The organism is Selenomonas sp. KH1T6, assembly GCF_900108415.1.
GTDB lineage: Bacteria > Bacillota > Negativicutes > Selenomonadales > Selenomonadaceae > Selenomonas_B > Selenomonas_B ruminantium_A.
Genome location: NZ_FNWN01000014.1, coordinates 1 through 57,671 on the forward strand (window position 1 = coordinate 1; position 57,671 = coordinate 57,671).

Annotated in this window: 49 protein-coding genes and 2 pseudogenes (1 of these 51 running past the window's edge); 3 read left to right on the plus strand and 48 right to left on the minus strand. The window is 51.8% G+C overall.

Going from position 1 to position 57,671, the window contains the following annotated elements; translation table 11 throughout:
* Nucleotides 1–241, plus strand: a pseudogene (locus BLW59_RS17735) (transposase); the annotation flags it as partial.
* 173 nt (nucleotides 242–414) lie between these two features.
* Here BLW59_RS17735 and BLW59_RS09600 read toward each other — a convergent pair.
* From BLW59_RS09600 to BLW59_RS09675, 16 genes and pseudogenes are all read right to left on the minus strand, one after another.
* Nucleotides 415–2,118 carry a hypothetical protein gene (locus tag BLW59_RS09600; protein WP_139283627.1) on the minus strand — a complete coding sequence of 568 codons (1,704 nt, stop codon included), beginning with the start codon at nucleotides 2,116–2,118 and terminating at the stop codon, nucleotides 415–417.
* A gap of 48 nt (nucleotides 2,119–2,166) precedes the next feature.
* Entirely contained in the window at nucleotides 2,167–2,880 is a 714-nt protein-coding gene (locus tag BLW59_RS09605) for a glycosyltransferase family 2 protein (protein WP_217634615.1), read from the minus strand.
* Between the two features lie 30 nt (nucleotides 2,881–2,910).
* A complete protein-coding gene (locus BLW59_RS09610; RefSeq protein WP_074697616.1) occupies nucleotides 2,911–4,551 on the minus strand; it encodes a hypothetical protein in 1,641 nt (546 codons plus the stop codon).
* Nucleotides 4,552–4,858: 307 nt separating this feature from the next.
* The gene (locus BLW59_RS09615) at nucleotides 4,859–6,046 is read right to left on the minus strand and encodes a glycosyltransferase family 8 protein (RefSeq protein WP_074697617.1); all 1,188 of its coding nucleotides are present in this window, start codon (nucleotides 6,044–6,046) and stop codon (nucleotides 4,859–4,861) included.
* 11 nt (nucleotides 6,047–6,057) lie between these two features.
* Nucleotides 6,058–7,341: a glycosyltransferase family 8 protein gene (locus tag BLW59_RS09620; protein ID WP_081348476.1), complete on the minus strand. Its 1,284-nt coding sequence runs from the start codon at nucleotides 7,339–7,341 to the stop codon at nucleotides 6,058–6,060.
* 274 nt (nucleotides 7,342–7,615) lie between these two features.
* Complete coding sequence (locus BLW59_RS17115; RefSeq protein WP_413778186.1) at nucleotides 7,616–9,010, minus strand: flagellin; 1,395 nt, start codon at nucleotides 9,008–9,010, stop codon at nucleotides 7,616–7,618.
* Nucleotides 9,010–9,463 (minus strand): annotated as a pseudogene (locus BLW59_RS09630) (flagellin); the annotation flags it as partial. The pseudogene BLW59_RS09630 and the gene BLW59_RS17115, both read right to left, overlap by 1 nt.
* 478 nt (nucleotides 9,464–9,941) lie before the next feature.
* Nucleotides 9,942–11,393: a TrkH family potassium uptake protein gene (locus BLW59_RS09635; RefSeq protein ID WP_318258477.1), complete on the minus strand. Its 1,452-nt coding sequence runs from the start codon at nucleotides 11,391–11,393 to the stop codon at nucleotides 9,942–9,944.
* 1 nt (nucleotide 11,394) lies between these two features.
* Nucleotides 11,395–12,849 (minus strand): TrkH family potassium uptake protein, encoded by a 1,455-nt coding sequence (locus BLW59_RS09640; RefSeq protein WP_074697619.1) that lies wholly within the window; start codon nucleotides 12,847–12,849, stop codon nucleotides 11,395–11,397.
* Between the two features lie 17 nt (nucleotides 12,850–12,866).
* On the minus strand, nucleotides 12,867–14,210 hold the full coding sequence (trkA, locus tag BLW59_RS09645; RefSeq protein WP_029541527.1) for a Trk system potassium transporter TrkA: 1,344 nt from the start codon (nucleotides 14,208–14,210) through the stop codon (nucleotides 12,867–12,869).
* Between the two features lie 193 nt (nucleotides 14,211–14,403).
* On the minus strand, nucleotides 14,404–14,949 hold the full coding sequence (hpf, locus tag BLW59_RS09650; protein ID WP_029546199.1) for a ribosome hibernation-promoting factor, HPF/YfiA family: 546 nt from the start codon (nucleotides 14,947–14,949) through the stop codon (nucleotides 14,404–14,406).
* Between the two features lie 139 nt (nucleotides 14,950–15,088).
* A complete protein-coding gene (locus BLW59_RS09655) occupies nucleotides 15,089–15,289 on the minus strand; it encodes a cold shock domain-containing protein (protein WP_029546201.1) in 201 nt (66 codons plus the stop codon).
* Between the two features lie 333 nt (nucleotides 15,290–15,622).
* Nucleotides 15,623–16,342, minus strand: a complete 720-nt coding sequence (locus tag BLW59_RS09660; RefSeq protein ID WP_074697620.1) for an amino acid ABC transporter ATP-binding protein — start codon at nucleotides 16,340–16,342, stop codon at nucleotides 15,623–15,625.
* A complete protein-coding gene (locus tag BLW59_RS09665) occupies nucleotides 16,329–16,994 on the minus strand; it encodes an amino acid ABC transporter permease (RefSeq protein ID WP_029546205.1) in 666 nt (221 codons plus the stop codon). The genes BLW59_RS09660 and BLW59_RS09665 overlap by 14 nt, the downstream gene beginning before the upstream one ends.
* A gap of 278 nt (nucleotides 16,995–17,272) precedes the next feature.
* Complete coding sequence (locus BLW59_RS09670) at nucleotides 17,273–18,070, minus strand: basic amino acid ABC transporter substrate-binding protein (protein WP_074697621.1); 798 nt, start codon at nucleotides 18,068–18,070, stop codon at nucleotides 17,273–17,275.
* Nucleotides 18,071–18,306: 236 nt separating this feature from the next.
* Nucleotides 18,307–18,594: a zinc-ribbon domain containing protein gene (locus BLW59_RS09675; protein ID WP_029546209.1), complete on the minus strand. Its 288-nt coding sequence runs from the start codon at nucleotides 18,592–18,594 to the stop codon at nucleotides 18,307–18,309.
* Between the two features lie 220 nt (nucleotides 18,595–18,814).
* Here BLW59_RS09675 and BLW59_RS09680 point away from each other — a divergent pair, with 220 nt between their 5' ends.
* Both BLW59_RS09680 and BLW59_RS09685 read left to right on the plus strand, forming a co-directional pair.
* Complete coding sequence (locus BLW59_RS09680) at nucleotides 18,815–19,831, plus strand: glycosyltransferase family 9 protein (protein ID WP_074697622.1); 1,017 nt, start codon at nucleotides 18,815–18,817, stop codon at nucleotides 19,829–19,831.
* Nucleotides 19,831–21,762: an LTA synthase family protein gene (locus tag BLW59_RS09685; RefSeq protein ID WP_074697623.1), complete on the plus strand. Its 1,932-nt coding sequence runs from the start codon at nucleotides 19,831–19,833 to the stop codon at nucleotides 21,760–21,762. The genes BLW59_RS09680 and BLW59_RS09685 overlap by 1 nt, the downstream gene beginning before the upstream one ends.
* 45 nt (nucleotides 21,763–21,807) lie before the next feature.
* On the opposite strand, the gene glf is transcribed toward BLW59_RS09685, so the two are convergent.
* From glf to pfkB, 32 genes are all read right to left on the minus strand, one after another.
* Nucleotides 21,808–22,935, minus strand: coding sequence for a UDP-galactopyranose mutase (gene glf / locus BLW59_RS09690; RefSeq protein WP_318258478.1), 1,128 nt, complete (start codon nucleotides 22,933–22,935; stop codon nucleotides 21,808–21,810).
* A complete protein-coding gene (locus BLW59_RS09695; RefSeq protein ID WP_139283628.1) occupies nucleotides 22,935–24,068 on the minus strand; it encodes an O-antigen ligase family protein in 1,134 nt (377 codons plus the stop codon). The genes glf and BLW59_RS09695 overlap by 1 nt, the downstream gene beginning before the upstream one ends.
* A gap of 131 nt (nucleotides 24,069–24,199) precedes the next feature.
* Nucleotides 24,200–25,840, minus strand: coding sequence for a PIG-L family deacetylase (locus BLW59_RS09700; protein ID WP_074697625.1), 1,641 nt, complete (start codon nucleotides 25,838–25,840; stop codon nucleotides 24,200–24,202).
* A complete protein-coding gene (locus BLW59_RS09705) occupies nucleotides 25,837–26,991 on the minus strand; it encodes a glycosyltransferase family 4 protein (RefSeq protein WP_074697626.1) in 1,155 nt (384 codons plus the stop codon). The genes BLW59_RS09700 and BLW59_RS09705 overlap by 4 nt, the downstream gene beginning before the upstream one ends.
* Before the next feature lie 24 nt (nucleotides 26,992–27,015).
* Nucleotides 27,016–27,612, minus strand: a complete 597-nt coding sequence (locus BLW59_RS09710) for a YrbL family protein (RefSeq protein WP_139283629.1) — start codon at nucleotides 27,610–27,612, stop codon at nucleotides 27,016–27,018.
* Nucleotides 27,613–27,627: 15 nt separating this feature from the next.
* Nucleotides 27,628–28,212 (minus strand): YrbL family protein, encoded by a 585-nt coding sequence (locus BLW59_RS09715; RefSeq protein WP_074697628.1) that lies wholly within the window; start codon nucleotides 28,210–28,212, stop codon nucleotides 27,628–27,630.
* Between the two features lie 10 nt (nucleotides 28,213–28,222).
* On the minus strand, nucleotides 28,223–29,203 hold the full coding sequence (locus tag BLW59_RS09720) for a glycosyltransferase family 8 protein (protein WP_074697629.1): 981 nt from the start codon (nucleotides 29,201–29,203) through the stop codon (nucleotides 28,223–28,225).
* Between the two features lie 18 nt (nucleotides 29,204–29,221).
* On the minus strand, nucleotides 29,222–30,244 hold the full coding sequence (locus BLW59_RS09725) for a glycosyltransferase family 9 protein (protein ID WP_074697630.1): 1,023 nt from the start codon (nucleotides 30,242–30,244) through the stop codon (nucleotides 29,222–29,224).
* A gap of 79 nt (nucleotides 30,245–30,323) precedes the next feature.
* Complete coding sequence (locus BLW59_RS09730) at nucleotides 30,324–31,478, minus strand: glycosyltransferase family 4 protein (protein WP_074697631.1); 1,155 nt, start codon at nucleotides 31,476–31,478, stop codon at nucleotides 30,324–30,326.
* A 25-nt stretch (nucleotides 31,479–31,503) separates the two neighbouring features.
* Nucleotides 31,504–32,409, minus strand: coding sequence for a VirK/YbjX family protein (locus BLW59_RS09735; RefSeq protein ID WP_139283630.1), 906 nt, complete (start codon nucleotides 32,407–32,409; stop codon nucleotides 31,504–31,506).
* Nucleotides 32,409–33,197: a glycosyltransferase family 2 protein gene (locus tag BLW59_RS09740; RefSeq protein WP_074697633.1), complete on the minus strand. Its 789-nt coding sequence runs from the start codon at nucleotides 33,195–33,197 to the stop codon at nucleotides 32,409–32,411. Before BLW59_RS09740 ends, BLW59_RS09735 begins: the two co-directional genes overlap by 1 nt.
* The gene (locus tag BLW59_RS09745) at nucleotides 33,194–34,342 is read right to left on the minus strand and encodes a glycosyltransferase family 4 protein (RefSeq protein ID WP_074697634.1); all 1,149 of its coding nucleotides are present in this window, start codon (nucleotides 34,340–34,342) and stop codon (nucleotides 33,194–33,196) included. The genes BLW59_RS09740 and BLW59_RS09745 overlap by 4 nt, the downstream gene beginning before the upstream one ends.
* 33 nt (nucleotides 34,343–34,375) lie before the next feature.
* Nucleotides 34,376–35,434 (minus strand): glycosyltransferase family 9 protein, encoded by a 1,059-nt coding sequence (locus tag BLW59_RS09750; RefSeq protein ID WP_074697635.1) that lies wholly within the window; start codon nucleotides 35,432–35,434, stop codon nucleotides 34,376–34,378.
* A 46-nt stretch (nucleotides 35,435–35,480) separates the two neighbouring features.
* Nucleotides 35,481–35,999, minus strand: a complete 519-nt coding sequence (locus BLW59_RS09755; protein WP_074697636.1) for an HAD family hydrolase — start codon at nucleotides 35,997–35,999, stop codon at nucleotides 35,481–35,483.
* A complete protein-coding gene (rfaD, locus tag BLW59_RS09760; RefSeq protein WP_074697637.1) occupies nucleotides 35,989–36,960 on the minus strand; it encodes an ADP-glyceromanno-heptose 6-epimerase in 972 nt (323 codons plus the stop codon). The genes BLW59_RS09755 and rfaD overlap by 11 nt, the downstream gene beginning before the upstream one ends.
* Complete coding sequence (locus BLW59_RS09765; protein WP_081348477.1) at nucleotides 36,961–37,752, minus strand: phosphotransferase; 792 nt, start codon at nucleotides 37,750–37,752, stop codon at nucleotides 36,961–36,963.
* A gap of 23 nt (nucleotides 37,753–37,775) precedes the next feature.
* A complete protein-coding gene (gene rfaE1 / locus BLW59_RS09770) occupies nucleotides 37,776–38,762 on the minus strand; it encodes a D-glycero-beta-D-manno-heptose-7-phosphate kinase (protein WP_074697638.1) in 987 nt (328 codons plus the stop codon).
* A gap of 38 nt (nucleotides 38,763–38,800) precedes the next feature.
* Nucleotides 38,801–39,937 carry a glycosyltransferase family 9 protein gene (locus BLW59_RS09775; protein WP_074697639.1) on the minus strand — a complete coding sequence of 379 codons (1,137 nt, stop codon included), beginning with the start codon at nucleotides 39,935–39,937 and terminating at the stop codon, nucleotides 38,801–38,803.
* 24 nt (nucleotides 39,938–39,961) lie between these two features.
* Nucleotides 39,962–40,435, minus strand: coding sequence for a D-glycero-beta-D-manno-heptose 1-phosphate adenylyltransferase (rfaE2, locus tag BLW59_RS09780; protein ID WP_074697640.1), 474 nt, complete (start codon nucleotides 40,433–40,435; stop codon nucleotides 39,962–39,964).
* Nucleotides 40,436–40,457: 22 nt separating this feature from the next.
* Nucleotides 40,458–41,447: a bifunctional heptose 7-phosphate kinase/heptose 1-phosphate adenyltransferase gene (locus BLW59_RS09785; protein ID WP_074697641.1), complete on the minus strand. Its 990-nt coding sequence runs from the start codon at nucleotides 41,445–41,447 to the stop codon at nucleotides 40,458–40,460.
* A 15-nt stretch (nucleotides 41,448–41,462) separates the two neighbouring features.
* A complete protein-coding gene (locus BLW59_RS09790; RefSeq protein WP_074697642.1) occupies nucleotides 41,463–43,016 on the minus strand; it encodes a hypothetical protein in 1,554 nt (517 codons plus the stop codon).
* A 134-nt stretch (nucleotides 43,017–43,150) separates the two neighbouring features.
* A complete protein-coding gene (locus BLW59_RS09795) occupies nucleotides 43,151–44,071 on the minus strand; it encodes a hypothetical protein (RefSeq protein WP_029546249.1) in 921 nt (306 codons plus the stop codon).
* A 59-nt stretch (nucleotides 44,072–44,130) separates the two neighbouring features.
* The gene (locus tag BLW59_RS09800) at nucleotides 44,131–45,075 is read right to left on the minus strand and encodes a cation diffusion facilitator family transporter (protein ID WP_029546251.1); all 945 of its coding nucleotides are present in this window, start codon (nucleotides 45,073–45,075) and stop codon (nucleotides 44,131–44,133) included.
* A gap of 12 nt (nucleotides 45,076–45,087) precedes the next feature.
* Nucleotides 45,088–45,522: a hypothetical protein gene (locus tag BLW59_RS09805; RefSeq protein WP_318258480.1), complete on the minus strand. Its 435-nt coding sequence runs from the start codon at nucleotides 45,520–45,522 to the stop codon at nucleotides 45,088–45,090.
* Nucleotides 45,523–45,661: 139 nt separating this feature from the next.
* Nucleotides 45,662–47,401 (minus strand): putative bifunctional diguanylate cyclase/phosphodiesterase, encoded by a 1,740-nt coding sequence (locus tag BLW59_RS09810; RefSeq protein ID WP_074697644.1) that lies wholly within the window; start codon nucleotides 47,399–47,401, stop codon nucleotides 45,662–45,664.
* 175 nt (nucleotides 47,402–47,576) lie between these two features.
* Entirely contained in the window at nucleotides 47,577–48,323 is a 747-nt protein-coding gene (locus tag BLW59_RS09815) for a hypothetical protein (protein WP_074697645.1), read from the minus strand.
* A 195-nt stretch (nucleotides 48,324–48,518) separates the two neighbouring features.
* Nucleotides 48,519–51,698, minus strand: coding sequence for an efflux RND transporter permease subunit (locus BLW59_RS09820; RefSeq protein ID WP_074697646.1), 3,180 nt, complete (start codon nucleotides 51,696–51,698; stop codon nucleotides 48,519–48,521).
* A 15-nt stretch (nucleotides 51,699–51,713) separates the two neighbouring features.
* The gene (locus BLW59_RS09825; RefSeq protein ID WP_074697647.1) at nucleotides 51,714–52,907 is read right to left on the minus strand and encodes an efflux RND transporter periplasmic adaptor subunit; all 1,194 of its coding nucleotides are present in this window, start codon (nucleotides 52,905–52,907) and stop codon (nucleotides 51,714–51,716) included.
* A complete protein-coding gene (locus BLW59_RS09830; RefSeq protein WP_074697648.1) occupies nucleotides 52,907–54,256 on the minus strand; it encodes a TolC family protein in 1,350 nt (449 codons plus the stop codon). Before BLW59_RS09830 ends, BLW59_RS09825 begins: the two co-directional genes overlap by 1 nt.
* 168 nt (nucleotides 54,257–54,424) lie before the next feature.
* Nucleotides 54,425–55,225: a methylmalonyl-CoA decarboxylase gene (scpB, locus tag BLW59_RS09835; RefSeq protein ID WP_074697649.1), complete on the minus strand. Its 801-nt coding sequence runs from the start codon at nucleotides 55,223–55,225 to the stop codon at nucleotides 54,425–54,427.
* Between the two features lie 141 nt (nucleotides 55,226–55,366).
* Complete coding sequence (locus BLW59_RS09840; protein WP_074697650.1) at nucleotides 55,367–57,259, minus strand: PTS fructose transporter subunit IIABC; 1,893 nt, start codon at nucleotides 57,257–57,259, stop codon at nucleotides 55,367–55,369.
* A gap of 283 nt (nucleotides 57,260–57,542) precedes the next feature.
* Nucleotides 57,543–57,671 carry the end of a 1-phosphofructokinase gene (gene pfkB, locus BLW59_RS09845; protein ID WP_074697651.1) on the minus strand. Its footprint extends 783 nt past the window's final position, so only the last 129 of its 912 coding nucleotides appear in the window; its start codon lies beyond the right edge, outside the window — the gene reads right to left on this strand; it ends in the stop codon at nucleotides 57,543–57,545.

Below are 57,671 nucleotides of genomic sequence, written 5' to 3' on the forward strand. Positions count from 1 at the left end.
GTTGTCACTAGAGCAGCGCCGGAATGTCGATAAACGGAGCATAGGTGAGCTATTCTATCTCGCTTATGATGAATTGCAGGATCTGCGTTATCTCGATGCCTTGGTGTTGCTCTTGAAAGAACTTATTGCTACGGTAAAGGGAAAGACGTTTTTTATGGAAAAGGAACTGGACATGATGCTCGATTTGTTCTTGGAAAATCTGCCGAATTTATGGAACAAGTGTTTGAAACGCTGTGCATGAGGCAGACTTTCTAGGAGTCATGGCTCTACACCGCACATAGGTGCTGGCCTGTTTCTCTTGTGCGAAGTTTGAGCTATGTAATTTCTTCACATAAGTCAATATTATTATATATAGTAGCGGAAAATACAGAATTCTGCATACGACAATTCGCTCCTGTATGCACGCTTCCTCATCTATATACACTGGCATAATTTTCCACCAATATCACAGAATATATCAAAAACATCATTCACTGCATGGCCCATATTCTTTTCGACATCCAAGGGAATAATTCCCTCAGCAAATTTCAATATCCTAAAACCCATCACATCTATTATTTTGCATCCATTATTCAAGCTTGTCAAATTCTCATATAGGCTTTCATCTTCCACACAGAATTCTATGCTGTAGTAAACCTTTCCGTCAACAATCATGAAATACATTGCAAAAGGCGAATCGTTTTCTTTTTCCGCAAATGGCCACTTTTTGCCATTGAGGTCTTCAGGCAATGCGAACCTATCATCTCCCTCAAACCTTTCATCAGCATAATGCATCCATACTTCCCTGCCATTCTTTACAGAAAAAAACTTCAGTCTGTCATCACTTTCAATTCTAATGAAAATTTCCAGCAACATAAGATTGAATGCATTGCTGGCATTTATTTCATGCATAACTTCCGCAAACTCATTCAACTGTTTTTTACCAGCGAGCATGCGAAGCAGCAGTAGCAGTTTCCGCCAGTCAAGCAGTTCTTCTTCTTCCAGCTCAATATCGTCCGTAGTCTCGAAAACAACCAGTTTCTTTATGAAACTGTTGGACAGATTCAAGCCAGCCAGATGACACAGGGCTTTCTTGTACGCTCCCCAAAGGTCGCAAAGCAGTAGTTCTGCCAAATATTCTGCATCCTTTACCCTGTCGCAACGGTCAGCATAGGACAATGCATCATAAACATCCGCTTCCCCACGCTTCCTTTTTTCCTCAAGCTCAAGCAGTTCATCAGAAAGCAGATACCTGCTCTCATCAATGTCCCTATTTTCCACGGCAGACCAAGGAAGGCACAGGCTTGTTGACGTGCCATACTTCCCTACCTCGCGCCTTATGTATTCTCTTACAGGATCATTGAACTCCCTATTTACTCTTTTCACACTGAAATAATTGCCCTGGGCAGCACATCGCCTGACATCATCCACTTCAATCAAAAGATTTCTTTCCCATGATATATAGGTCGTATTATCATGGTATTGGTTCCTATTCCCAAACAAATGATAGCATACAGTAGGGTAATATATTTCTTCACACGCATATCCACCGAGAATCTTATTGCCGGTATATTCGGTCATAGTCCTGGCAATACTGGCGAAAATTTCTTTTTTGTAGAAACTGCCCTCTATCTGCGCTCCGAAGATCTCATCCCCACCTATTTTCTTCAACAAATCCGCCAGCACCGCATCTTTCTTCGCATAATAACTCTGTATCCACTCTGGCCGTTCTAGTATAGGCCGCAGATTGTTGCCAAAATCATATTTGCTTATAAAAGCATACAGTCCCTTTTTGACATAAAGCTCATTGCTCGCCATAAAAACAAAATATTCAAAGTCTATGCCTAGTTCTTTCAAATATTCAAAATTAGATATATGTATGTTGACCAGAGAATTTACTCCCGGCCCGTTCCAGCTTGTATCAAAAACCTTTGGATTCACATACAGATCAGGAAAACTCTTAAGTGCCTCCCAAAACCTTTTAGGGCTTATATTCCTGCTCATATAGTCGAACCGATTTGAGAAATGCAGCACAACGCCGAAATCATCATGAAATGCCCGCAGGTTGCACAGCGTATCTAAAACCACTTCCGGCTTCTCATGTACCGGCAGCGAAAACATTAGCTTCATATGCTTCATATACATTCGCCTTCTCCAAAAAAAATCTGTTCCAGCTAATATATCATATCATTCCCTGATGAAAGCATCTACCTCTTCGGGAGTTCCCAGGACATGCACCTTATATGATGGTATATCCTGTATATACACTTTGCCGCCCTTCTCAATCAAAATGTTATACATTGGCGCAATGTAACGCTCCCCTTTTTCCAGATATTCTCTTTCTACATACATCTCCCTGTAGATATCCTCATACAACTTGCAGGACCGGAAATAATATGCACCTATAGAGCAATGATCCGAAATACGCTTCTTTTCCCTCACTTCCACGGCAGCCTTGTCTCCCTCCCCCAGCCTGACAAAGCTCCAATGATCTCCGGGGGCATCAAAACAGGGAATAAATCCATCACCGGCTATGGCATCCGGCGCAAGTTCGCCACGCTCCACATATGTATCAATATTATACACCAAGATTGGCTCCTCGCTCACCCAGCAGGCCGAAGCCTTCATAGCCGTCTCTGCCTGACCTCTGGTAAGTTCATCAAGCTCTATGATCTCTATTTTCTCTATTCCCAGCTTCTTGCATATGACAGATATGAAGTCCTTCGCCTCATCATCTTTCCTTACCAAAAAAACAAACAACTCCTCCCTGAACTCCAGCAAACTTTCCACAGACCATTCAAACAGCGTCTTCCCACGGGCCTCTATCATGTATTTTGGCATTTCATATCCGGCCTTGCGAAAGCGACTTCCCAGCCCTGCCATAGTTATCACTATATTCAAGCTAATACCTCCTCATGTAATTTTTCGCCATCAGCAAACAATATCTTCCACCTCGCCCAGCAACCGAAGCCCCGTTGACATCATCAGCAGCTGATGCTTTAGGCTCTCCTCGTGCAAGGGTATCATAGACAAAAACAGCATCGCTTCCAGAAGCTTTATCTCATCCATATTCCCTGAAATCTCATCATTGAAAACATCCAGAAACACTTTCAAAACATCTGCATCCTTCTGCCTGTCCTGAAAGCGGTAATCGATGCGATTACCTCTAGTCTCAATTGTGAACAAATCCCTGATAATGTAGTCATACTTCCCCTCTACGCTGTGCATGAGTTTTGCATATTCATAGCGCCTGTCACCATAAATATCAAACTTGCCAAAACTCCCCCTAGGGTCTACGCATTTCACAAAAGAATAATTCTGATCCACAAGCACATTGGTAAAGCATAAATCCCCATGTATGATGGAAAATTCAGAGCAAGCCATCAACCTTCTATTTATCACATTCGGCAATATTTCCATGATCTCACGCCATGAACGATAGCAAACGCCATTGACAATCAAGGGCTTGGAAAAATCCAGCTCTCCCAGCCCCTTTACCATCACCTTTTCCATGCGGCTTATGGTCTTGCTCATATAGACTTCCAGCAAAGATACGCCAACATTCTCATCGCTGACCGTATATCTACCCATATCCTGCAAGATGAATTTTATCCGCCTGAAAATGCTGTACCAATGCTTCTCTTCCAAATCACCATAAAGGAACAGCTCATGCAGGGTATGATAGGCATAATACTCCATCCTAACATAAGGATTTTCATAATCCAACGAGTAGGAAAATATGCGAGGCCGTAGATATTCAATATCCGCAGGCAGCTTCAGATACCATTTGATCTCATTTATTAGTTTTGCCTTATCTTCACTAGTCTTGGTAAGTATGCCGCGATTCTTGTCTATAGCAATATGATTGAATGTGCGGGACTTGATGGCCAGCTGTGCATCATAGTATCTTTCTATATGTCCTATATCAAACCAATCTTCTGTCTTGACCATGCGCATAGGACACCGCTTGCTATAATTCTTCAAAGCCTCATAGAAAGAATCCACCCCGCATTCTCCCTCTGCCTGAAGAGAATCCGCTAGCATCTGCATAAGCAGCAACGGCTTTGTGATGCCAAAAACGCCTATGAACATCTTGCGAGATCTTATAGCCTCCGACGGGCTGTGGTCATATATTTCCGTGAACACCCCGTCAGCATCTTCAAAATATGACCATTTGGAAGAAGGGCTTTCATCTGCGTAATAGCAGCAATCCTTAGATAGTTCTCCCTCTGGCTCCAGGAGCATCACATCCGGGAAATTTATAATGATTGTATCACCTTCATGCAGGTCAGCTTGCCTAAGTCCCCAATACACCGTATATCCCAAGTCTCGCAGCTCATCCAGCTTGCTCACCCGTATCTTTTCTGATCTAGGAAGGAAGCCTATCACCTTCTGATGCGCTTCGTAAGTTACAATTTCAAAAACGTCTGCCCTATCATTGTCAAAATAATATTCCATAAAGAACTCTATCATAGCCCTCTGGTCTACGGGATATATGATAGCAGGGAGTTTCCCCATATTCTGCATATCCACGGCCACTATTTTGGCACTGGGAAAAATGACTTTCCTCATGCGGAACCACCCCTACATAATTTTTTGTCGGAGAAGCATGGACTCTCCCTCCATTTGATTTTTATGGCAAATTAGGACAGCAGCTCTTTAAAAAGCCCCCAAGCAACTGCCAAGCTCATCTATCAATAAATCTTCACTTTCACAGAACAATTCTCATCTTCAGCAGCAAGGAGAATTTCAATCAAACCAAAAAGGCGTTTTGTGCCATCTGATTCTTCATTCATATTAAATAATATCTCTAGCTATGCTGGCTATCCTAAACATCAGGGCACCAAAGCCCCCCGCCTGGGTGGCTTTTTCCCTGCCCTCACGACTCCCGTAGTATCTTTGCATCCTGCCCGCCGTCGCGGTAGAGGAAGATGTTGCCGTTAATGAAATGGACGCCTTCGGCACAGCCACAGGCTTCCAGATGCTTCTTTATCTTCTCGAATTCTTCCGGCTTTATGAAGAAAAGCAGAATCTCGTCTGGCTCCAGGCGCAGGCCCTGCTTGTCGAATTCCTTGAGGGTGAGGAATTTTTCCTTTTCCTTCAGCATCACCATCTTGGTTAGATTGTCCTTCTCAGATTCCTCACCAATGACAATGCGCTTCATGCCGGCTATGAAGTTGGCATAGCCCAGCATCAGGGAACGGCTGGACTGATGTATCTGACGGGCCATATTAGCCAAAAAATCTGCGTTGCACCAAGGAGTTTTTGCCAGATGCTCCAAGAATAGGCGATGGAAGTTATTCACCGCATCTATGGCATAACGCTGGCCCGCATAATGATAGATACATTCCTCCACATTCTCACGCCTGTCAGCAAACTCCTGCATCACCAGCTTGTTATACTTTTCCGGCAGAATGCGACAGTCTTTGCCAAAGAAATAGTTGAGCACATCCTGATCAAGATAGTCCACCAGCTTCTTTCTTCTAAGGAATTTCAGCCCGCGTTCCAGGATATTTTCTTCTTTCCTGAAGCCATCCAAATCCACCAGCAACACGCCAGCGTTGAAATAGCGCGCCTCTGGATAGATTCCCCTATTTACCATCTGACTGTAATGTTCTTTCTGTATAATGGTATCAGGCGCAGCAGCCAGTCCATTGCTGCCTGTTTCCTCCTCCCACAGTTCCTTGATGTCCATATTCACTATAGTATCGCCATCGAGATAAATGACTCTGTCCACCCCCCCCAATACTTCGCCCATCAAAAGCCTGTACCAGGTAGCCAGACTGACTCCCGGTTTCAAGTGCTGCTGTAGCCAATTGAAATCATCGCTCAAATCTTCAAACCGCTTTTTATATCTCTTCTCAAAATCATAAAAAACTATCTGCTGGCCGTAACTCCGCACCAGCTGCATCAGGTAACGGCGATTGTCGGTTGAAAGAGTATAATCATGCAGGAAATGCACTGTCACCCATTCCTTGGTGTGCTCAAAGATTGAGCACATGGAGGCTCCCACATACTTGGTATATGTGCCTTTTTTATCCGAAACTGCATAGCAAATATGTATCATCTTCAGCCACCTCAAATCACCAGGAAGATGCGGTATTCATCAATGACTCTGGTCGGATGGGGCACAATGATGGACTTTCCGTCTATGTAATCCTCCCATTCCTTCCATCCCGCCTCATCTAATTTTTCTTTCAATTCTGGAAAACTATTCATAAAGAAAACGTAGATATGCGTACTCAAATCATAGGGAAGGCACAGACCTCTTTTCCAGCCATCATCCATGACAATATATGGTTCCTCTGGCAGCACTGAGAACATCTCCCGTATCTTTTCCTCATCGACCTTGGCCCCAACAAATACTCTCTTGCGGTTAGCCCAGGCTGTGGAAGCCTTGCGGTTTTTCTCAACACATTTATTCAGCTCTCCCGCCAGAACATTTACAGTGACCGCATAGCTCTTGCAGATGAATTCCGCATCGCACCAAGGGGTTTTTACAAAGGCTTCGTAAAAGATCCTGTCCCTGGGTTCTTCGTAATTGTATCTCAAAGTACGCCCCATATAATGATATATGCCCTCCACCGGTTCCGGGCTACCCCACTGCCTGTCCCAATGCTGAAGGATGTTATAATTCCACGGAAGATGCAAAAAATCCCTTGCAAAGAAATAATTCAAAATATCCTGATCAAAGAAACGACACTCTTCATCATGCTGCACAATGAAACGCAGCCCCGACAAAAGGATTTCACCCATATTGCGCATTTTTTCCAAATCCATAAGCAGTACGCCGGAATTGAAGCAGGTATCAAAATCCGTCCAGCTGTTTTTGAACAGATAGAGTTTTTCGTCAATTGATCTGTCTATCTGCTTCTGGTAATGTTCCATCAGCGTACGCTCAGTCACTGCCCCCAAGGGGTTGCCGTCCAGAAAAACCTCCCAGAACTTTCTGATATCCATGTTGACAATGGTATCAGCATCAAGATAAATAAGACGTTTCACATCTTGGGGCAACAAAATAGGGGCCAAAAGACGATATAGAGCTGCTGGGGTGTAGTAATCCGTATCTACAGCTCGCTTAAAGATTTCTCTGGCCTCAGCCAATAGATCCTTGCATTCCTCTGCTACGTTGTAAAAGAAAATCTGCTGGCCATAAGTACGAGTCAGTTCGACAAAGTAATTGCGGTTCTTTTCCGTAAGGGTATCGTCATGCAAAAGATGTATGGTAACCCAGGAATCCGTGCGCTCAAAAAGGGAGCACATAGAAGCGCCAATATATTTGCTATATGTACCGTTCTTATCCGTCATAGCATAGGAGACATGCACCATCCGCGCATCCTCCCCAATCCGCTTGCGATTCATTATCCCACCCCGCTTTTAGTAATCAAACACAGCTTCACGATTTAGCCTCCCCCGTTTACGGGGGAGACTTCTCTAATAGTATAATACGCCATAAAACAAGAAAAGCCTCCCTTTGTATGGAGACTTTTCTTGCTAAATATTTACTTATCCGATGACTCGCACCCCTTCCACCACCTTTGGCGGTCCCCCTCCAAGGAGTCCACCGGACTCCCGCGCTACGCGCCCCCCGTAAACGGGGGGGGGAGGCTGGGTTACGAAACATCACAAATCCTTCTTACTGCAACAGGCTCAGCACGCTGGAGCTGGACTGATTGGCTTGGGCCAGCATACTTTGGGCGGCTTGCAGGAGGACGTTATTCTTGGTGTACTCGGTCATTTCCTTGGCCATGTCTGCATCACGAATGGTAGATTCGGAGGCTTGGACATTCTGACTGGAGAGAACGAGATTTGCTGAAGTCATTTCCAGACGGGCTTGTACGGCGCCAATATCTGTCTGTTGATTCAATGCCTTTTGCAAAGCATTATCCAGCACGTTGATAGCAGCATTCGCATCCTTCTGGGTTGCGACACTGATGGTTTCACCCGTAGAAGCTTTCAATCCCAAAGCCTCAGTACGCATATCCGTAAGACCTATGCGAATGGATTGATTCGCCTTGGTGCCTACCTGGAGGGTGATGGCATTATCATTGGATTTATTGACCGCCCTCACGGTTTCATTAAAATCATCCAGCACGGCGTTGACGGACTTCTTTACCTTGCCCTGCGAATCCTTCACGCTGAAAGTGATACCGGAAATCTGGAACCTGGTGCCTGCAGACCCCGAAGTGATAGTAATGGCTTTCTCCCGGTTAGCTGTGTAAACCGTATCACCAGAAGCAGCCTTGCCCACCACATCGCTTGCATCTACCCCCAACTTATAGGGAATCAATTCACCAACTGCATCCCCCAAAGTTGAAGCCGCTGTGCTAAGCGCAACGGAAAGGACTGTAGAAGCAGAACTCCAGGAGGAATTCCTCACAGCAGTTGCGCTGTTTACAGCACTTGCAAGTATTGCAGAAGCGACACCCACAGTAGAGTTGTATTGGGTCGAGGCGTTGTTATATACGGTCGATGCATTATTATAATTCGAAAGAGCCGTACTAGCTACCGGAGTAGCAGCTATCGCATTCTGAATATCAGTTTCAGTAGGATACAACTGAACACCACCCGGTCCAGTCGCGTTAGAGAACCAATTGTAGTAATCCTTATACACGGAATAACTACTTGCTGCAACTACACTAGCACTATTCATAGCGGAAAGTGCATTCTGCGTATTACCATTGACAGAAATCGTAACATTATTCACCGTAGAAGTATACACCGTGCTGGCCTGATTATAACTGCTCCAATAAGTCGAATTTGCCTGTGCATTAGATGAATCATACGCAGCATAGGCCGAGGCTGCTGCAGGGCTATTTCTTGTATATGCCTCGCTAGCCTCAACCAGGGCACTATCCAGAGTGGTGTTCCCATCAATATCAATATCCACACTATAATTGCGCCCCTGAATGACATAGGAGATAGTCAGGGTATCAGTAGTCTGGATGTTTAGTCTCTCGCCATTGCGGTTCTGCAAGTCTACCAGCTTGGTAGCTCCATCAGTGTCCTCATGAAAGCTCTGATTGGTCATAGACGTCTTGGTCGCCGACCCCTTAGCCATCTTGCTGCCGTCCACCAGCGTCTTCCCATTGTAGGTGATAAGTGCATTATCATCAATCTGGTCTATGGACTGGTCAAGTTCCTTCTGGATGGCAGCGCGGTCGGAATCTGTGTTGCTATCGTTGGCGGCATTGATAGCCTTTTCCTTCATGGTCTTGAGGATATCCACGGTGGAGCTTACCGCGCCCTCTGCCACTTTCATCATACTCTGGCCATTCTGCGCATTCTGGTCCGCCTGGTCCAGAGAGCGCACCATGACCCTCATGCGTTCGGAAATGGCGTAGCCCGAGGCGTCATCTGCGGCAGAGTTTATCTTCATGCCGCTGGAGACCTTCTTCAGGCTTTTCGCCAGCGCGGCGGAGTTCGCGTTCAATGTGTTGAGCGTGTTCACCGCCGACATGTTGTTCTTTACAACCATTGCCATTGTTGACACATCCTCCCTGGTGGGCAGCCACAGGGCCGCCTAGTCAAACATTCTCAGTGGCCCCGGCCCTGCTGTCCCTGCGGACCCGAGGCTCATGCAGCCTTGCCCTTAAAGGGCGGTGGAAGCCCCGCCGCCCTTATCTGACATATATTTCTATTCTATATATCGTAAGTTTTGGAAATTTCTTAAGGGGGAGGAAAAAATTTCTCAAATATATTTTACCTGACGGCCAGAGAATAAAAAAAGCCCCCGGTCGGAGTTGCAGTCCTTCCGGGGGCTTCCTGTTTGTGATTATATGTTTCCTCGCGTTTGCCTAAGGCAAGTATAGCATAACCAGATTTGAAATTCAATAGAAAACACCCCTCGTCAAGCCGCAATCATGACCAGGGGTGTTCCTGCGATGCAATGCATGGTTTCACATGTATTCCATCTCTCCTATTAGCTCCAATATATCATATACTGCCGTTTCTGTCAAATCTCACCAATACCTCTCCCCTCTCCAAAAGCTGGGCCTGAGCATGACCAGCAAGGTCAGTATCTCCAGCCTCCCCAGCAACATAAAGACGCAAAGGGTCACCTTGGCGAAGTCCGACAGTCCCGCGTACGTCTGTGTTGCCCCGATAACCCCGAAGCCGGGGCCTACGTTGCCCAGGGTGGCCACGGCTATGCCGAAGGAGTCGAAGGTGCCTATGCCGTCCCAGGTCATGAAGAGTGTGCAGAGGGCCAGGCACACCATGTAAAGGAAGAAATACTGACCGATGCGCAGCACCTGGGTTTCGTCGACTCTCGCGCTTCCCAGCCGCACAGGGGTTACCCGCCGGGGGGAGAGTTTCTGATGGACGATATTCCAGGTACTCTTGAACAGCACCACCATCCTGGCCACCTTGAGGCCGCTGGCGGTGGAGCCGCCGCAGCCCCCCACGATCATCAGGAGGATCAGCAGGCCCTTGGTGAACTCAGGCCACAGGTCGAAGTCCGTGGACACAAAACCCGTAGTAGCCACAGAGCTGACCTGGAAGGTGGACAAGCGCAGGGCATAGCCCGGAGTATATCCCAGCTCCATCATCAGCACCAGAGCTATGAGGACGGAACAGCCCGCCAGCCAGCACACATAAGCACGGAACTCCGTGTCCCGCCAGAGGAGGTGCAGGCCCTTGTGCCAGGCCCGGTAGTAAAGGCCGAAACTGCCTCCCGCCACCGCCATGAAAAAAGCCATCCAGCCCTCCAGCCACACGCTGTCAAAGTGCATGGCGCTGTCATCATAGGAAGAAAAGCCGCCCCCCGCCACGGTAGCCATAGCATGGACCAGGGATTGGAAAAGGTCCAGGCCGCCTATCAGGTAAAGGCAGGCCGCCGCCCCCGTAAAAGATATGTAAATTATAAAAAGTGCTTTCGTCATATCCCGCAGCTTGGGCAGCACACGGTCATCAGTAGGCCCCGCACCCTCGGCGCGGTACATATTCACCGTGCTTGCCCCTGCCTGGGGGAGAAGCGCGATAAAGATGACGATGATACCCAGGCCCCCCAGCCAGTTGGTCATGGCTCGCCATAAAAGAATGCTCTGGGGCAGGTCAGCCAGGCTGGTGAAGGTAGTGGCTCCCGTGGTAGTGAAGCCGGAAATGCTCTCGAAGAAAGCATCCAAAGGATTCAGATACCCGCCGCTGACATAGGGAAGCATCCCCAGAAAGGTAGTCACCACCCAGGCCAGCCCCGTGATGGCAATGCCCTCCTTGAGGGTCAGCTTTTCCGCTGCAATCTTTGTGCGGGAACGCAGCACCAGGGCCACGGTGCCCGCAAGGACGGAAGCCATCAGGAAGCTCACCACATTGGGGTCACGGTTGTACCAGGCAATGGCCATGGGGAATAATAAGACGACTGCCTCCGCGAAGATCATGCGGCTGAGGACGTAGAAGATTATTTGTTGTTTCAAATTACCACTTCTCCCTCATGGATTCTACCGTAAACCCAGCCAGCAATATAAACGAAAACACCTCTATCCGCCCCATTATCATCAGGAGAGCCATCAGGAGCTGGCTCCAGCCTGGCAGCGCTGCCGCCCCGGGGCCGCCGTAGAGGAGGGCCGCTGAACTGTTGCTGGTAAGGCAGGATGCGGCATAGCCTGCTGACTGCAGGAGACTGATGCCGGAGATAGAGAGCAGCAAGGCAAACAGGGCGAAGGTCACCATGTAGAGAAAGAAAAAGGACAGGATACGCCCCACCACTTTTTCCTCCACGGCCAGGCCGTCCAGCTTCACCACCGGCACCATATTGGGGTGCAATGAATTCTTCAGGCCTGCATCCAGCAAACGGTTCAGCACCAGCAGGCGCACCATCTTGAGGCCCCCCGTGGGAGAGCCCATGCACCCCCCGGCAAAGCACACCATCAGCAGCACATATTTTTCAAAGCCCGGCCATTCCCAGAAAGGATTCACAGCCAGCCCCGAAGTGGAGATGAAGGAAAGCACCTGGAAAAAGCCAACCTTCAAAGCCTCGCCAGGCTTGAACATACCTGTGCCGCTGAGGTTCACCACAATCAAAGTCGTTGCCCCCAAAAGCACCAGCAGGAAAAACTGCAGTTCCGTATCATGCACCAGCATCCTGAGGCTGCGCCGCTTCCAGCTTTTCCATAAGAGCAGGAGGTTCAGGCTTCCCAAAAACATCACTGTCCCCGCTGCTATCCAGACAGAATTGGGCATATTGCTGAAGTCCAAAGTCCAGGCATCAGCTCCGGAGGAAATGGTCAGCATGGCCGTGACAAGAGAACGGCCAAAAGACAGCCCCGCCAGGTAATAGGCCAGCACTGCCAAAGCTGTCAAAAGCCCGTACACCGCCGCCCCCTGGCGGATAGACGTCCGCATCCTCTGCCAGATGGGGCTGAAAGATATCATCTGCCGGGCTGACAAAGTCACGCCAAAGCAGCCGCTGACCTGGGGCATGACCGTGACCAGTATCACCACGAAGCCAAAGCCCCCCAGCCAGCTCATGATGGCATGCCAGAGCAGGAGGGACCAGGGCCAGCCCTCACGGGTGGCAGTGACGGCAGGCAGCCCCGTAGTGGTGAGGGCCGAGATGCTTTCCAAAAAAGCCGCCGGGATGCTATGAGTCATTCCCGAAAGCAAGAAGGGCAGCATGCCCAAGAGCCCTAGGAAGAACCACACTATCACCATGAACATGGCCCCTTCTTTCAGGGACATCTGCCCCCTGCGCTCCCGCCTGCGGGCCCTGAGGGCAAATTCCCAGGCCGCCGCTGCCGCAAGGAAACCCGTGATGAAGAGCGCCCCCGCCGGCTCCCACTCCTTGAGCCTGCAGGCCAGCAAAAAGGGCAGGATAAGTGCAAAGAAAAAAATCTGGCTCATGCGGCTCATAAGATGCCAGAAAAGTTCCATGTTCCCCCTCCCCTCTGCTATTTAAAATACTTCATGACCTCTTGGGCAAACTTCGTCTGTATAAATAGTATCACCCTGTCCCCGGGCTGCAGTATGGTATGGCCATTCGGAATGCTGGCTTCTTCGCTCCGCACATAGGCACACACCAGGCATTCTTTAGGCAGGCTGGCCTTCATCAGGGGTTTGCCCGCCACCGGGGCGCCGGGCTGCACAATGACCTCCACTGCCTCTGCCTTGGCACCTTCGAGAAGCGACACAGACACCACGCCGCCTCGCCTGGCAAAGGCCAGCACCTCGCTGGCTGACAGCAACCGTGAGGAAAGGGCTATATCCACGCCCACTTTCTCCATCAGCTCGATATATTCATTGCGGGACACCTTCACCACCGTGCGGGTCTTGTTGCCGGACAGGTGCCTTGCCAGCAGCGCCATCATCAGGTTCAGCTTGTCATCCTCAGTCAGGCACACCATCACATCTGCATCCTGCACACCTTCCTCAGTGAGGAGGTCCAGATCCGTGCCATCTCCGCATATAGCCATGCCTTTATTCATATGGGAAGCCACCATGCGACAGCGCTCCCTGTCCTGATCAATGATCTTCACCTCTACTCCCTGCTTGTCGAAGGACTCTGCCAGGAGGCGCCCGGTGCGGCCTGCGCCGATGATCATGACCCGGTGGAGCTTGCGGGCATTGCGCTGCACGAAGTTCAGACTGAATTTCTCTATTTCTTCGGGAATGCCGATGAAGTAGGCATTGTCATGGGGCTGCAGGCTGTCATCGCCATGGGGGATGATCATGCGGTGATCGCGGAAAATCATGCCCGCCAGCACCCCGGGGGGCAGTTTTATATCCTTGAACTTCACATTGGCAAATTTGGACTTCCTTGGCACCTTCGTCTCGAAAAGGCGTATCTTGCCGCTGGCAAAATCTTCCACATCCAGGGCCGCCGGGGTCATGAGGATGCGGTTGATTTCGTTTGCCGTAATCTGCTCCGGATTCAGGATAAGGTCAATATCGAAGTTTTCCTTGAGATAGTCCTTGCCCTCGCTGACGAACTGCATATCCCGGATGCGGGCCACCGTATGGGTGATGCCGTGCTTCTTGGCCAGGATGCAGGCCACCATATTCACCTCGTCAGAAGCGGTGACGGCAATGAGGATATCCGCCCCCTTCACATCCGGGTCAGCCATGGTGACAGGGCTGGCACCGCTCGCCGCGATAGTCAGCACATCCAGCGTGTTCTTCACCGCCTCCAGCTGGGCCTCATCCACATCTATGACCACTACTTCAAACTGTTCCTTAGAAAGCAATTCGGCAATGCTATAGCCCAGCTTGCCCGCGCCAACCACCACAATACGCATGACTTCCCCTCCCATTTCTCTAGTGATGTAGTCTATTATAACACCATTGTTCAAATTTTGCCGTAGGCAAAATCTTCTACTTGGTGTTTCAACGAGGCAATTCCGAATTATAGCCTAATTTACAGGAAATTTACAGAGATAGCAAAAAGGCCCCCTCTTTCGAGGGAGCCTCGCTGCGATTATTAACTTATCCTTACTCGCCGGACTCAATCAGCCCGTAGTCACCGTCATCACGGCGGTAAACCACATTCACATCTTCGGTATCAGCATCCCTGTAGACAAAGAAGTTGTGGTTCAGGAGGTTCATCTGCATGATGGCTTCCTGCACGTCCATGGGGCGCACCATGAACTTCTTCTTCTTGACTACTGCATACTCCTCACCTTCATCACGGGGAGCCGTGATGGTGGCATCCTTGAAGGCCTCAGCCTTCAAGCCGCCGCTGCGGAAACGCCTGGAAAGCTTCGTCTTCTGCTTGTGGATCTGGCGTTCCAGTTTCTCTACTACCAAATCAATAGAGGTGTACATATCCATGGTGGCTTCCTCACCGCGCAGGAGAATACCGCCCTGCACCGGCACGGTCACCTCTACGATATGACGGCCCTTGGAGACAGTCAGAAGCACGGTGATCTCACCGACTTTTTCAAAGTACTTCGTGACTTTGCCCACCCTTTTCTCCACGTATTCACGCAGGGAAGGAGTGATCTCGATGTTCTTGCCTCTTACAGTGAATGTTGCCATACGCCACATCCCCTTTCTGTTTTATGTATATAGCTATTCTACGCAAAAAGGGAAATCCCTTCTGCATATAAAAAAAATAACCCCAGGTTCCTATCGAACCCGGAGCCATTTTTGGTTATGCTATTTTGAAGCTCTGCGATTAAGCAGTCTTGACCACGTTGGCAGCCTGGGGACCACGAGCACCTTCCACGATCTCGAATTCCACGTCCTGGCCCTCAACGAGAGTCTTGAAGCCTTCATCCTGAATAGCGGAGAAATGCACGAACACGTCGTCGCCATCCTCACGAGCAATGAAGCCGTAGCCTTTTTCTGCACTGAACCATTTCACTTTGCCTACCATAGAGATTCCTCCTAAAAGACCGGCAATGCCTCCAAGCGTGGCACTACCTCCAAACCGCATCCCAGCGGCAACTTACTTGTGAAGGTCAATCGCCCTCACGAGTCACTATTATAAAGAATATTTATAGACTTGTCAACCTTATCTTATGTTTTAGTATTACATACCACAAATTCATTCCCATTCCCTCGCACTTCCCCCACGGCGGCCCAGGGACGGGCCGCTCCCGCAGACCTTTGGATTCACGTGAAGTGATCCAGGCCGCGTAAACATGCCACTGGCATGTTTACCTTTTGGTACTTTTCTCTGCATCAGAGAAAAGTACGAGGCGAAGCCTCAAAGGACTTTAGACAAGAAACTCCGGGTACGTTCTTCTTTGGGGTGTTCGAAAACCTCTTTCGGAACTCCCTGCTCAATAATCCTTCCCTCATCCACAAAGAGCAGCCTGTCCCCCACCTCGCGGGCAAAACCCATCTCATGGGTTACAATCACCATGGTCATGCCCTCCTTTGCCAGGGAACGCATGACATCCAGCACCTCGCCCACCATCTCAGGGTCAAGGGCAGAGGTAGGCTCGTCAAAGAGCATGACTTTGGGGTGCATGGCAAGGGCTCTTGCTATGGCCACGCGCTGCTGCTGGCCGCCGGAAAGCTGGGGCGGATAGCTGTCTGCTTTCTCAGAAAGGCCCACCCGGGCCAGCAGTTCCCTAGCAGTCTTCTCAGCCTCATCTTTGGCCACCTTCTTGACCTTCATGGGAGCCAGCATGATATTATCCAGCACCGTCATGTGAGGGAAGAGGTTGAAGCGCTGGAACACCATGCCAACTTCCTCCCGCACCTTGTTGATGTGCGCCTCCCCGTCAAGAGGAATGCCGTCCACCGTCACCAGTCCTGCCGTGGGCTGCTCAAGGTAGTTCATGCAGCGCAGCAAAGTGGACTTGCCAGAGCCGGAGGGGCCGATGATGACCACTACCTCCTTGGCATCTATGGACAGGTCAATGCCCCTCAATACCTCATTTTCCCCGAAGGATTTCTTCAGTCCCTTAATGTCTATCATCTGCTGCAAACCTCTTTTCCAAATAAGCCACAAAGCGGGAAATGGTGAGTGTCATCACCAGATAAATGATAGCCACGCTGATCCAGATCTCCAGCGAGCCGTAAGTCTTGGCGATGATCAGCTGGCCCCGGCGGGTCAGTTCCTCAAAACCGATGACAGACACCAGGGAAGAATCCTTCAGCAGAGCAATGAACTCATTGCCCAGAGGGGGGATAACCCGCTTGAAGGCCTGGGGCACGATGATGTAGCGCATGGTCTGAGTCCAGGTCATGCCCAGGGAACGTCCCGCCTCCATCTGCCCGTTGTCAATGGACTGGATGCCAGCCCGGAAAATCTCCGCCACATAAGCTCCGGAGTTGATGCCGCAAGCACCGATAGCCGCCACATAAGGGTCAATGCGTTGGCCCGTGATCACCGGCAGGGCAAAGTACACCAGGAAGATCTGGATGAGCAGCGGCGTGCCCCGGAAGAAGTCCACATAAATCGCCGCCAGCCACTCCAAGGGCTTGATGCGGCAGATGCGGGCAATGCCCACAAAAAGACCAATGATGACACCCACAGCCACAGACATTGCCGTGATCTTGATGGTAACCCCTGCGCCCAGGAGCAGCAGGGGGAAAGAGTTTACAACCAAATCGAAATTAAAGGACATAAGCCCACCTCTTCACGAATAATTATACATCGAAATTGAATAACTATGTGAATTATACACTTTGCAAACTGTCCTGTCAACGTGTACATAATAAACAAACGCCACGCCTCCCTGCACAGGGAAAACATGACGTTTATTTATGCATCCGTTACAACCTCACCCACTTGAGTGAGGAGCATGGACATGGCACAAGCTGAACGTGTGGAATTTGGCCGCAGGCCGAAGTCCAAGTGAAGCGCTGCCATGCCCATGACCCGAACGCCTTGCATGCGCCAGACTTACTTCTTGGCGCCGCCGAACCACTTGTCATAAATCTTCTGGTACTCGCCGTTGTCCTTGAGCTTCTTGAGGGCAGCATTGATTTCCTTCTGGAGGTCAGCGTTGTCCTTGCTCATGGCAATGCCATAGTTCTCAGCAGTGAGCTTCTCAGTCAGCTCTTTCACGCCCGTGGCACCGCTCTTGGTGATGTAGTACTCATTCACCGGCTTGTCGTTGACCACAGCGTCCACGCCATTTGCCTTCAGCTCCATGAAGCAGTCAGCAGGGGTGTTGAGCTCCTTGATCTCCACGCCCTCAATCTTCTTCACTTCCTCAGCGCTGGTAGTGCCGATCTGCACAGCCACCTTCTTGCCCTTGAGGTCCTGGAATTTCTTGATGGCTTCCTCATTGTCACGGACAATCATGGTGAGGCCTGCTTCATAGTAGGGGTCAGAGAAGTTCACGTTCTTCTGGCGCTCCTCATTGATGGTCATGCCAGAGATGATGGCATCGATGTTCTTGGCCTGCAGAGCAGGAATCAGGCCGTCAAAGCCCATGTCCTTGATTTCCACCTCACGGCCCATCTCCTTGCCGATAGCACGGATAAGGTCCATATCAAAACCCTGGAATTCCTTCTGAGTCTCATCCTGGAACTCGAAAGGAGCAAAGTCAGCCGAGCAGCCAACCCGCAGGACCTTCTCCCCGGAAGCAGCCCCGCTGCCGGAAGTTGCCTGCTGGTCGCCGCCGCAACCAGTGAAAGCTGCCACGCTAAGAGCGCAGGCAGCAGCTACTGCCAATAATTTCTTGAACTTGAACATAAACTCAATCCTCCCAAACAAATCATAATAACAACCCCCGGCGCCCATGGATGGGCGCCCCCGCGGCCGGCCGCGTAAACATGCCACTGGCATGTTTACCTTTTGGTTCGTTTTCTTTGCGCCAAAGAAAATGAACAGCCGAAACTAAGCATAAGAGCCCGGAATACGCTTCCGGGCTCAACCTTCAAGCAACACTATCATATAACAATGTTACACTTTATGCAAATATGCTTTTGTTAGGCCTCAGCGCGATGCTTGTTGAAGCAGTCACGGCAATAAACCGGACGGTCGTTCTTCGGCTCGAAGGGCACTTCGGTCTCCTTGCCGCAGTCAGCACAGGTGACCTTGAACATCTGGCGCTGCTCACCGCCATCACGGCTGCGACGGCGCTTGTCGCGGCAGTCACGGCAACGTGCCGGCTCATTCTCGAAACCCTTCTCGGCGTAGAATTCCTGCTCACCAGCGGTGAAAGTGAACTCCTTGCCACATTCCTTGCATACTAAAGTCTTGTCTTCGAATGCCATACGATAATCCCCTTACTGAAAAATATAGTTTACCTGCGTCCCCTGACTCAAACGATTCTCGAACGCCCATAGGGCCAGTATACTACAAAATAAGGGAAAATGCAAATTATTTGTGAGTTGTGCGAATATTCTCCTGCATTCCACCATGCACAGCAGGCCGCAATTGTGTTATACTTATGCATGAACTATAGACACTTTCTCCTTTGGAAAGGAATAACTAATGAAAAACTTTCTTATCGTAAAACTAAGTGCTATTGGCGATGTGATACACGCCCTGCCTACGGCTTACGCCCTCAAGGAAACGTACCCGGACTGCCATATCACCTGGGTAGTGGAACCCCCTGCCTATGACCTGGTGAACATGTGCCCTCATATTGACGAAGTCATTCTCTTTGAAAAGAAGAAGTTCAAATCCTTCCGGGGATTCCTGCGGGAGTACGGTCCCCTGAAGCGCAAGATCCAATTGCGGAACTATGATGCCGTACTGGATCTGCAGGGTCTTTTCAAATCAGCCGCCATTGCCAGACTGGGCAAAGCCCCCATCAAGCTGGGCATGTGCAATATGAGAGAACTCAGCGACCGCATTTCCCGCCCCGTCATCGGTCCCCATGCAAACGGCCACATTGTAGAGCGCTACCTGGATGTGGCCCGTGCCCTGAACTGCCGGGTGGATGAAGTACGCCTGACCCTTGAGGTGCCCGACAGGGAAGCAGACATTGCCAGGCGGATTTTCAGCCAGGCAGGAGCAAATATGGACAATGACTATGCAGTATTTGCCATAGGCGCCAACTGGCCCAACAAGCGCTGGCCAGCCAGGCACTTCGCCCAGCTTTCTGACAGACTCTACGACAGGAAAATCATCCCCATACTGGTGGGCGGTGGCCCGGTTGATGAGCAGCGAGCCGCCAAAATATGCTCCTACACGGAGATTCCTCCTGTGAATTTAGTGAGCAGGACGAATTTCAAGCAACTTACATATATCCTGCAGCAGGCAAGGCTGTGCCTGGGCGGCGACACCGGCCCTGTGCACCTTGCCGCAGGCCTTGGCACCCCCACCATCATGGTCATGGGACCAACCGATGCCAACCGCAACGGCCCCTATGGGCAGCCTGGAAACGCCATAGAGGTTGACCGCCCCTGCCGCTACTGCTGGCAGAGAGCCTGCCCCAAGGGCTGGGATTGCCTGGAGAACATCACAACCGAGCAAGTCATGGCCAAGATTGAGGAGATTTTATAATGCGTCTGAAAACATATCTCCGCAACTGTCAGCTTGATTTCAGGCTCTTCCTCTTCCTGCTGCTGCTCATGGCCATTTACCGCCTGCTTTTCATGGCCAAGTATGCAGGAGCCATGAGCGCAGACACTGGCGCAGCCGATGTGCTCCTGGCCAACTTCACAGGTTTCCGCCTCTCATTAAAAAGCGCAGGAGGTTTTACCCTGCTGAGCTTCCTGCTGGTCACACTGCCCAACCTCCTGAAGCCCCAACTGAACCTGGAGCGCCTGCGCACAACCATCGGGGCCCTTGCCGCCTTCATCCTGACGGTGCTGTTCCTGGCCCGCTTTCCCTACTATGAAGAATTCCGCATGACCTACGGTCTGCAGGTTTTTCAGGGCTGGCATGATGACAAGGCTGCCGTGCTGGGCATGATGATCAGCGAATACCACCTGCTGCCAGGACTTTTGGCAGCAGCAGCCCTGGCAACAGGACTGACCTTCCTGCTGAAGAAAATCCTCGCGCTTCCCCTTTGGCCAATCAAGGTGCAACGTCCCCGCTTCGCAGCTCTGGCAGCCTTCCTGGTCACCGTGTTCTTCATGTTTTTCTGCCGCTTCGGCGGAGGAGTTTCCTATGCAACTGGCCTCAACTGGGAAAATGCCGCTGTCACGGGAGACGATTTCCTCAACGAGTGCATTCTTGATGACGTGCAAGCCATGTACCGGGCCCGGCAGCAGGAAAAGCGCATGCAGGCAGGAGATATCTACGGAGTAGACAAAGCTGAAGCCGCAGCCCTTACACCAGAGCAAGTAAACGAAGCCATTAGCCGCAAGGCCCCTGGTTCCAGGATAAAGAGGCCCCGTCATATTTTCATCATCCTGGGAGAAACCTGGGCGCAATGGCCCCTGCTTGATAAGTACGCCCCCCTGCATGCTGCAGATGGCCTCAAGGGACTGATAAACAGCGGTCATGCCTACTATACCTCTCATTTCATGCCCAATGGAGATTTTACCTCCATTGCCATCACAGGCATGATCACCGGCCTTTCCGAGGTCAACATCCGGGTGAACTACCAGCCCCAAAGCTTCAAGGAGCCTTACCCCACCGCCCTTTCCCTGCCCTTCCATGCCCTGGGCTACAAGGTGGATTTCTGGTATGGCGGCACCCCGGGCTGGGACAGCATCGGGCGCCTGGCCCTGGCTCAAGGCTTCGACAATTTCTACGGCTATCCTGATTTCCACGCCCCCAAGACCAACACCTGGGGCACCAATGACCGCAATCTCTTCAACGCACTGGCAGACCATCTTGACAGCGAAGCCCCTACTGTACACCTGATCATGACCACGTCCAATCATCCCCCCTACAACATAGACCTGGCAGCAGAGGGCTTTGATGTGGCCCAGGCAGAGGAAGAAATACGAAAGATTATCCCAGAAGAAAGCGACCCTCACAATCTGGCAGTGGAAATCGGCCACTACTATTACATGGACAAGACGGCTACAGAATTCATCCGCCAAGTGGAGCAAAAATATCCCGACAGCCTTTTTGTCATCACCGGCGATCATGCCGTACGCTCCAATCCCGGCCCTCAGCCCACCATGTTTGAGTTCCAGAGTGTGCCCCTGGTGCTCTATGGTCAGGGAATCTCTCCCGACCTGCTGCCTGCCAATGCAGTGGGCGGCCACACAGGCATTATGCCCACCCTGGTGGAGCTCATTGCCCCCCAGGGTTTTGCCTACGACTCCATTGCGCCGCCTCTTGGTCAATGGCCAGCAGCCTTTAACCGTGACTACTACCTGACCGACAATCTCATGGGGCAGATAGGCACGGAAAAGTCCGAAGCCCTGCCTGATGCAGCCAAGGGAAATGACGAGACTGAAAGAGAAAAGCTGGAACCTTTCCTGCGCAAGCTGCGCACCATCAGCTATTGGCTGATCAAAGAAAACAACCACTAAAAAATAGAGCCTCTCTGCGGGAGGCTCTATTTTTTAGTGGCAAACTTATTCCCTGGCTGCCTGCTCCAAGGCGCTCTTGATGACATCGTCCATATCGTAGTACTTGTATTCTGCCAGGCGGCCACCGAAGATGATATTCTCTTCCTTCTCAGCCAGCTCTGCATACTGCTGGTAAAGGCTCTGATTCCTGTCATTGTTCACTGGATAGTAGGCCTCTTCCCCAGGCTGCCAGTCGGCAGGATACTCGCGGGTCACATAGGTCACTGGCTGGGTGCCGAACTCGAAATGCTTGTGTTCTATGATACGGGTATAGGGCACCTCCCGGGCAGTGAAGTTCATGACGGCCACGCCCTGGAAATTCTCCTGCTCCAGCCGCTCCGTTTCAAACTTCAGTCCACGATACTCCAGGCGCCCCAGCTTGTAATCAAAATACTCATCAATGGGGCCGGTGTAGACGATTTTTTTTGCCAGCTTGTCAAAGCTTCCCCTATCCTTCAAATAGTCCGTCCCAAGGCGCACCTCAATGCCATCCAGCAAGCCCTCAATCAGCTTGTTGTAGCCCCCCACGGGAATGCCCTGATAACGGTCGTTGAAGTAGTTATTATCAAAGGTATAGCGCACAGGCAGCCGCTTGATGATAAAAGCCGGCAGTTCAGTGCAGGCCCTGCCCCACTGCTTTTCCGTATAGCCCTTGATCAGTTTCTCATAGACGGTACGGCCAATGAGGGAAATGGCCTGTTCCTCCAAATTCTGAGGTTCGCTAATACCTGCTTCCTGGCGCTCTGCCTCAATTTTTGCCGCCACCTCAGCAGGGGTATGTACCTCCGGCCAGAGTTTGGTGAAAGTATTCATATTGAAGGGCAGGTTGTAGAGCTCCCCCCGGAAATTGGCCACGGGAGAATTCACATAGTTATTGAACTCCACAAAGCTATTCACATATTCCCATACGTCCTTATAGGAAGTGTGAAAGATGTGGGCACCGTACCGATGAATATTAATGCCATCCTTCTCCTCGCAGTAAACATTGCCCCCAGCGTGACTCCTGCGCTCCAGCACCAAACAGGACTTGCCTTTCTTCTTCATCTCATGGGCAAAGACAGCGCCGAAAAGGCCACTGCCTACAATCAGATAATCGTACAAATCACCCTCGCTAACTCTTGCTGCTTTCATCATCAAACAATCTCCCTTTCCTTATCTGCTATTGCCAGGGTCAGCCCCAGCATGCCAAAAAACATCCTTGCCGATTGATTGTACTGCACACTGATATCGACAAAACCATGTATCTGCAAGGACAGAAACATCCACAACATGGCCCACAGCATAGCCTCTCTTGGCTGCGCGGTCAGCCTCTTCACCAAATACAGCCAGGTCATTACAGAGAAAAACACATAGCCGCCTGCGCCCAGCGCACCTGTTGTCGCCATTAAGTTAAGCACATCATTATGAGCATGCGTCAGATGTGGTTCATTGGATTCCGGGTGAATATACCGTGGATACTCGCGACTCCAATTATCAAAGCCAATTCCGCAAAGAGGATGATCCTCAAACATGCGTACAGACGTATAAAGCAAATACAGCCGTCCCTGGTCACTGCCAGTTCTGGCAAAGACATTCAGGGCCACAAACAGGGATATGAGCGTCATAAAGACAGCCAGCAACAAACTCACGACAGCTGTCTTTTTGTATGACCAGCCGCTTTTCAGCACAGGCCAGCTCAGTGTTCCCAAAATCAGCAAGCCTACCAAAAAGCCCCCCAGGCCACCACGGGAGCGCGTCAAAAATGCCGCCATCAGTATAACAAGCAGAGAAACTATATTCACAGCAGTCCACAGCTTGGAAGCCCTCAATTTGTAAAGCGCCACCATCACGAAGGGAACAGGCAATAACAACAACTGCACAGTGACATTGGGATGGCTCTCCGGGCTGAAGCGTCCGTCCAGCCAGGCATGCGGGTCCAGACATGATGATATACAAACGGCAGCAGTAATACCAGCCGCTACTGCCATAGCTTTGTATATAACATCATGGCGGACAAAACACCTTCCCCCTGCATACATAAGGAATAGCGGTAAGGTAATATATATGTAATGCAATACCTTAACGATATTGTTCGCCTCCCCCTGCAATACTGATGACAGGGTCAGCCCGCAGGCGAACACCAGATAAGGTATCGTCAAAAACTTTGCAGGAATACATATTGATGTCTTGGTACGATAAAGCAAAACAGCTGTGCACAACAGCAAAACAGCCGATGCCAGATTGTACAGGGCCGTCCCCTTCATGGCCAACAGGAACGTTATATACATTCCCAGGGCACCTATACCCCATTTATGCAGGTTCGACCCTACGGGCAATAGTTTATCTCTCATGACAAATATGTGTCACACCTTTCTTGCGCATCATACAACTATTCACCGTGAATCTTTCCCTCATAGTTCTAATTACGCTTTTCTTTCACAAGATAAATCCTGTTCATCAAATTTCTGAGGAAATTCCTCATCCGGCTCCCCGCATCTATGCGATAGAGTTCCACCTGATCAAAAATTTTTTCATCACCTTCCAGGAATGCCCTCACCACCACAGGCTCATTATCTTTCCAAATCAACCTGTCATTATTTTCTATAGAGGCATTGCCCTCCAACACGCGGTAAGAAATATTTTGGCCAACGTAACCATAGCGATAACAGGACAAGCCTATATCACACCGCTGCTTGTCACATCCATAGCGATACGCAAAATTTCCATCCACCAATATTTTTATGTATGGGAGCAGCGGATTAAGCTGCTCTGATTCGGCAAAAATTTCACAGTATGAAAGTCCACATTTATCATCAATTTCCATGAGTTGCAGGCGCATCTCACCAACGTGTTCTTTTGCCACCTCAATAAGCAAAGGCGTGCCAAACTCCTTCAGCGGCCCAACAATCATGCTGTCCCCATCATCAAAAGATATCTTGACCTTTGTTTCGGAAGCAGCAGCATTGAGGGGGCCATACAAGCATATTTTGCTTATTTTTTGAGGCACGCGCCATGTGTAGCAAACTGCTTTTTCCAAATCATCGCACTCAGGCTTCCAAGCCACATCTTTCCACGAAGGTATTTTCTCCTCTACGTCTGCAGGAGTCAATAGTTGGAATCGTCTTAAACTGCCAGTTTCACCTGAGCTCGCACTTATCTCCGCCTTGAAAGCCAGATTGTCCGTCCGCCGTTGCCAGTAGATTTCATCGCTGTTGATGAGGTTATAGGCATTTTTTTCATTATGCTGAGTTTTATGTGCAAAAATAGCCTGTGCAAAAATATTTTTGCTAAACAAGCTCTCCCGCAAATCTTGGTGGACGGGAAACCTCACCCGCCTTTCCCAAAGATAGGCTGACTTATCAATCACATCGTAAGCATATGACTCAATTTCCCCCGGCACAGGCCGCTTTATTTCCTGCAGATTCAGTTCGGAAAAATCACTGTATGCAGTAAAAGCCGTCGCATAAGCAAAGCGCTTGTATACGACAGGAAAGTAATCATTGTCCTCTTGCTGCAGCAACTCTCCTATCACGCTTTCAAAGCCCAGGGATAAGGCTCTGTGATCAGCATGAAGGTCATAATCCACGCAAAATATGATTTCAGCCCGTTTATCAACTATATACTCGCGTAAATCGGACAAAAAATTCTTTCGCGTATACTCACCATGCTGTCCATGCCTTTGAAAATGATATTCCTCAAGACCAGCTGCACCGTAAGTTTCCCTGTGGCCTGCAGGTGAGGTCATGGCTGTTTCTGCGTGATACACATGGGGCTTGCCTGTACCGTTGTACGTATCACCATATCCCAAGAGGTCATAGTGATCAGCGTTCACTCCCAGCAGGGAAAGGGATTTTTCCACCTCCTTGAAGCGAACTTCCTGTTTTCCGTCAAAATCACCATTTGTGCTGTACAGGACAAATACCTCAGCCCCCATTTGACGGAGAACATAAATCATATTGCCGGCCACATTGATTTCATCATCGGGATGCGGAGTCAGCACCAGCACACGCAGGCCAGTGCAGTCCTGATGAAAAAAAGAATTATCTGCTTTCTCATTCATGGCTGTAAATAATCCTTCCCTCTGGCCTCCGGGCTTGCTATTATCTCGAACAGCTTATCGATCACATAGTCATAATCGCACATACGCCGCACCAGGGCCATAGCCTCTTCCCGCATCTGCTGGCGCTTAGCCGGATTATCGAACAGGTAGAGCACCTTGTCCGCATAAGCCCCGGCATCCTTTACCGGCACCCGGTAACCCGTCTTGTCATCAAACACCAGATCATCACAGCCGCCGATATCAGAGGTTACCGGCACCAAGCCGCTGGACATGGCCTCAATAAGGGAAGTAGGCAAGGCCTCATGCCAGGAGGGAAACAGATATACATCTGCCATCTGGTAGTAGTCCTGAGGCCGGTCCACCTCTCCCGTCACCACCACGCTGCCATCGGTCCTGAGGGATAATTCTTTCAACTGCTCTATGAGTTCATGGCGGCCGCCACCTACTACGAACAGCCTGGCCTCCGGCTTGGCGGCATGAATAGCAGGCCATGCTTCAATCATGGTCGAAATTCCCTTGTTCTCGACCACACGCGCACAAAAGAGCAGCACATCTGCCCCGGCTTCAATCCCCTGAGCCTTGCGAAGCTCCTGCCTCCTGTCCGGGGCTGCAGGAGCATATTTTTTTGTATCTATACCATGGGCCAGCACCGTGACCTTTTCAGCCGGCACATGGGCCATGGAAACATAGCCGTCACGGATTTCATGGGTAGTTGCCACATAATTCGTGCAGGAAGCCAAGAGCCTATTGCGCCAGCTGTCCTCTGCCCTGAATATCTCTGCCTTGGCCGTCAGAGCCAGGGTCACGGGCTTGTGCATAAGCTTGGCATACAGGACAGCCCATACTGCAAATTTTGGCGTGCCAATGATATAAAAGGCATCCAGATGGCGGTGGGTAGTGAACAGCCTGACCAAGATCTCCAGCCATCTGAAAGGAGCATGCAGCCGCACCAAATCGATGCCATTCAGATTTTCCCTGGCTTTGGTGAACCAATACCGCTTCTTCGCCATGATGGTCACATTATGGCCGCGCTTGATCAGCTGCAAGGCATGGTTTTCCCCGTGAAACTCCGCGCCGCTTTTCGTAGGAAGGCCGTTTTTGGAAAATTTCTTTCCCACTGCAAAATCTTTGATAAACAGGCCTATATTCACGCGCTCTCATCCCTTCTTCCGTCCTTAGCTCTCCCACAAAGAATCTATGCATTCCTTGGATACAGCTTCCGAATAATTCCTGGCAATATCCTCTACCAAACGATTCCAATACTTCCTGGCCCGCTTTTTAGCCAAAAAGCCAATGTAATATTCCAAGGGAATAGCAGCCGAGGTGCCTATGTTATCAATAATGCGGACACATGATTCCGTCTCCGAGACGCGCTGTACTAGAAAATTGTCAGGATCAACACCGGCAGGAGCAAAACTTTCACGCATGAACTCCCTGCGAAAATCTTTCAGTATTTTCTCCAGGCGCTCCCTTTCCTCAGCCTGTTCCAGCATCGACAGCAGTGTGCAGCTTACCTTTCCATCGTAATCCACGACCCGCTCAAAAACATACCCCAGCCCCTGGTCGGTATCGACGGTACCATAATATTTGGTCAGCAAAGGCATCTCATCAGCCTTTTTCCCTAAAGCCTTGCGATATCGAAACTCCCTCTCCATATCAGGGTCATCCGGCGTGAAAAGCAGCTTCACACATTTGCGGCTGTCCTCCGGATGTATATAGACCTTCTTATGATTTCCATCCCCAAGAAATTGTTCTTCTTTAAGCTTAAGCATGTTTTCCCCCAAAATTCATTCCTTCAATAATCCCTTATAATTTTCCTGAAGCTCCCGTTTCAGGCGCTTCAGATAACGCCGGATGTGGGAACGGGTCATATAGTCCCAATAATAGACCAAAGGAATCTTCACAGGACTGCCTACATTGTCGATGATGCGCAGCCTTATGTTGCCCGTTTCATCACGCTGCAGAAGGAAATTTATCAGACAGGTGTCATTGGTCAAAATCCGCTCGGACATAACCTTCGTCATAAAATCCTCTATCAGTTCCCGTGCCAGCTTCAAGTCAGGCCAGCCTGATGCCTTCTGTCTGTCCAAAAACGCCCCCAGAGTCTCACACTCTGTACCGTCAGCGTTGCAGATACGCTCAAAAATGTGCCCCAGGCCTTTATCAGTCTCAACCGAACCATAATAGCGTGTCAGCAGTTCTGATTCCAGATGCCGCAGGTCCCGAGCCTTGCGGTAGGAAAGCTCCTGCCGCAACTCTGCATCCTTAGGGTCGTACGGAATTTTTATTACCTTGCTGCTGTCCTCAGGATGCACATAAGCCACCTTATGCAGCCCTTTCCCCAAATACAGCGACTCAGACATAATCAACATAGAAAACTCCCTATTTCTTTATTTTCCCTGTTTTGAATTTTATCTTATCTGTCACATAACGCCAATACCAGACAATGGCCTTCCTATAATGACCCTGCCTAAGGATTATCCTGCTCATCAGCCTTTTTTCCCGATAGTTGCGCGGTAGATATTTATAGCCACGCCAAGGCGAATCCTCTAAGCACTCCTCCCAGAGGCTTTTCAGTTCATTTTTGCACCAAGGGTGCCATGGCTTGATGTCACCGGCAAAATGCAGAAAAACTGTGTTCTGTGGCAAATCAGCAGCCGTACGTTTTTCATAAAAAAGATTATACTTTTTATCCAAAGGGCTGTAACTCTGCCCGATCAGGATATTGAGAGCATCCTGATCAGGAAAAGAAAAGGCTTTCCGCCCCAGTAAATCTACAGCCTGCTCAGATATTTGCGCCTGGTTCCAAGCCTGCAGATTCATATACAAAACACCAGAATTAAAATATTCGTGCTCAGCAGGGAGACCTATATCCTGCTTGTGCTGAGGAAGCCAATTGCCAGAGTCTCTAGCTGCCATGCATATTTCCTCAAAATCTACCTCTGCAAGATCCCTTAAGCTGCCCAGACATAAAATATCCGAATCAAGATACAGCAGCTTCTCTACCTCTGGATACAACACCGCCGCGCTGATGAGTCGGTAAAAAATAGCTGTTGGATAACGCTGGCTGCTTTTTATATGCATCAGCTGCTCCTTTGCCACCCAGTAGACCACTACGCCTATATTTTTATATATACTGACTAACTCCTCCACACGCTGGCCGTCTTCGTCAGGCAAACAATCACAGAACACATGGAAAATGATTTTCCTTTCCCGATTGCACCTAGCAATAGAGGTCATCAGCACACCAGCTTGGGCAGTATAATCCACGGAAATGCCGAAAGAAATATGAAAGGCCCCCTCATATTCCTCCAACGACGCTCTGAATACAAACCTTTTTCTTATAAACTTTGCAAAGTCCATAACAAACCTTCCCGCTTGTCAAAGCCTCCTCTGTTTTCCTAAAAACACTTCATCTATAGCGGAACAAATGTCAGATACATTCAGATATTTATTACATTTATCTCCGGTACAAGCGTCTCTTTTATCACCTCTGCAAGGTGAGTGCGGACATGGATTCCTAATGGGAAGACAGTTTTCCTTTGGTGCCCATATTTCTGGCAGATCAGAGGTAAAAACAGCTACCATGGGGATACTGAACGTCCCCATTATATGCATCAGCCCCGTGTCAACAGTAAAACCATACGCCGCACCTTTCAGCAAGGCAATAAGCTGCATCAAATTGGTTTTGCCAGCAAAATCAAAGACCCCCTCGCCAATTTCATGGACACATTTCTCTATTAAGGAATCTTTTTTTGCATTGACAAATATAACACTATAGCCGTATTTTTTTCTTATGTAGGATACAATGGCAAAAACTACCTCAAAAGAAAGACTGACACCGCTGTCCGTAAATGGCACCACGACAACATAGGGTGAAGAAACACCTGCATTTTTCAGGAGTGAATCCACTTGGGCAGTTTCAGCTTCATTAGGAGAAGATACCTCACACCGATGTTCAATAGGCAGGGGAACTCCCAGCCCCTCTGCAAGTTGGCCAGCAACGAACTCCCCATCCCAACAACCTTCAGCATCATTGTTGAAAGGAAATCTTTGCATCCAAACAGAGCTTCTATTCTTTGCTTTACAAGAGCCTGCACGATGCGGTATGCGCAGATAGTAGGCAAAACGCATCAACGTAGGTTGGTAGGAACGAAAAATCACATAATCCTGCGAGGCGATAACCCGAAGGGAGTGCATTCGACCTCTCAAGCTGTTGTCCCATTTCTCGCATTTATCAATATAAGGCAGGCGCGAAATAATTGGCAGATTATTGCCGAAGGTGACAAATGTTATGATTGATTCGGGGTAAAGTTCTTTTATTTTTCTTAATCCCGGCGTTATCATGACCAGGTCACCGATACCAACACCGTCCTCAATCAATATTCGTTTCCCATTAAGCAAAGTGAAGCCTCCGTTCAATCTTGATGGACAAATGGGTACTTGTGAGCGAATATGGACATCTTATTCCTAATCAGGCCTTTCATAATCTGTTCATCAGATATTCATGCAAAGTATGAGCAAGTATATTGTAATTGAAATTTTCCCTTGCAAAATCCCTGACCTGCCGGCTTAGTTCATTCAATTCATTATAAGACATGAATTTCTGCAGACCAGAGGCAAGAGACGCACTATCCTGGCTGACCACCGCTCCCCAGGGAACATCGTCAGGCACCTGATCATGGGCCACTCCCCCATAATCAGTGATGACCGGACAGCAGCCAAAATACATACCCTCCACCGTAGCTATGCCAAAACTTTCCCAGCGGCTGGTCATGCAAATGATGCTGGCCTTGGCACAGAGTCCATACATTTCTTCTCTCGTATCCAAATTGCCTGTCAGAACGAGCCTGTCAGCCAGTTCCGGCAGTTCCTGCTTGAACTGTGCCACTTTATCCAGGAAGGCCGTCTCAGCCGGCCCGGCAAGAATGAAGCGCCAATCTTCCAGTACAGCCGGAGCTTGCTCATGCAATACCTTGATGGCCTCAAGCAGCAGCTCATTATTTTTCTGATGGGCTCCCAGACGTCCTATGGTCAATACGACCTTTTCCTTCCTGACCATATCCAGTGCAGATATATCCACACCTACTTCAGATACGCCATTGGGCAGATATTCCAGCCTGTTCCTGAACACCGGCTGCTTCAAAAGCTCCCGGTAAAAGGACTTGGACTCTACGGTGAAAAGGTCAATGGGCCTGCTTTTGACAATCTCGCCTATGGACATCAGCTTTCTCCATGGCGTCCGGGCATTGAAATGCTCAAACCCATCATCCCTCATGTCCAATTTGCAATAGGCTATGGCCTTGGGATTATACTTCTTGACGGTTCTGGCCATACCATAAGAAACGGTTCCATAATTGAAGACCATTATCACATCGATCTCCATGGCATGTTCCTGCAGGTATTTTTTTGCCAGCTTGTACCTTTTCTTATATACCTTCTCACTGCCAAGATAAACCAGACGCACATGTTTCTCAAAATCTGCGTGATGAACCTCCTGAGGCCCGAAATAAGCCACAGTAGATTCCCAGCCCCCGTTCTTTGCCAAATAATAAGCCAGCGAGCAGGGATCTTTATACAGATGCATCATTGTAACCGTGGTCAGGACACAGGTATAACGCAGTTTTCTCTCTGTCATATCATCACTCTTTTGTCTGCAGCCTTCATTTCAGCAGGCCAGCCATAGCCTCTGCTATGTTCGCATCAATTTCGTCCAACAGGGCAAATCTTTTCCTGTACACAGCCCTTTTCCTGGTAGGCACTTCTTCCATAGTTTTCCTGGTCTCAGTCAAAGGCAGGCTGTCAAATCTGACATCATCAGTCCTGTTTCCACCAGCCTCCAACCAGAAATCGCTGAAGTTGGTCTTCAGCTTGCGATTGGCCCGCACATGGTTCATGGCATAGTAGCCTTCGTTGGTGACCCCGTAGATTTTCTCGATGCCCATGCTCCTGGCCACAGCCTGCAGCATGTAAAGGATGAGATTCTTGGTGCGATACCCATGGAAGGCCTTTGTCATCCTTTTGATGAGCTCGCGGGCTTCCTCCATATTAGGCCCCTGCAGGGCGCCTATATAGAGGCTGTCATGCCCCTCCTTGTCCTTGGCAAGCCAAAAAATAAGCTGGTAGACATGTTCCTCACCAAGATTCAGTTCCAGGGACAGCAGGCCCTCCTTGCGCTGCCCATCCTCAAAGATTAGCAGTGCCTGAAGGTCCTGGCCCTCGAATTCACCTTCCCAAACCACATAACCTGGCTGAAGGACACTTCCCAGCTTCAACAGATACTCATCCTTCACATGTTCCTGCAGGAAGGAAAAATGCGCCTTGATAAGCTCTGCCCTAGAAGCAAAGGTCGACCCCTTATAGAAAAAAGCCCTGGTGACCTGCTCCATGGGGAAAGGGCTTTCCTCGATGATCATGCGGCGCAGTGGATCAGCCTTGAACCAGCCGTACAGGTCCTTCATCCCTCTGCGATGCAGCAGCGCCCTGGCGCAGAAAATCACATACCGCCGCTGCTCACGGGGATTTTCCATATCATATATGCTGCGGCCCAGCCGCCTGATTTCCTTCATCAATGCTCATCACCTACATGCCCATTGGATTTCTCCAAATAATAAAGCTTCACATACTTGGCCATAGTATAGAAATAATGGAATGAGGCCAGCACAAAACCTATGCAGCCATCTCTCCAGCCCCCCCGCAGAATGTACATGCGGAACGAGGCCCAGAAGGGATGGGCGATAAAATCCCATAGATGGGCTCGCTTGCCCTGCTCGTGCATCTTCTCTGCTGCCAGGGTGGTATAAAAATTAAGCTTATTGAAGTAATGCTGCCAATCGCGATACGGGTAGTGAACCAGATAAAAATCCTTGGGCAGGTGCACTTCCTCATAATCGTGATGGAAGGCAGGATGAACAAAACCTGTGACATAGGTGCCAGCCTTGGGCAGAAGGCGCACTACATAGTCCGGGAACCAGCCACCATGGCGCAGGGGCTGCTCCCAGAAATAATTGAGCCTGGCATTGAGATAGGCATAACGCCGGTCATCAGCCATAACCAGCTCCTTGATCTTCGCCGCCAGCCTCGGCGTCACCCGCTCGTCTGCATCCAGGAAGTATATCCAGTCATGGGTGGCCTCACCAATGGCGAAGGTCTGCTGGGCCCCCCAGTTGCCAGCCAGGGCATGGGTCACCACCCTGGCCCCCAGCTCCCTGGCAATCTCCGGGGTGCGGTCAGTGCTGTTGTCATCGATGACCACGATCTCGGCTGCCCACTGCACGCTTTGCAGGCAGTCGCCAATATTCTTTTCCTCGTTTTTAGCCAGTATAAGCACAGATACCGGCGTCTTTTCCCCTGTCATCGCTGCTCCCCAATAATGCTTTCTATTCTTCCTGCAAAGGCTGCGGGAGAGTATTCCTCCGAAGCTGCCCGAAGCCCTGCCTCATATTCTGCCTGCTTGTCGCCATAACTGTTGATAAACTCCGTCAGTACCCGCTGCAAGTCTTCTAAATCACCACTGTGGAACAGAGCCCCCACCTTGAATGAATCAAAGACTTCCGGGTTCATATCATCACTGGCGATGACAGGCTTGCCGAAGCCCAGGGCGGTAAAGAGCATACCGCCCCAATGATAGCGATAGCGCGGCGCCGAATAGGGCAGGAGCAGCACGTCAATGGCAGCAATAGCCTCCTGCCACTCACGGCCAATCAGTCCCTTGTGCAGGAACTCAATGCTCTCCTCCCCCTGATACCTTTTTATTATGCGCTCAAAATCCTCCGCATCCTCCGGGTGCATGGTAGCCCCCTGCACCAGAAGGCGCACCTGACGGTTGAAGTCAGCCTTAGCACGGAGATAAACCTCAAGGAAGTCTTCCAGCTTCTTCTCCCGGCGATACTGACCGAAAAAGCCAATAGTGAGAATATCCTCTGCCTGCTGGGGCTTATATCCTTCCAAATCCCTTGGTGTATAGGTAGGCGGATAGATATAGCGGATATTTTTCCGCGTCTTCCCAAAGATATCCTGACCAAAGGTCAAAACCACCGGACGTATATTGGGACAAGCCGCCAGCTCCTCCGCCTCATGAAGGAACTTAGGCGCCTCCCCCGGATTTATACCATGAAGAATAAAGATGACTGGCACAGGGGACTTTCTCAGGCAGCTTCTTCTGATGGCCCTTAGATAGCGGTAAGTAGAGGTCGGCACAATCAAGGCATCAAAATCACCTGCTTCTGCCAGTTTCATCAGCTGCCGGTACCAGCCCATGCGATGCTTTTCACGCTTCACTGTATACCAGAGCCGCTTCAGCCCCTTGACCCCGCTATAGGAGACCACCTCCCCCTGCAGGTAATGCACCGGAACATGGTAGTCAAAACTGAACTTGAACTTCTCTGGAACATAGAAGCTGACCTCATGTCCAAGTTTCTGAAATTCTTCCACCAGTATGCGGTCAAAATCTACTTCATGTCCCCCGGGGGTCATGATGTTTTCAAAAATCGCCAACCGCAAGGCCCTTCCTCCCTCCGGCCCTTTTCAAGCCAATCACTTCAAAAGCAGACTGCGGCATTCGCGCAAGACAAGCTCCGGCCCCACGTTCCAAAGGCACTTGGGCTTAGGCCAGCTTGGGCATTCCTCAGCGCGTACTGTACAGGGACAGCACGCCTCCCGGCTGGTCAGCACCCTGGCTTTCTCATTGATGGGATGCCAACGGTCAGGACTGGTGCAGCCATACATGACCACCATGGGAACCTTGCAGGCAGCGGCAATATGCCCACCGCCTGTATCAACCGAAACCAGCAGGTCACTGGCTTCAAACAAGGCTGCCAGTTCCACCAGATTCGTCATGCCACAGAAATTAACCACCGGCACCTTGCATGCCCTGATTACTTCCTCTGCATATTCCCTGTCTCCCGGGCCTCCAGTCACAAAAAAAGCAGCCTTGTATTCACTGGCCAGCGTATCCACCACTTGGGCAAAATACTCCTTGGGCCAGGTCTTCAAGGGGAAGGTCCCCTTTACACAAAGGGCGATTATCTTGTCTGCCGGCGGAAGCTGTCCCAGAAGGCTACGGGCTTTTTCCCTGGCCTCAGGCGTGATGCGGGCAAAAACTGGCTCTGCCGTTGCCTCCTGCCCCTGGCCTGTAAGCCCCCGTACAATGTTCTGATATGTATCCGCCTGCAGGGTTTTATCCAAATTATACCCGATGGGCACAGTCTTTGTATATAGCCAGTTGACCCGGCTTTTCTTCGGGTCGAAGACCCTGTCAGGGCCTACTCTCTCAGGGATACGAGCCAGGAAAGCCAACAGGGCAGGACGCAGCTTGCGGTCCAGGGAAAGGCTCAGATCGAAATGACGGCTTTTCAATTCCCGAACCATCCCCATCATCTGTCCCCAGGAATTTTCCTTGGACTTGTATGCAAAGACCATAACCTCATCTATAACCGGGTTGTTTTCCACAGCCTCCCGTACCACAGGCTTTACCAGCATGGTAATGCGAGCCCCGGGATAAGCTTTCTTCAGCAGGGCAATGGCCCCAGTGGTCAGCACCACATCCCCAAGGTTCACCAGTGCATTGACCAGGATATTCTTGTATTTCTTCATAGCTCTCCTGTCCAGTCATCATCAGGGAGGAGCAGACAACCGCTCCTCATAGGAATTGCTTCAGCAAGGCCAGCAGGCTGCCGCCTTCATAGAGGGCCCCCCTGACACCTGCACCTGCCCCACATTCCACATCCCGGGGGCTGTCCCCTACCATAAGGGAATGCTCAAGGTCAATGGAAAAATCCCTGCAGGCCTGCTCAATAAGCCCGCTTTTTGGCTTGCGACAGCTGCAATCCTGACGGTACTCAGGCACCGCCGCCTCCGGGTGGTGGGGACAGTAATAAAAGGCATCTATATGGGCGCCAATGCTGCCCAATTCCTCGTTCATATGGGCATGGAGAGCCTTCACCGCATCTTCCCCGAACATGCCCCGGGCCACACCGCTCTGGTTGGTAATGACAATGGCCAGATAGCCTTTGTCGTTCACATATTTCACAGCTTCTCTGGCCTCGGGCATCCACTGCAGCTTATCTATCTCGTGAAGATAGCCAGTATCCACATTGAGGGTACCGTCCCGGTCAAAAAAGACCGCAGGGATCTTTCCCTTTGCATTATTATTTTCCATACTCAAAGTAACCGCCCTGATTCAGGAAGTCACAGTATTCCTTCACGGCTTCCTTCATGTCATAAAAGCCCTGGTCGTAGCCAGCTTCCAGCAGATGGGTATGGTCAGCCTCCGTGAAGTTCTGGTACTTGCCCTTCAGGACCTCCGGGAACTCCCGATACTCAATCCTGCCGGTGCCCAAGGCTTCAATGACAGCCTCTGCCACTTCATTGTAGGTATGGGCCTTGCCGGTGCCGCAGTTGTAGATGCCAGAGGGTCCCTGACTCTCCCAGAACCAGAGATTCACCTTCACCACGTCCTTGACATAGACGAAGTCACGGCGCTGCTCGCCGTCCTTGTAGCCGTCAATGCCCTTGAAGAGACGGGCCACGCCAGTCTCCTTGATTTGATGGTAGAGCTGATAGAAGATAGAAGCCATCTTGCCCTTGTGGTGCTCCTGGGGACCGTAGACATTGAAGTACTTCAGGCCCACGATCTGGCTCTTGGCCTCGGGCAGCACCTGGCGCACATAACGGTCGAAGGCCAGCTTGGAGAAAGCATAGGGATTCAGGGCGTCCTCACACTCATCACCCTCACGGAAGCCGTGCTTGCCACTGCCGTAGGTGGAGGCAGAGGAGGCATAGAGGAAGGGAATGCGATGCTGCAGGCAGAAGTGGAGCACAGACTTGCTGTACTCATAGTTTACCCGCATCATGTAGTTCACATCATACTCCATGGTATCAGAGCAGGCGCCCTCGTGGAACACGGCGTCAATGTCGGTGCCGTCGAAGTCATCATCCTCGATTGTCTGGAGGAAGTCATCCTTGTGCTGATAGTCGATGAACTGGAGGCCGCGCAGGTTCTTGTAGTTAGCCCCATCCTTCAGGTCGTCCACGATCAGAATATCCGTGCGTCCCCTGCGGTTCAGTTCTTTTACGATATTGCTGCCGATAAAACCGGCACCGCCAGTTACGATAATCATTCAGAATTCCTCCTTATGAAAAAGACCAAGCACCTGATAGGTGGTCTCAAGGTCGCTGCCCATATGGCGCAAAACATATTTGAAGAAAAGATACATTCCCTTGAAACTGCCGAAATGCGCCACCGCCTCTTGTGCAAGAGCCGGATGCTTTGCCCTGTATGCTGCCAAGGCAATCTCTGCCAATTCCGGGTCAGTTTCCTTCACCACGCTTTGCAGGAAAAGCAATAAATCCCGCCAAAGCCGCTGTCTGCGGCCCATCCTGATCAGGATGCCATCCTCAAAATCCAGCAGCACGATCCGTTCCCCATCATAAACCATATCCTTAAGAGCCGGACGACCATGGTGTATGCCCTGAGCATGGAGAGATGCCAGCAGTTCCGCTGCCTTGCAAATCAGTTCTTCCTTTTCCTGACGGGATGTTTCAGTATCCCTGATGACCTTAATGAGCTTTTTGCCTGCATTTTCCATCGCCAGCCAGTCAGCACCGGAAGCGCATACAACAGGCACAGGAAGGCCGCACTTCTCCAGGCGCCGCAGGCGTCCCGCCTCAAAGCGCACTGCCTTGATGCCATCGGGATCTGCCCCAGGCTGCAGCATGAACAGCCCCAGCCTGACACAGAGAGCCCGTGAAAAACGCAGCCAGGCTTTATGGCGCACCCTTTCTGCCCTTTTCACAAAAATCCTGCGCCCTTGGTAATCAATGGAAAATACCCGTGACTTGCCCCGGCAGATTATTTCCGTCTCGATGAACAGGCGAAGTTTATCTTCCTCAGCATCGCGCTCTGCCATCATGACTTAGCCTTCTTTCAATTCCATCAAAACATTTTTTTGAGCACAGCCAGAAGTTCCTCCTGGCTCACAGCATAAGTGCCAAGCTTTGCCACCACTACGCTGGCAGCCAGATTGGCCAGGAAAGCCCCATCCTTTGGCTTCAGCCCCCCTGCCAGGGCCATAGCAAAGACGGCTATCACCGTATCGCCGGCACCGGACACATCAAACACATCCTGTGCCCTGGTGGGTATGTGCTCCGTATCCTCTTCCCGCACCAGTGACATGCCCTTTTCTGAACGGGTGACGATGACATTCTTCAGCTTGTACTTCCGCATGATATAACGGGCAGCCTTCTCCACCTGGCTGTCCTCGTTCTGGATGCGGTCGATGAGGATTTCATTGACTTCCTTAACATTTGGCGTGATGTAGTCAGCCTGGGCGTATTTCAACCAGTTTGTGCCCTTGGGGTCCACCACCACAGGCACCCCGTGGTCATGGCAGGCCTTGATGAGCATCTGGCAGGCTGCCTCAGTGCAGGCTCCCTTGCCATAGTCGGAGATGATCACCGCATCCAGACTTTCGGAAAGCTTCTGCTCGATATAATTCTGCAGACGGGCCGCATAGTGAGCTTCAATGGGCTCATCTTCCTCGAAGTCCAGACGCAGCATCTGCTGATGCCCGCCAATAACCCTGAGCTTGGTGGTGGTGGGCCTGTCCGTAGTGACCAGCCCCTTGTAGTCAATGCCCCTGGCAGTCAGTTTGCCCAAAAGGCTTTCACAATGGTAATCATCCCCCACATAGCCTGCCAGGGAGGTCTGACACCCCAGGCGGGCCAGGTTGTGCGCCACGTTGGCAGCGCCGCCCAGAGTTTCTTTCTCGCTGGTAACATGGGTGATGGGGACAGGTGCTTCGGGAGAAATCCTTGTGACCTCACCATAGTAATACTTGTCCAGCATTACATCCCCTACTACCAGGATCTTGCATTTTGAGGTTCTCTCTGCTACGAAATCATATAGAGTCTGTATGTCCATCAGCTATTGCCTCTCTTTCCCTTGAAAAAAATATCCCCTTACGAGGGAGCAATACCATTTCCCAAATCTATGACCCGGCATTTGTAATCTCCGGGGTGAAGGGGCAGCTTATAGGCAGGCGCCCCGCCGAATTTCTCCAGCAGCTCATCCACATATTCCATCACTGTCTCCACGGGAATGTTCTTCATGCAGGCCATATGCTCCGCCCCCTCCTTGGGGCACTCGTGAATACGGCAGGGGTGGCAGGCTTCCGGGGTCTTCACCAAAACATCCTTGCCATCATAGGGGTAGAAACCTGTCACAGGAGAGGAACCAAACATGGTGACAATGGGCACATTCATGGCCACCCCCACGTGCATGGGGCCGGAATCAGTAGTGAGGAAGAGACAGCAACGCCTGAGCAGCCCTGCCAGCACCCCCAGGCTCACCTTGCCGGTGAAGACCTTGAGGTGATCGCTTTCTCTTTCCTTCATATCGTCAATACAACTTTCCACCAAATCTATATCCATGGGACCACCAAAGAAGGCCACATGATAGCCCCGCTTTATCAGGCGGTCAGCGCACTGGGCAAAGTATTCCTTGATCCACCGCTTGGTAAGCCAGCTGGCGCCAATATTGAAAGCAACGACCTTGGCCTCCTGGGTGAAAGTCTCCTGCCAGAGGCGGTCAGCCTTGTGCTGTGCCGCTTCGGGGATAGTCATTTCCAGCCCCGCATCGTCGATCTTTTCGACTCCCAGGAACTTCCTCAGCACATCAAAATGGGCCTCCACCTGATGCTTGATGAAGTGCTCATTGGCCATAACCCCGTCAAACAACAGGGAGAACCCCGGCTTGGCATAACCCACTATCTGCCCGCCCCCGGAAAAGGCGGCCAAGGCCGAAGCCCTCTCGTTGCGGTGCAGGTTGATGACCAGGTCATAATGTCTGGCCCGCACTTTCATGATGAACTTGCAGAAGGCCAGCGGATGATTGTCTTCCCCCTTCTTATCCAGCAGCAGGCACTCATCCAGATGGGGATTGTACTCCACCAGATCCCTGAGTTTCTTGTCCGCCAGCAGGGTAATCCTGGCCTGAGGATAGTTAGCCCTGAGGGTGCGGAGCACTGGCGTCACCAGCATCAGATCCCCCAGGTGCATCAAATTGATGACCAGAATATTCCTGTACTCTTTCAGCATCTCTTTCCCCTTACTCTCCCCGGCTCAGCAGCCCTTGTCTTCTGATATTTTCTTGATGACATTGGTGGTAGAACGCCCCTCCACCATCTTGACGAAATGCACGCTGCCGCCGTAGGACTGCACTATTTTGGCCTCCGGCAGGGTATCCAGCGTATAATCGCCCCCCTTGACATAGACAGCGGGACGCACCTTGGCTATGAGGCTTTCGGCTGTCTGTTCCCCAAAGAGCACCACATAATCCACGGACTTCAAGGCGCCCACTACCTCTGCCCTGTCAAGCTCGCTGTTGATGGGGCGCGTGGGCCCCTTCAGCCTTCTCACGGACTCATCAGAATTAAGGCCCAGCACCAGGCAGTCTCCTTGGGCACGGGCCTCCTGCAAATAACGCACATGGCCCGCATGGAGAATGTCAAAACAGCCATTGGTGAATACCACCTTCTGACCTGCCTCCCTGAGGGCCGCGCAAAAATCTTCTATTCTCTCAGCCGGTATCAGCACTTGTATACCTTCTTTCAAAATCCTATCGTTCCACGGCCCGCCGCAATTCCTCGACAGACACCGTGGCCGTGCCCAATTTCCGCACGGCTATGCCGGAGGCGATATTGCTGAGCTCGGCTGCCTTTTCAGGGCTGATGCCGGCAGCCAGCGCCAGAATCACCGTAGCCACACAGGTATCACCTGCACCTGACACATCGTAGACCTCGCTCTTATCGGACACTGGGATCACATGGACAGCCCCGTCTTTTTCCACCAGGATCATGCCCAATTCCCCGCGGGTCACCAGCACACCTTCAGCAGAAAGCTCTGCCAGGAGCTCCTGGGCAGCCTCAATGACCGCCTCTTCATCCGGCAGGTCCCTTCCCACAGCAGCAGCCAGCTCCGCATCATTCTGCTTCACATAGCCAATGCCCTTGAAGCTCTTCACATCATAGCGTGAATCAACCATGGTGGGAATGCCGTGCTCCCGGGCGTATTTAATTAGTGCCTTCCGCAGTTTCGGCGTCACCGTGCCAGAGCCGTAGTCGCTGAGGACAATGCCCTGCATCTGCGGCAAAACAGACTTGATATATTTCAAAAGTTCTTTTTCATGTGCTTCGGTAAGAGGCTCATGGCACTCCTTGTCCACCCGCACAATCTGCTGGCTGACGGTAGCCCGTCCTCCGGCAATAATGCGTGTCTTGGAAATGGTGGGACGTGCTTCATCTGTCAGCAGGCCCTCAATATGGGCACCGTTCTTCTGCAGCACTTCCTTAAGGCCCTCCCCGCCGCTGTCATGGCCCAGGAGACCCACAGCAAAGACGCTTCCTCCCAAAGTGGCAATATTGTTTACCACATTGGCAGCGCCACCTGCCACAATGATCTCTTTCTGCTGCTCCAGCACAAGCACCGGTGCCTCCCTGGAGATGCGGGAAATCGTGCCCTGAAGGTAAATATCTGCCACCACATCTCCCAAAACCAGGATGCGGCGCCCCTCCAGTTCATCCAATATAGAAAGCAATTCCTCTTTCATTTGCTGCTACCTCTCTTACCAGGGTGTGAACTGCCACCTGAACTTGACGGAATCCTTTTCATCCCTGTAATGCCTGTACTGAATGACAAATTGCGAGCAATGCATGTCATGGAACCAATAGCAGTCCAGCTTGTTGAATTTGAAGGCTCCATCGTCCATATTATAAGACGTACCCACCACAAAACGATCCCTGTCACTGGCCTGATAACTGACGCCAGCCCGGAACTGGCGGGTAAAATCATTTACACTGTAGTCAAAAAGGCTGGTTTCCTTGCTGTTCTTGGAATAGGCATAGGTGGCGTACATGGCCCAACGAGAATCAAATTCCTTCACTGTGGACAAGCTCCAGCTGAGACCATCCAACTTGGAATGATCATACGACTCCCGGGTGATGGAGTAGGTGATGCTGGGGCTGATGTACCAGCCTCCTCCAAGGAAAATCGGATCCCGGCTGAGGGTCAGTCCATAGTACCTGTGTGTACTGGTAATGTCGCTCTCCTTCTTGTGCCAGCGCCCCCACTCCACGTCAAAAGAATAATTCAGATGAGTCTTGCCCAAGGGACGGGCATACTTATAGACAAAGCTGGGTTCCTTCTTGATCCACTTGTCATCGCTGTCCTCGTAGCTGCCATAGCGCAACTCATAACTGGCGTTGCGGTTGTACCAGCCAATCTGTCCGTTGCTCTTGAGGCCCTCCTTGGTATTGGCATACAAATGAGCCTGGCCTTCCACATTCTTGAAAAGCGGCAAGCTGAAATCCTGGGATATCCACACCCCGTCATCCTTTGAATAGCCCACTCTGGGCAGTTCCAAATCGTTTTCGTTCTTCTTCAGATCCACTACATTGCTTTTCTTGGTGAATAAACAGACATTCTTAAGCCAAGTGCCCACATGCTCCATGACAATCTTGTCGTTAGGATAAATGGTCATCTTCCTGGCACTAAGGTGGTAGTCAGGGTTCTTGGCCCCACACTTGGTGGAGGTGCCATCATAGACCACAATCCTGTCCGGATAGAACTCAAAGCGCTTGCCCGTCACATACTGATGGTCAACCTTGCCTCTGGCCTCTCCCATAGTGCCCAGCTTGGTGCGATAGTTGTAAACCGTGTTCACGCCGTCCAGAATCACCCGGCTCTGACCGGGAGTGAGCTGCAACATGTGTGCCTTGCCCGGTATCTCGATGTCATTAGTCTTAAGGTTGCCCTGCACCGGACCATCCGGGGCATCAAACTGATGGGCGTCCAGCTGGATGGCATGCACCTTCCCCCTGGCCACAAACTCCCCCGTCTCCTCATTGTAGGTGAGGTCATCCCCTTCAAAGGCCATGGGAGAAGCCTTAGTGGGGTCAACGGGATGGCGCAGGTTTTCTGCCATTTCCTGAGTATCTGCCAGAAGCTTCTGCTGCTCATCCGTCAGCATATTTTCCCGCTCCAGACGGCGGCGGTTCTCGATGAAATCCAAGGCATCAGCCCCAGTCTCCGTGTTGGCCTTGTACATAGCCGTGGCCTGTGGAGGCAGCAGGGCAAGAAGCGACAAGAATGCCGCACAAGCTCTCCCTTTATTCTTCATGGAATGCTTCCTCTCTGTCTAAATAATCCTATCTCATATAGTACAACATCTGCAGTCTTTACGCAAATATATCATACATCAAGGGCCCCCCAGTCACCCCTGGGAGGCCCTTGCGTCCTCAGCTCTGCTTTAGCTTATTCTGCCACCGTGGCCACACCGTAGAGGCTTTCCTCATTTTCGGTCTGGATGTATAGTTCCGTGCCCTCCGGCAGGTCGATGTTCTTGCCCTTGACAAAGGCACCGCCGATGACGCCGATGGGGCCCAGGAGCAGCATACCTGCCACGCTGGCACCTGCGGCCATGGCCAGATGCTTCATTTCCTTCTTGGACTCTTCACCCACATAGGTGTCAACTTCCGTGCCATCGATGGACTTGGTCTTGTTGAAGTCAATCTGCACCTCGGCGCTGCGGCCGAAGTTCTTGGCCTGGCGCACCTTCTCCACGACGCCTTCCCCAGGCTCGCCCTTGGCAAAGATCAGGCTACCGTCCACCACTACATCTTCAGCTACCTGATAGTGGATAATATCACCAGCTTTAAGATTCTTGGCATTCACCCTGTCCACCAGTGCCACCTTGATGAGCGTGCTGGCAGGCACCTGCACTTTCTCCATGGGCAAAGTTTCTGCCCCGAAGGAAGCCTTGCCCAACTGCTCAGCACGGGCCTTGAAGGTGCCTTCCCCGGTCTTGCCCAAAAGACCAAGCTCCATATCAGCCAGGCGGGTCTCCACAGGCTTCATGCTCACTTTGTGGTCAATATTCCACTCGATGGCATTGAGCCTGGCCATCAGGGAAGGGCCGGAGCCATTGGTGTAGAGTTCCCTGTAGAGAGCATCCACCCTGGCCATCAGGCTGCCAGAGCGATGGCTGCCATCGTAATCCTTTTCCAGCTTGTTGAGCCTGTCCATGACGGCTCCTGTCTGCTCACTGCCGTAGGTGTCCTCCTCCATGAGGGCCAGCTTGCCCTGTACTGTCTCAGGCACAGCAGCTGCCGCCATGCCCATAGTCGTAATGAGCAGGGCTGCCGTCAAGAGCAGGCTGATAATCTTCTTTCCCATGGTAATTCCTCCATTTCTCAGGGCTTTCCCCTTTTAATGATACCTCGTCTATAATAATCTTATGTATTGCAAGGACTGGAAGAGTTGTTCTGCTTCGACTCCTCATACCGGCTCACCTTGTTTTCCGGTTCATGGAGCCCTGCAGGCTCCGGATGGATTACGATGTCGAAGCCGCCAAAAGCCTTTCTGATGCGTCCTTCCAACTCATCACATACAGCGTGGACATGAGCCAGGTGCATATTGCCGTCAAAGAGCAGATGCACATCCAGCAGCCGATAAGAGCCGGAACGACGGGTGCGCAGGCAGTGGAAGCCCTTCACCTCAGGGGCACTCTTCAGGATGCGCCCTATCTTTTCCTCATCCTCCTCCGGCAGGCTGGCATCCGTAAGTTCCAGAGCCGAAGCCCTTATCATGTGCCAGCCTTCCCGGAAGATGATGCCCGCCACGAAGATGGCGATGATGGCATCCATGGGAGCCCAGCCCGTGACCTCCATGGCAAAGAGGCCAATGAGCACGCCTACAGAGGTCCAGATATCGGCCCGCAGGTGAAGCCCATCCGCTTCCAGCGCCTGGGAATGGGTGATTTTAGCTACAGTAAGCAGCCGCCGGGACACCAGCAGGTTGACAATGATGGAAATCAGCATGATGACTACGCCGTAGCCCAGATTCTCAGGCACACCGCCCCCCTCCAGCAGCCCCAGCACTGCCTCGTGGACGATGGCGGCTGCCGCAGCCACAATCAGCAGGGCCTCCACTGCTGCAGACAGGTTCTCAAACTTCCCGTGTCCATAGTCATGCTCCGTATCAGGCGGCTCCACCGACTTTCTCACCGCCAGCCAGGCAATGAGGGCTGCCAGCAAATCTACCCCGGAGTGCAGGGCTTCAGAGATAAGGCTGACCGCACCGATATAAAGGCCGACCAAAAGCTTCATCAATACCAGGGCGCTATTGGAAATAATCGATAGATACGCCGTCCGCTGCTTCAGCCTGTCATTATCATCCATAGGGATCCCCCCTTAATAAGATTTCCGATTGGCCCGCTCCTGTTCTGCTTTCCACTCATAGATGAAATTCACGATGCCATTCATGGGGGAGGAGAACCCATAGTGACGGGGCAGACGCCCCAGATTGCTTTTCTCCAGCACCTCTTTGGTATCATAGGCCTGCACCTCAGAGCTGTAAATCTCGTAGGTCTCCTGTCTGCGATTGAAGCGCATCTGGTAGAGGTAGCGCCTGTTCCTGTCAGCCTTCACCACCGCCACCTGCGCCTCGACTATATCTTCGGGGGCCGTATCCTGGGGAATCTCCCCCGTGCCGAAGGCAAGGCTGCTCACATCCACATAGTAGCCCGTGAAGCCCTCAGCATCCACAAAGCGCATATCCTCAGCTGCAGCCAAAGGGCTGAGGCCAAGCAGGCACGCTGCTGCCAGTCCGCAAATCTTCTTTCTCAATCCCTTACCTCCCAATTTCATCACTATAGGTAAACATTATACCCCTATGGGCATGATTTTTCCATTGGAAAAACATTAAATCTGCAATTATCAGGGCAAGAGAAAAGGCCTCTCCTGACAGAAAGGCCTCACCATAAGCTTATGGCAATGGAAGCGCTGTCACCGGCCCCAAGGGAGTCAGATTGTCTGCAATGAGCGCTATGGCAGACAGTTTTTTCTCCATATTGCAGGACACACACTTGAGGCGCAGGGTGAAGATATGACCTCCCACGGATTGCTCTATCTGCTGTTCTTCTCCCGTCTTCACCGCCTCATTGATCAGGTGCCAGAAAACCTGAGCTGCCTGTTCATCCAAATGGGAAAGGGAATACAGAAGCTCCTGCATTCCCGGCACCCCCAGGCTGTGCAAGAGGCTCCGGAACGCCCCGTTGCTATAGAGGAAGGAAATCTCTCCATTCCTTACTTCCATGATGGCCAGGGGCACATCACTGATATGATCCCGCCTCTCCTCCGGAGGCAGGAAGGGGAATGTGCTCAGCACATTCACCATGCCCAGGTTGCGATAATAATCGGCCTCACCAAAAGGCTCGAAGGAAAGAGTAGCATGCTCCCCGGCATAGAAGGCCGCTGCATCCCTGAGGGGTGCAGGCCTGCCAAAGAGATACCCCTGCACCATCTCACAGCCAATGTCCCGCAGGAAAGCATATTGCTCCTCTGTCTCCACCCCCTCCACCAGAGTATGGATGCCCAGATCCTTCGCCAGCCCTATAATGCCCTTGATCATGGTCCTGGCCTTGGGATTATCCTTGAACATGCGCATGAACTGCATATCCAGCTTCACCACATCAAACTCATACTTGATGAGGTTGTTCAGAGAAGAATACCTGCTGCCGAAGTCGTCCATCCACACTTCATAACCGGCGGAGCGGAAGCGCTGGATGGTTTCCTGGAGCATCTCATCCTCAATGGCGCTCTCTGTCACCTCAATGTGCAGCTGCTCCCTCATGGTCCCTGTTTCTTCCCGGATTTTTTCGATAGCCTCGAACATATCCTTCAGCTGGAAATCCACCCGGGAAAGGTTCACGGATATGCGGGCCAGGTTCCAGCCATCCCCGGCATGAGCCCGGACCTCAGCAAAGTCCTCACAAACCTGCCTTACAATAAAGAGGTCCAGCTTATCAGAAAGATGGGCTTCTTCCAGCACCTCCACGAAAATCCCCGGTGATATCATGCCGTACACCGGGTCAATCCAGCGGGCCAGGGCCTCAAAACCACAGACCTGCCGGGTGAGCACCCGCACCTCCGGCTGGTAATAGACCCTGAGGTCCCCCCGGGCCATGGCCGACTCGAAACGGCTCACGATATACTGCCTGAGCTTTGCCCCTGACTCCATGGAAGTGTCAAAGTAACAATAGCTCTGGTCATAGAGCCGCTTGATGCTTTCGCAGGCCAGCTTCGCCCTGTCCAGCACCACCGTCACATCCACTGCATCCCCCTCAGAAACATAAATACCCGCCTTCATCCTGATGTCAACCTGCTGGGCAGAAGCCTGCACCCGCTCCTGCACCCGGAGCACACGGGACACGATATCCTCATTGACAATGGCCGCCACAAAGTGGTCTTCATGCAGCCTTGCCAGTATCCCGTCCGGAAAAGTATCCCGCATGATATGGGCCACCTGTCTCAGGAAGGTATTGCCCGCGTGAAAGCCATAGGTCTGGTTGTAAGCCTTGAAATTCTCTATGTCAAAGTAGATGACAGCCAGTTCCCCATCCTCTGAGTCTCGCAGGAGCACCGTAGCGTCCTCCAGAAAATGATTCATATTGAAGAGTCCGGTGATGTCATCTATTTGCCGCCTGTTATTTCTCTGATCCTGCAAGACCACCCACTCCTTGTCGGGGCCCAGGCCCCCTTCCTAATTTATCCACAGGTTTATCAACAATTTTTGTGGATAAACGCCCATTTCCTGTGGATAACATATTCTCTTGCAGGGATTATCCACAAAATCTGTGGATAATCCCCAACTTCCCTGTTGATAACTGCCATAGCCGACACTAGAGGGAGATGCGTAAAAACTCCTCCAGCGCATCCCTGGCAGTCAGATTCTTGCCATGGCGGGTCATGCCAGCTTTCTTGGAACGTTTCAGGTAGTCCACTGTCACCCGATAGACTTCATCCTCCACAGAGCCGGGCACCAGCCCCTCCCAGTTGGCAGGACTGTAGTCGCGCTCCTTGATGGCATTCTGTGGTCTGCCCGTGACTTCCAGCTCGCAGAGGAACTGAATCTGCTGCCTGTCCGGCCTGATGTAGTAGTGCTCCAGGAAATACGTCTGGGGATAGCTGTAATCTTCTTCAGAGGAAAACTCCCCCGCTCCTTCCTGCACCAGCTTCACCCAGACATCAATAATCTTTTCACTGGCAGAGTAGGGCAGATAGCGCCACTTGGCCGTCTGGGTATCCAGATAGTAAGTAAAGCCGCTTTCATCCTGGATGATCTTCAGGTAGCGCTCCTTGACAGGCTTGCCCTTTTCATCACGCTCCTGCCCTGATGTTTCATCCTCCGGACGCTCAAACCACTCATCTGCCCGGCTATTGTCCGAAGGGCGGCGAGCCTCAGACGCAGGCTTTTTATACTGCTGGGATTCCATTTCCTGCTCGGCTTTCAGGGCCGCCTCAGTCTCCTCGTCACCCTCTACCACAGAAACGATTTCATCGGCGGGGTCATAAGCCTGCCCTGCGGCTGCAGGTGCAAGCAGGACCGCCCCCAAAAGGACTCCCGCCAAAAACTTTCCGTACCTCATGGGGTCACACCTCCTTACTATGATTATTCGCCCCATAAAGGATTTTTCCTTGTTGATAAAGGAAAGAAAATAAAAAGCCCTGTTTGTATAGCATGAAAAACGCCCCCTATGATGACAGTTTAGTTTTTACTGTCTCTCATAGGGGGAGCATATCACACAGCAAAGAGGCCTTTTTATATTAATTTCTGCTACCTATTATTTAGCCGTCTGGGCGGCGGCTTCCTTATTTCCTTTCAGCTTGTTAGTCAGCCAGACGACGATGCAATACATTACCGGGATAAGGAAGATACCCAGGGAGGTGGCGAAAAGCATGCCGCCTACCACTGCCGTGCCCATGCCGTTTCTGGCTGCAGAACCTGCGCCAGAGGCCATGGCCAAAGGCAGGCAGCCGATGATGAAAGCCAGGGAGGTCATGATGATAGGTCTGAGCCTCAGGCCAGCTGCCTCGATGGTGGCTTTCACCGGCTCCATGCCGGCATCAACTCTGGCCTTGGCAAACTCCACGATGAGGATGGCATTCTTGGCTGCCAGACCCATGAGCATGATGACACCGATCTGCACATAGACGCTGTTCAAAAGTCCCATATTCGCATGACCGCGCATGCCGCCGATCATCAGCAAACTGAACAGGACGAAGAACGCCCCGAAAATGCCCGTCGGCACAGTCAGCAGCACGGCGAAAGGCACGCTCCAGCTCTCGTAAAGAGCTGCCAGGCAGAGGAATACGAAGACAACCGAAAGGGCCAGGACCTTGCCGGTGGTACCGGCGGACTTTTTCTCCTCGCGGGTCTGACCGGACCATTCAACAGCGAAACTGCTGCCGGCCTTCTCCTTCACCACTTCCTCCATGGCAGCCATGGCCTGACCGGAGCTGTAACCCTCCGCTGCAATGCCATTGATGCTGATGCTGCGCACCCCGTTGAAACGGGAGATGACGGAAGTGGAAGTTGAGAATTTGGGAATCAGGAGGCTGTCCAGGGGCACCATGGTCCCATAGATATTTTTCACATAGCAGAATTTCAGAGCCTCGCTCTCGTTCCTGTACTGGGCATCGGACTGCAGCATGACGTAATAGCTGCGGCCGAACCGCACGAAGTCATTGACATAGGCACCGCCGTAATTCACCTGCAGCGCCGTGAACACATCAGAGAGCTCCACGCCAAGCTGCTTGACTTTCTCACGGTCCACCTCGAACTTGCAAATGGGGGAATCCACAGAAAAGGTGGTATAGGCCATCGTCAGTTCCGGCCGCTGGTTGGCAGCCGCCAGGATTTCCTTGGTGATGGCATCCAGTTCCTTGTCCGTGTGGCCCGTCATGTCCTGAAGCTCCATGGAGATGCCGCCCACCATGCCCACACCTGGCAAGCTCGGGGGGACAATAGCCATGACACTGGCCTCGGGATGGTTCTTGCCCAGTTCATTCACCTTGCCGACAATGCCTTCCAGTGAAAGATCTTCCGTGGTACGTTTATCCCAGTTTTCCAGGCCTACGAAGAAAGTACCGCCATTTGATTTGGTACCGCTGGAGAGCATATCATAACCGGAAATCTTCATGACATTCTTCACGCCGGTAAGGCTGCCTATTTCCTTTTCCAGGGCAGTCATAGTGTCATAGGTACGGTTCAGGGAAGTGCCATCCGGCATCGACACCGCGGCGATGAAATACCCCTGGTCCTCGTCCGGGACGAAGGTTGACGGCAGCTTGCTGTAGAAGAAGCCTGCCAGAACGCATATCACCAAAAGGGAGGCTGCCCCCACCTTGGCATGGCCGATAAACCAGCCTACGATGCCGGTATAGCGGTTCTGCGTGCGGTCAAACCAGTCGTTGAAGGCATCAAAGAACTTATCAAGGGGCCCCTTCTTGGCATTGGGGTCATGGGGTTTCATCAGCAAAGCGCAAAGCGCCGGGGTAAGGGACAGAGCCACAAAGGCGGAAAGACCCATGGATACGGCAATGGTCAGGGCGAACTGACGGTACAGCACGCCGGTGGTGCCGGAAAGGAACGCAACGGGAATAAACACGGCCGCCAGCACGAAGGCGATGGCCACTACAGGCCCCTGTACCTCGTCCATGGCTTTTTCAGTTGCTTCCACCGGCCCAAGGCCATCCCTCTTCATGTGGGATTCCACGTTCTCAATCACCACGATAGCATCGTCAACCACCAGGCCGATGGCCAACACCATGGCAAAGAGGGTCAGAGTGTTGATAGTAAAGCCCAACAGTATGAAGCTGGCCAGGGTACCTACCAGAGACACAGGAATGGCCAGCACGGGAATCAGCGTGGCCCGCCAGCTCTGCAGGAACAAGAACACGATGACAATAACCAGCATCAGCGCTTCCTTGAAGGTCTGCACCACTTCGCTGATGGACTCATTGATGAACTCGCTGTTATCAATGACGGCCCGGTATTCCATATCATCGGGGAAATTCTTGGAGGCTTCCTCCAGCACTTTTTCAACCTGGCCTATGGTTTCCAGGGCATTGGCATCGTCCGTCAGCTTGACACCAAAACCGGCACTGGGAGCGCCGTTGGCATCAGAAATCATGGCGGAGGACTTGGCGCCCGTTTCCACCCGGCCTACATCCCTGATACGCACATAGGAGCCGTTGCTGTTCGCCGTCAGGATGATGTCGGCAAATTGCTCCGGCGTGACCAGCTGGCCTTCCACACTGCCTGTATACTGCTTCTCCTGGTTTTTCGGCGCAGGCAGCTGGCCGATGGTGCCTGCCGGTGCCTGGACATTCTGCTCCTTGATGGCGTTTTTCACATCAGAGATGGTCAGTCCCAGCTCCGACAATCTATCAGGATTCAGCCAGATGCGCATGGAATACGTGGAGCCAAAGGTGCTGATATCGCCCACGCCCTTGATGCGCTTGAGGTTATCCACGATATAGATGTTGGCATAGTTCATCAGGAACGTGCGGTCAAAGGTGCCGTTCGGAGAAAGCATGGTGAACATGTACGCCATATCGCTGGAAGATTTTTTCGTAGTGACGCCGGTGGTCTGCACATCCGACGGCAGGCTGGATTGGGCAATGGACACATTGTTCTGCACCAGCACTGTGTCCATGTCCGAATTCGTACCCAGCTCAAACTTCACATCCAGACTGTAGCTGCCGCTGTCGTCGGAAGTGGAGTTCATGTAGTCCATCCCCTGGGTACCGTTGACCTGCTGCTCGATGACCTGGGCCACTGTCTGGTTGATGACGTCAGCATTCGCCCCGGTATAGGTGGTGCTCACGTTTATGGTGGGCTGACTGATCTGAGGGTACTGGGCGATTGGCAGGCTAAGGCCGGACACAACGCCCAGGATGACGATAATCAAGGCGATAACAATGGCGAAAATAGGACGATGTATAAAAAATCGTGCCACGATTGCCGCCCCCCTTTATGACTTGTCTACGATGTCAGCAGATTCAGTCAGGGAGAAGCCCATATCCTCTGCCGTCACCATAGTGACATCCAGTTCCCTGCCTGACTGAAGGTTGGTCAGGCCATCGACAATCACAGTATCATCAGTGGTAACGCCCTTCTTCACAATATAGTAGCTGCCAACTTTCTCTCCCAGTTCCACTTTCTTGGAGACAGATTTGCCATCATCTCCCACCACCAGCACAAAGGTCTCGTCCAGCAACTGCTGCACGGCCCGCTGGGGCACAAGGATAGCGTCTTTTGCCGTCACGCCCACAAGCCCCACACGGACAAACATGCCGGACAGCATCACACCATGAGGATTCGGGAAAAGAGCCTTGACGGTAAGGGAGCCAGAGTTGTTGGAAAATCCCTTGTCAGCCGCGATGATATCGCCTTCCAGAGGATACACCTGGCCGTTGGAAAGAGTGATTTTGACTTTTGGCATCGGCTCGTCAGATGCATCGGGGTCGCCGTCTTTTTCCATGGCCTTGGCCAGGAGGTTCAGGTACTCAGTCTCACTGATGCTGAACTTGGCATAGATGGGGTCTATGGAGCCCAGGGTCACCAGCGTGGTGCCGCCAGCGGTAGCATAAGTGCCCACTGCCACATCATCCACAGACAGCCTGCCGTCCATGGGGGCATAGACAATGGTATCGTCGAGATTTTCCTGGGCCTTCCTCACCGCTGCCCGCTCAGATTCCACTTCTGCCTCATACTCTGCAACCGTAGCCCTCTGGCTGGTGAGGGTCTGCTCAGAAACGGCCTTTTTGGCCCAGAGCATCTCATCACGTGCCAGATCTTCCTGGGCATTTCTCAGAGTGGCCTGTGACTTGTGCAGGCTGGCCTGAGCTTCCAGCACAGCAGACTCGTACTGGCGGGAATCCAGACGGTACAGAGGCTGGCCTGCATGCACCTCGGCCCCTCCCTGGAAATATTTCTCCATGATGCTGCCGGACACCCGGGCATGGACCTCTACTTCATCCGTGCCCTCCAGCTGCCCCGGATAAGCATAGGAAACCGGCGTATCCTGCTTCATGACCTTCATGGCCTTGACTGACGCCTTGCTTTGCGGCGGTGCCTGTTCCTCTCCGCAGCCTGTCAGGAAAAGGCTGGCTGCCAGCACTACTGAGCTTAGCAAGGCTACAGATTTTTTCCCATATGCTACCATCACTTCTTGTCTCCCTTCTCGCTGTTCTCGTAAAGTGCCTGCCGATAAGGCTCCACATCCAGCTCCACTTTCACGCCCATGGCTTTTTCCAGGCTGGATTTGTTGACATTATAGCTGTAGAGGGCATTGATATACTCACCTTTGGCCTCCACCAGCTTGTTCTGGGCATCCATGAGCTCCAGGTTCGTGCCCACACCTGCGGCATAACGTGCTTCTTCGATATGGTAATCTTCCTCAGCCTTGTTCACCACATCTGCCATGATATTGATATTTTCCTCGGCAGCCTTGAGCTTCACATAAGCCTCACGGACTTCCAGCTTCACATCACTGAGCTTGTCCTGAAGCTCTGCTTCAGCGCGACGCACAGAGGCCTCTTTCTGCTTCACCTGAGCCTTGGTGACCTGATTGTCAAAGATATTCCAATTGACAGAAATGCCGGCCTTCCAGCTGTCAGAGCTGTCCCGATTGCTTTTGAAAGGGCCATCCCCCTCAATGCTGCGGCTGGCGCTTGCATCCACCGTGGGCCTGTAGCCTGACTTGGCGGCCTCCTTGTAGGCCTTGTTCTCCAGGAGATTGTATTCCTTCTGGAAGAGGTCCGGGCGGTGCAGCAGGGCATAAGCCTCGCACTCCGGCAGTTCCTGGAGGAAGCGCTCATAAGTGAGCTTGTCAAGGGCGTTGGTATCTGTCTCTGGAGGCAGTCCCACTTCCTTGTTGAAGGTAGCTACAGCCACTTTATAATCACTTAGCGCCGATACCAGCTTCTGCCGGCCCTGGGCCAGATTCACTTCTGAACTCAGCACATCTGCCATAGCCACTGTACCGGCCTCATATTTGTTGTTGACATTTTCCAGGTGGGCCTGCAGGTTGCCTACAGATTCTTCGTAGACTCCAACCTGGCTCCTGCATTTCAGGATGCCATAATAATCCTGAGCCACCGTGTCCCGGATGCTCTGCCTGGTGCGTTCCAGAGTCAGTTCTGCCCCGGACAGCCCCATCCTGGCGGCCTTGATATTGTTCTCCAGCTTGCCGCCGCTATAGAGCGGCATGCTGACCTTCCCCTGATTGGTAAAAAGGCGGTTCTTCCAGTCTTCATAGGCCTTGCCCCCTACGGCATCCCCTTCAAAAGCCCAGGACAAAGTCGGACCGGTCTTCCTGCGGGCTTCCCTCAGCGCCCAGTATGCGTTGTCCAGATCCGCTGCGCTTTCCTCGATGTCATAGTTGCGTTCCAGCGCCATCTGTACCCCATCCTCAAGGGTCATGTCCAGCCTCTCAGCCGAAGCCGTCCCCCAGATGCTGCATAGGATAAGTGTCATCACTGCTGCTTTTGCATGTTTCCTGTAAGATTTCATCTGCGAACCTCCCTGCTGCTTATGCAAATCGATTGTTGCAAATTGCTGCATAATTTCCCATTTTCTCATTCAGTTGGGCTGTTAATTTTAGAAAATAATTCACAATAGGGAATACTTCTCCCCCTCCACAGCATTTTCCTGCCCTGCAAACTGAATTTATTCTGTATGTCAATCAAGGTCCGATGCTTTTCCCTTGTATTTCGGCTCCCGTTTCTCAAAGAAGGAATTGATGCCCTCTTTGTAATCCTCGCCGCCATAGACCTTGTGGCGATAGGCGTTGATGCGCTCGAAGCTTTCTGCGCTGATGACCGTGGAAGCACGGCTCAGGATGCGGAACTGGCGCTTGATGGCGCTGATGGACAGGACGCTGTTGCGGCGCAGGGGCTTGAGGAACTGCTCTTCCAGCACCTCATCCAGCTCGTCTTTTTCAGTCACGCGGTTTATCAGGCCCACGTTCAGTGCATCTTCCGCTTCAATGGGCATACCCAGGAAGAACATCTCCCGGGCCTTGTTCATGCCCAGCTGATTGATGAAGTGCAAGAGACCTGAGGCATTGTAAGGAATGCCAATCTTGGCCGGGGTGATGGCAAAGGTTGCATTCTTAGAACTGACAATCATATCGCAGGACAGGCAGAGGTCACAGGCTCCTCCCCACACCGTGCCATCCACGCAGGCAATCACGGGAATGGGCACATCCTGCACATCCCGCAGCAATCTCTCCATGGGCACTTCAAAGGCCAGGGGGTCGCTGCCATCCTGGGGCAGTTCGTGCATATCGTGGCCCGCACTCCACACGCCCTTGTTCACCTCTGCCTGCAGCACAATGCCCACACATTCGCTGTTATAGGCAAACAGCAGCGCCTCCGCAATCCCCTCACACATCTCCTCGCTGAGACAGTTGTAATGTTTCCCGTTCTGCATGGTCACAAAACAGATGCGGTCTTTGATGATTTTATTAACTAACGGCATGCGAATCATCTCCCCTATCCTGCAAAGTTCCTAACCAACACAGATGAAATATTTCGCTCCCCCTCCCCATTATCCTGCCCTGAACGAAAAAAAGCCTTGCGAGTTCACAGTCTCGCAAGGCTTTGCTTTCAAGGTATCAAATTATTTGTTCAGGGGCTTCTTCAGCACGGAGAGCACTGCGCAGCCGACTACGGCGCCAATGAGGATGGCGACGAGGTACATCACCGGGTTGCCGATGGTGGGGACTACGAAGATGCCGCCGTGGGGAGCACGGAGGGTGCAGTCGAAGGCCATGGTCAGGGCGCCTGCCACAGCGGAGCCGATGACGCAGGAGGGAATCACGCGAATCGGGTCACCAGCTGCGAAAGGAATGGCACCTTCAGTGATGAAGGACATACCCATGACGTAGTTCACGACACCAGCCTTCTGCTCACTTTCGGTGAAACGGTTCTTGAAGAAGGTGGTGCAGAGAGCGATGGCCAGAGGAGGAACCATGCCGCCTGCCATGACAGCAGCCATCACATGGTATTCGCCGGAAGCCAGGAGGCCGGTACCGGTGACGTAAGCAGCCTTGTTGATGGGGCCGCCCATGTCGATAGCCATCATGCCGGCCACTACGATGCCCATGAGGATACGGGCAGAGGGATCCATGTTGGCCAGGGTGTCAGTGAGCCAGGTGTTGATGGCGCTGACAGGAGGCGCAATGATGTACATGGAGATGAAGCCCATGATGAGGATGCCGAAGAAGGGATAGAGGAGGACGGGCTTCACGCCGTCCAGGCTGGCGGGGATATTAGCGAAAGCCTTCTTGAGGAGGTTCACGATCCAGCCGCCCAGGAAGCCGGCCAGGAGGGCACCAAGGAAGCCGGAGCCAGTGGTGCCAGCCAGAGCGCCGCCCACGAAGCCCACAGCCAGGCCCGGACGGTCAGCGATGGACATAGAGATGAAACCAGCGAGCACCGGCAGCATGAAGCCGAAGGCTGCGCCACCAACGCTCATGAAGAACTTGGCGAAGGGGGTGTTGCTGCCGAAGGAAGCAGCCGGCTCGGGAGCATCAAAGAGGAAAGCCAAAGCGATGAGCACACCGCCGCCCACCACGAAGGGGAGCATGTGGCTGACGCCGTTCATGAGGTGCTTGTATGCCTGACGGCCCAAAGACTCGCCTGCGGTATCTGCTGCACCCTCAGCCTCGTCGCTGCCGGTGGCATGGTACACAGGAGCCTTGCCGCTCATAGCCTTGTCCAGGAGCTCGTCAGCCTTGTTGATGCCGTCGGCTACCTTGGTGATGATGGTGGGCTTGCCGTCGAAGCGGGCCATAGCCACGTTCTTGTCAGCAGCCACGATGATGGCATCAGCAGCGGCGATTTCCTCAGCAGTGAGGACGTTCTTGGCGCCGCCAGAGCCGTTGGTCTCTACCTTGATGGAGATGCCGCGCTTCTTGGCGTGCTGCTCCAGGGACTCAGCAGCCATAAAGGTATGGGCGATGCCGGTGGGGCAGGCAGTGACAGCCAGCACCTGGATGTGGTCGGAGACAGGAGCGGCAACCTGAGCCTCAGCAGCTGCAGGAGCCACGAACTTGCCGTCTTCCTTGTCGTCGATGAGCTTCAGGAACTCGTCCTTGGAGGAAGCTGCAATGAGGGCTTCCTTGAAGTCCGGGTCCATGATCATGGTAGCCAGCTTGGACAGGATGGCCATGTGCTCGTCATTGGCAGAGTCCGGAGCGGCAATCTGGAAGAACAGGCGGGAGGGCAGGCCGTCCATGGACTCGAAGTCCATGCCTGCGGGCACGGTCATGGCAGCCAGGCCTGCGGCCTTGACGCCAGCGCTCTTGGCATGGGGAGTGGCGATGCCGTCTCCCAGGCCGGTGGTGCCAGAAGCCTCGCGGGCCAGCACATCTTTCATGTACTGAGCCTTGTCAGTGAGGTTACCGCCCTTTTCCATCAGGTCGGTCAGCTGCCGGATGGCTGCATTCTTATCAGCCGGCTGTGCTCCGAGGAGGATAGACTCGCTCTTGAGCAGGTCAGTGATACGCATGATATCTCTCCTTTGTTAAAAAATATATGAGAACATAATAATGAGGAAACTTGAAGTTTAGTAAAGAAACGCAGTAGCAGGCCTTACCTGCCCCGCTTGCGGGGGCGCGTAAGCGCGGGAGCCCGGTGGGCTCCCTGGTGTGGGGACCACCGAAGGTGGTGGAAGGGGGGACGAGAGCAAGCAACGCTTCGGCTTCGATTCCCCCTTCCGTCAGCCCTTCGGGCTGCCACCTCCCCCGCAAGCGGTGGAGGTATGGTCAACCCTTTCATTGCTTCTTCTACAATCAGCTGCGGATGCTCTTGTAGAGGGCCTCAGCTTCTTCCCTGGTGGCCAGGTTCTCGCTGAAAGCGGAGGCGGAGCCGGTGGCTACGCCCATGTAGAAGGCGTGCTCAAAGTCTTCCGGCTTCTCATG

Coding starts and splice junctions, on each gene's coding strand:
- BLW59_RS09825 (WP_074697647.1), bottom strand. CDS start 52,907: ATGGTAGCATATGGGAAAAAATCTGTAGCCTTGCTAAGCTCAGTAGTG.
- BLW59_RS09670 (WP_074697621.1), bottom strand. CDS start 18,070: ATGTTCAAGTTCAAGAAATTATTGGCAGTAGCTGCTGCCTGCGCTCTT.
- BLW59_RS09785 (WP_074697641.1), bottom strand. CDS start 41,447: ATGAAAGAGGAATTGCTTTCTATATTGGATGAACTGGAGGGGCGCCGC.
- BLW59_RS09715 (WP_074697628.1), bottom strand. CDS start 28,212: ATGTTGATTATGTCTGAGTCGCTGTATTTGGGGAAAGGGCTGCATAAG.
- trkA (WP_029541527.1), bottom strand. CDS start 14,210: ATGCGTATTGTGGTGGTTGGCGCGGGCAAGCTGGGCTATAGCATTGCC.
- BLW59_RS09750 (WP_074697635.1), bottom strand. CDS start 35,434: ATGAAGAAATACAAGAATATCCTGGTCAATGCACTGGTGAACCTTGGG.
- rfaD (WP_074697637.1), bottom strand. CDS start 36,960: ATGATTATCGTAACTGGCGGTGCCGGTTTTATCGGCAGCAATATCGTA.
- BLW59_RS09610 (WP_074697616.1), bottom strand. CDS start 4,551: ATGAGGAAAGTCATTTTTCCCAGTGCCAAAATAGTGGCCGTGGATATG.
- BLW59_RS09800 (WP_029546251.1), bottom strand. CDS start 45,075: ATGGATGATAATGACAGGCTGAAGCAGCGGACGGCGTATCTATCGATT.
- BLW59_RS09840 (WP_074697650.1), bottom strand. CDS start 57,259: ATGCGTATCACTGACCTGCTCAAGAGCGAGTCTATCCTCCTCGGAGCA.
- BLW59_RS09735 (WP_139283630.1), bottom strand. CDS start 32,409: ATGAAGGAAATCAGGCGGCTGGGCCGCAGCATATATGATATGGAAAAT.
- BLW59_RS09600 (WP_139283627.1), bottom strand. CDS start 2,118: ATGAAGCATATGAAGCTAATGTTTTCGCTGCCGGTACATGAGAAGCCG.
- BLW59_RS09675 (WP_029546209.1), bottom strand. CDS start 18,594: ATGGCATTCGAAGACAAGACTTTAGTATGCAAGGAATGTGGCAAGGAG.
- BLW59_RS09755 (WP_074697636.1), bottom strand. CDS start 35,999: ATGGAAAATAATAATGCAAAGGGAAAGATCCCTGCGGTCTTTTTTGAC.
- BLW59_RS09790 (WP_074697642.1), bottom strand. CDS start 43,016: ATGAAGAATAAAGGGAGAGCTTGTGCGGCATTCTTGTCGCTTCTTGCC.
- BLW59_RS17115 (WP_413778186.1), bottom strand. CDS start 9,010: ATGACCAATCAGAGCTTTCATGAGGACACTGATGGAGCTACCAAGCTG.
- rfaE1 (WP_074697638.1), bottom strand. CDS start 38,762: ATGGACATACAGACTCTATATGATTTCGTAGCAGAGAGAACCTCAAAA.
- BLW59_RS09660 (WP_074697620.1), bottom strand. CDS start 16,342: ATGATAGACATTAAGGGACTGAAGAAATCCTTCGGGGAAAATGAGGTA.
- BLW59_RS09815 (WP_074697645.1), bottom strand. CDS start 48,323: ATGAGGTACGGAAAGTTTTTGGCGGGAGTCCTTTTGGGGGCGGTCCTG.
- BLW59_RS09730 (WP_074697631.1), bottom strand. CDS start 31,478: ATGACAGAGAGAAAACTGCGTTATACCTGTGTCCTGACCACGGTTACA.
- BLW59_RS09740 (WP_074697633.1), bottom strand. CDS start 33,197: ATGACAGGGGAAAAGACGCCGGTATCTGTGCTTATACTGGCTAAAAAC.
- BLW59_RS09775 (WP_074697639.1), bottom strand. CDS start 39,937: ATGCTGAAAGAGTACAGGAATATTCTGGTCATCAATTTGATGCACCTG.
- BLW59_RS09765 (WP_081348477.1), bottom strand. CDS start 37,752: ATGATGGCAGAGCGCGATGCTGAGGAAGATAAACTTCGCCTGTTCATC.
- BLW59_RS09620 (WP_081348476.1), bottom strand. CDS start 7,341: ATGAATCGCAAGCGGATTGGGGAGGATGCGCGGATGGTGCATGTCTCC.
- BLW59_RS09830 (WP_074697648.1), bottom strand. CDS start 54,256: ATGAAATCTTACAGGAAACATGCAAAAGCAGCAGTGATGACACTTATC.
- BLW59_RS09665 (WP_029546205.1), bottom strand. CDS start 16,994: ATGTCCTTTAATTTCGATTTGGTTGTAAACTCTTTCCCCCTGCTGCTC.
- BLW59_RS09640 (WP_074697619.1), bottom strand. CDS start 12,849: ATGGAACTTTTCTGGCATCTTATGAGCCGCATGAGCCAGATTTTTTTC.
- BLW59_RS09710 (WP_139283629.1), bottom strand. CDS start 27,612: ATGCTTAAGCTTAAAGAAGAACAATTTCTTGGGGATGGAAATCATAAG.
- BLW59_RS09655 (WP_029546201.1), bottom strand. CDS start 15,289: ATGGTAGGCAAAGTGAAATGGTTCAGTGCAGAAAAAGGCTACGGCTTC.
- BLW59_RS09720 (WP_074697629.1), bottom strand. CDS start 29,203: ATGGACTTTGCAAAGTTTATAAGAAAAAGGTTTGTATTCAGAGCGTCG.
- BLW59_RS09700 (WP_074697625.1), bottom strand. CDS start 25,840: ATGAATGAGAAAGCAGATAATTCTTTTTTTCATCAGGACTGCACTGGC.
- hpf (WP_029546199.1), bottom strand. CDS start 14,949: ATGGCAACATTCACTGTAAGAGGCAAGAACATCGAGATCACTCCTTCC.
- scpB (WP_074697649.1), bottom strand. CDS start 55,225: ATGCCGTTAGTTAATAAAATCATCAAAGACCGCATCTGTTTTGTGACC.
- glf (WP_318258478.1), bottom strand. CDS start 22,935: ATGATGAAAGCAGCAAGAGTTAGCGAGGGTGATTTGTACGATTATCTG.
- BLW59_RS09680 (WP_074697622.1), top strand. CDS start 18,815: ATGAAAAACTTTCTTATCGTAAAACTAAGTGCTATTGGCGATGTGATA.
- BLW59_RS09615 (WP_074697617.1), bottom strand. CDS start 6,046: ATGATACATATTTGCTATGCAGTTTCGGATAAAAAAGGCACATATACC.
- BLW59_RS09795 (WP_029546249.1), bottom strand. CDS start 44,071: ATGGGAAAGAAGATTATCAGCCTGCTCTTGACGGCAGCCCTGCTCATT.
- BLW59_RS09695 (WP_139283628.1), bottom strand. CDS start 24,068: ATGTATATAACGTTCCTGTTGGCCATGAAGGGGACGGCCCTGTACAAT.
- BLW59_RS09685 (WP_074697623.1), top strand. CDS start 19,831: ATGCGTCTGAAAACATATCTCCGCAACTGTCAGCTTGATTTCAGGCTC.